This is a genomic window from Allobosea sp. NPDC055332 (assembly GCF_053645455.1).
Genome location: NZ_JBSHMO010000004.1, coordinates 54505 through 110248 on the forward strand (window position 1 = coordinate 54505; position 55744 = coordinate 110248).

Annotated in this window: 53 protein-coding genes (2 of these 53 running past the window's edge); 21 read left to right on the top strand and 32 right to left on the bottom strand. The window is 67.2% G+C overall.

Annotation, left to right across the window (positions count from 1 at the left end; all coding sequences use genetic code 11):
- The 3 genes from ACWIGM_RS21940 to ACWIGM_RS21950 all read right to left on the bottom strand — a co-directional run.
- Positions 1 to 67, bottom strand: partial view of a DUF1850 domain-containing protein gene (locus tag ACWIGM_RS21940; RefSeq protein ID WP_454028091.1) — the 5' end (the start) only. It extends 296 nt beyond the left edge of the window; 67 of the gene's 363 nt are visible here — the first part of the coding sequence; its start codon is at positions 65 to 67; the stop codon falls past the left edge of the window.
- Positions 64 to 2223 (bottom strand): TRAP transporter permease, encoded by a 2160-nt coding sequence (locus tag ACWIGM_RS21945; RefSeq protein WP_454028092.1) that lies wholly within the window; start codon positions 2221 to 2223, stop codon positions 64 to 66. Before ACWIGM_RS21945 ends, ACWIGM_RS21940 begins: the two co-directional genes overlap by 4 nt.
- Positions 2224 to 2299: 76 nt before the next feature.
- The gene (locus ACWIGM_RS21950) at positions 2300 to 3229 is read right to left on the bottom strand and encodes a TAXI family TRAP transporter solute-binding subunit (protein ID WP_454028745.1); all 930 of its coding nucleotides are present in this window, start codon (positions 3227 to 3229) and stop codon (positions 2300 to 2302) included.
- Positions 3230 to 3522: 293 nt separating this feature from the next.
- On the opposite strand from ACWIGM_RS21950, the gene ACWIGM_RS21955 reads away from it, so the two are divergent.
- The gene (locus ACWIGM_RS21955; protein ID WP_454028093.1) at positions 3523 to 5124 is read left to right on the top strand and encodes an OpgD/OpgG family glucan biosynthesis protein; all 1602 of its coding nucleotides are present in this window, start codon (positions 3523 to 3525) and stop codon (positions 5122 to 5124) included.
- Positions 5125 to 5277: 153 nt separating this feature from the next.
- On the opposite strand, the gene ACWIGM_RS21960 is transcribed toward ACWIGM_RS21955, so the two are convergent.
- A complete protein-coding gene (locus ACWIGM_RS21960; RefSeq protein WP_454028094.1) occupies positions 5278 to 5541 on the bottom strand; it encodes a hypothetical protein in 264 nt (87 codons plus the stop codon).
- Positions 5542 to 5674: 133 nt separating this feature from the next.
- Between ACWIGM_RS21960 and ACWIGM_RS21965 the strand changes: the two genes are divergently transcribed.
- From ACWIGM_RS21965 to ACWIGM_RS22005, 9 genes are all read left to right on the top strand, one after another.
- Positions 5675 to 6364 (top strand): DUF2161 domain-containing phosphodiesterase, encoded by a 690-nt coding sequence (locus tag ACWIGM_RS21965; protein ID WP_454028095.1) that lies wholly within the window; start codon positions 5675 to 5677, stop codon positions 6362 to 6364.
- A 7-nt stretch (positions 6365 to 6371) separates the two neighbouring features.
- Positions 6372 to 6554: a hypothetical protein gene (locus tag ACWIGM_RS21970; RefSeq protein WP_454028096.1), complete on the top strand. Its 183-nt coding sequence runs from the start codon at positions 6372 to 6374 to the stop codon at positions 6552 to 6554.
- Between the two features lie 17 nt (positions 6555 to 6571).
- Positions 6572 to 7297, top strand: a complete 726-nt coding sequence (aztA, locus tag ACWIGM_RS21975) for a zinc ABC transporter ATP-binding protein AztA (RefSeq protein ID WP_454028097.1) — start codon at positions 6572 to 6574, stop codon at positions 7295 to 7297.
- A gap of 24 nt (positions 7298 to 7321) precedes the next feature.
- The gene (locus ACWIGM_RS21980) at positions 7322 to 8197 is read left to right on the top strand and encodes a metal ABC transporter permease (protein WP_454028098.1); all 876 of its coding nucleotides are present in this window, start codon (positions 7322 to 7324) and stop codon (positions 8195 to 8197) included.
- A gap of 36 nt (positions 8198 to 8233) precedes the next feature.
- On the top strand, positions 8234 to 9142 hold the full coding sequence (locus ACWIGM_RS21985) for a metal ABC transporter substrate-binding protein (protein ID WP_454028099.1): 909 nt from the start codon (positions 8234 to 8236) through the stop codon (positions 9140 to 9142).
- Positions 9143 to 9184: 42 nt separating this feature from the next.
- Entirely contained in the window at positions 9185 to 10147 is a 963-nt protein-coding gene (locus ACWIGM_RS21990) for a CobW family GTP-binding protein (RefSeq protein WP_454028100.1), read from the top strand.
- Positions 10148 to 10162: 15 nt separating this feature from the next.
- A complete protein-coding gene (locus tag ACWIGM_RS21995) occupies positions 10163 to 11173 on the top strand; it encodes a WD40 repeat domain-containing protein (RefSeq protein WP_454028101.1) in 1011 nt (336 codons plus the stop codon).
- Positions 11174 to 11179: 6 nt separating this feature from the next.
- Positions 11180 to 11455, top strand: a complete 276-nt coding sequence (locus tag ACWIGM_RS22000) for a hypothetical protein (protein ID WP_454028102.1) — start codon at positions 11180 to 11182, stop codon at positions 11453 to 11455.
- 91 nt (positions 11456 to 11546) lie between these two features.
- Positions 11547 to 12695: a winged helix-turn-helix domain-containing protein gene (locus tag ACWIGM_RS22005; RefSeq protein WP_454028103.1), complete on the top strand. Its 1149-nt coding sequence runs from the start codon at positions 11547 to 11549 to the stop codon at positions 12693 to 12695.
- A 7-nt stretch (positions 12696 to 12702) separates the two neighbouring features.
- Here the strand turns inward: ACWIGM_RS22005 and ACWIGM_RS22010 are convergent, their stop codons facing one another.
- From ACWIGM_RS22010 to galE, 3 genes are all read right to left on the bottom strand, one after another.
- Positions 12703 to 13950, bottom strand: coding sequence for an SGNH/GDSL hydrolase family protein (locus ACWIGM_RS22010; RefSeq protein ID WP_454028104.1), 1248 nt, complete (start codon positions 13948 to 13950; stop codon positions 12703 to 12705).
- A gap of 68 nt (positions 13951 to 14018) precedes the next feature.
- Positions 14019 to 15254, bottom strand: coding sequence for a lytic murein transglycosylase (locus ACWIGM_RS22015; RefSeq protein ID WP_454028105.1), 1236 nt, complete (start codon positions 15252 to 15254; stop codon positions 14019 to 14021).
- A gap of 88 nt (positions 15255 to 15342) precedes the next feature.
- Positions 15343 to 16332 (bottom strand): UDP-glucose 4-epimerase GalE, encoded by a 990-nt coding sequence (gene galE, locus ACWIGM_RS22020; RefSeq protein ID WP_454028106.1) that lies wholly within the window; start codon positions 16330 to 16332, stop codon positions 15343 to 15345.
- A 322-nt stretch (positions 16333 to 16654) separates the two neighbouring features.
- Here galE and galU point away from each other — a divergent pair, with 322 nt between their 5' ends.
- Positions 16655 to 17533, top strand: coding sequence for a UTP--glucose-1-phosphate uridylyltransferase GalU (gene galU, locus ACWIGM_RS22025; RefSeq protein ID WP_454028107.1), 879 nt, complete (start codon positions 16655 to 16657; stop codon positions 17531 to 17533).
- 171 nt (positions 17534 to 17704) lie between these two features.
- Here the strand turns inward: galU and ACWIGM_RS22030 are convergent, their stop codons facing one another.
- Entirely contained in the window at positions 17705 to 19261 is a 1557-nt protein-coding gene (locus ACWIGM_RS22030; protein ID WP_454028108.1) for an outer membrane beta-barrel protein, read from the bottom strand.
- A 148-nt stretch (positions 19262 to 19409) separates the two neighbouring features.
- Here ACWIGM_RS22030 and ACWIGM_RS22035 point away from each other — a divergent pair, with 148 nt between their 5' ends.
- A complete protein-coding gene (locus ACWIGM_RS22035; protein WP_454028109.1) occupies positions 19410 to 20381 on the top strand; it encodes a KpsF/GutQ family sugar-phosphate isomerase in 972 nt (323 codons plus the stop codon).
- Between the two features lie 25 nt (positions 20382 to 20406).
- Positions 20407 to 21309 (top strand): LysR family transcriptional regulator, encoded by a 903-nt coding sequence (locus tag ACWIGM_RS22040; protein ID WP_454028110.1) that lies wholly within the window; start codon positions 20407 to 20409, stop codon positions 21307 to 21309.
- A gap of 3 nt (positions 21310 to 21312) precedes the next feature.
- Here the strand turns inward: ACWIGM_RS22040 and ACWIGM_RS22045 are convergent, their stop codons facing one another.
- The 7 genes from ACWIGM_RS22045 to ACWIGM_RS22075 all read right to left on the bottom strand — a co-directional run bounded on the left by ACWIGM_RS22045 (position 21313) and on the right by ACWIGM_RS22075 (position 27842).
- Positions 21313 to 21630: a DMT family transporter gene (locus tag ACWIGM_RS22045; protein ID WP_454028111.1), complete on the bottom strand. Its 318-nt coding sequence runs from the start codon at positions 21628 to 21630 to the stop codon at positions 21313 to 21315.
- Positions 21631 to 21691: 61 nt separating this feature from the next.
- On the bottom strand, positions 21692 to 22615 hold the full coding sequence (locus ACWIGM_RS22050; protein ID WP_454028112.1) for a DMT family transporter: 924 nt from the start codon (positions 22613 to 22615) through the stop codon (positions 21692 to 21694).
- A gap of 33 nt (positions 22616 to 22648) precedes the next feature.
- Positions 22649 to 23281 carry a glutathione S-transferase family protein gene (locus ACWIGM_RS22055; RefSeq protein ID WP_454028113.1) on the bottom strand — a complete coding sequence of 211 codons (633 nt, stop codon included), beginning with the start codon at positions 23279 to 23281 and terminating at the stop codon, positions 22649 to 22651.
- A 253-nt stretch (positions 23282 to 23534) separates the two neighbouring features.
- Positions 23535 to 24791, bottom strand: coding sequence for a phosphoglycerate dehydrogenase (gene serA / locus ACWIGM_RS22060; protein WP_454028114.1), 1257 nt, complete (start codon positions 24789 to 24791; stop codon positions 23535 to 23537).
- A 119-nt stretch (positions 24792 to 24910) separates the two neighbouring features.
- Positions 24911 to 25759 (bottom strand): heme ABC transporter ATP-binding protein, encoded by an 849-nt coding sequence (locus ACWIGM_RS22065; RefSeq protein WP_454028115.1) that lies wholly within the window; start codon positions 25757 to 25759, stop codon positions 24911 to 24913.
- A 2-nt stretch (positions 25760 to 25761) separates the two neighbouring features.
- Entirely contained in the window at positions 25762 to 26874 is a 1113-nt protein-coding gene (locus tag ACWIGM_RS22070; RefSeq protein WP_454028116.1) for a FecCD family ABC transporter permease, read from the bottom strand.
- The gene (locus ACWIGM_RS22075; RefSeq protein WP_454028117.1) at positions 26871 to 27842 is read right to left on the bottom strand and encodes a heme/hemin ABC transporter substrate-binding protein; all 972 of its coding nucleotides are present in this window, start codon (positions 27840 to 27842) and stop codon (positions 26871 to 26873) included. The genes ACWIGM_RS22070 and ACWIGM_RS22075 overlap by 4 nt, the downstream gene beginning before the upstream one ends.
- 214 nt (positions 27843 to 28056) lie before the next feature.
- Here ACWIGM_RS22075 and ACWIGM_RS22080 point away from each other — a divergent pair, with 214 nt between their 5' ends.
- The 3 genes from ACWIGM_RS22080 to ACWIGM_RS22090 all read left to right on the top strand — a co-directional run bounded on the left by ACWIGM_RS22080 (position 28057) and on the right by ACWIGM_RS22090 (position 30632).
- Positions 28057 to 28404, top strand: a complete 348-nt coding sequence (locus ACWIGM_RS22080) for an antibiotic biosynthesis monooxygenase family protein (RefSeq protein WP_454028118.1) — start codon at positions 28057 to 28059, stop codon at positions 28402 to 28404.
- A gap of 13 nt (positions 28405 to 28417) precedes the next feature.
- On the top strand, positions 28418 to 28948 hold the full coding sequence (hutX, locus tag ACWIGM_RS22085) for a heme utilization cystosolic carrier protein HutX (protein ID WP_454028119.1): 531 nt from the start codon (positions 28418 to 28420) through the stop codon (positions 28946 to 28948).
- A 241-nt stretch (positions 28949 to 29189) separates the two neighbouring features.
- Complete coding sequence (locus ACWIGM_RS22090; protein ID WP_454028120.1) at positions 29190 to 30632, top strand: hypothetical protein; 1443 nt, start codon at positions 29190 to 29192, stop codon at positions 30630 to 30632.
- Between the two features lie 66 nt (positions 30633 to 30698).
- On the opposite strand, the gene ACWIGM_RS22095 is transcribed toward ACWIGM_RS22090, so the two are convergent.
- Positions 30699 to 31421, bottom strand: coding sequence for a fused DSP-PTPase phosphatase/NAD kinase-like protein (locus ACWIGM_RS22095; RefSeq protein WP_454028121.1), 723 nt, complete (start codon positions 31419 to 31421; stop codon positions 30699 to 30701).
- A 142-nt stretch (positions 31422 to 31563) separates the two neighbouring features.
- Here ACWIGM_RS22095 and ppa point away from each other — a divergent pair, with 142 nt between their 5' ends.
- A complete protein-coding gene (ppa, locus tag ACWIGM_RS22100; RefSeq protein WP_436098302.1) occupies positions 31564 to 32103 on the top strand; it encodes an inorganic diphosphatase in 540 nt (179 codons plus the stop codon).
- Positions 32104 to 32153: 50 nt separating this feature from the next.
- Here ppa and ACWIGM_RS22105 read toward each other — a convergent pair whose 3' ends face one another.
- The 9 genes from ACWIGM_RS22105 to phnG are packed head-to-tail and all read right to left on the bottom strand — an operon-like array spanning position 32154 to position 39286.
- Entirely contained in the window at positions 32154 to 32774 is a 621-nt protein-coding gene (locus ACWIGM_RS22105) for an LbetaH domain-containing protein (protein ID WP_454028122.1), read from the bottom strand.
- 35 nt (positions 32775 to 32809) lie between these two features.
- A complete protein-coding gene (locus tag ACWIGM_RS22110; RefSeq protein ID WP_454028123.1) occupies positions 32810 to 33511 on the bottom strand; it encodes a DUF1045 domain-containing protein in 702 nt (233 codons plus the stop codon).
- Between the two features lie 7 nt (positions 33512 to 33518).
- Positions 33519 to 34658, bottom strand: a complete 1140-nt coding sequence (locus ACWIGM_RS22115; protein ID WP_454028124.1) for an alpha-D-ribose 1-methylphosphonate 5-triphosphate diphosphatase — start codon at positions 34656 to 34658, stop codon at positions 33519 to 33521.
- Positions 34658 to 35356 carry a phosphonate C-P lyase system protein PhnL gene (gene phnL, locus ACWIGM_RS22120; protein ID WP_454028125.1) on the bottom strand — a complete coding sequence of 233 codons (699 nt, stop codon included), beginning with the start codon at positions 35354 to 35356 and terminating at the stop codon, positions 34658 to 34660. The genes ACWIGM_RS22115 and phnL overlap by 1 nt, the downstream gene beginning before the upstream one ends.
- A gap of 46 nt (positions 35357 to 35402) precedes the next feature.
- Positions 35403 to 36203 carry a phosphonate C-P lyase system protein PhnK gene (gene phnK / locus ACWIGM_RS22125; protein ID WP_454028746.1) on the bottom strand — a complete coding sequence of 267 codons (801 nt, stop codon included), beginning with the start codon at positions 36201 to 36203 and terminating at the stop codon, positions 35403 to 35405.
- A gap of 2 nt (positions 36204 to 36205) precedes the next feature.
- The gene (locus tag ACWIGM_RS22130; protein ID WP_454028126.1) at positions 36206 to 37126 is read right to left on the bottom strand and encodes an alpha-D-ribose 1-methylphosphonate 5-phosphate C-P-lyase PhnJ; all 921 of its coding nucleotides are present in this window, start codon (positions 37124 to 37126) and stop codon (positions 36206 to 36208) included.
- Positions 37123 to 38241, bottom strand: a complete 1119-nt coding sequence (locus ACWIGM_RS22135; protein ID WP_454028127.1) for a carbon-phosphorus lyase complex subunit — start codon at positions 38239 to 38241, stop codon at positions 37123 to 37125. The genes ACWIGM_RS22130 and ACWIGM_RS22135 overlap by 4 nt, the downstream gene beginning before the upstream one ends.
- Entirely contained in the window at positions 38241 to 38846 is a 606-nt protein-coding gene (gene phnH / locus ACWIGM_RS22140) for a phosphonate C-P lyase system protein PhnH (protein ID WP_454028128.1), read from the bottom strand. The genes ACWIGM_RS22135 and phnH overlap by 1 nt, the downstream gene beginning before the upstream one ends.
- Positions 38846 to 39286 (bottom strand): phosphonate C-P lyase system protein PhnG, encoded by a 441-nt coding sequence (phnG, locus tag ACWIGM_RS22145; RefSeq protein ID WP_454028129.1) that lies wholly within the window; start codon positions 39284 to 39286, stop codon positions 38846 to 38848. Before phnG ends, phnH begins: the two co-directional genes overlap by 1 nt.
- A gap of 89 nt (positions 39287 to 39375) precedes the next feature.
- Between phnG and phnF the strand changes: the two genes are divergently transcribed.
- Positions 39376 to 40122: a phosphonate metabolism transcriptional regulator PhnF gene (gene phnF, locus ACWIGM_RS22150; RefSeq protein ID WP_454028130.1), complete on the top strand. Its 747-nt coding sequence runs from the start codon at positions 39376 to 39378 to the stop codon at positions 40120 to 40122.
- Between the two features lie 8 nt (positions 40123 to 40130).
- Here the strand turns inward: phnF and phnE (ACWIGM_RS22155) are convergent, their stop codons facing one another.
- The 5 genes from phnE (ACWIGM_RS22155) to ACWIGM_RS22175 form a co-directional block, all read right to left on the bottom strand.
- Positions 40131 to 40985, bottom strand: coding sequence for a phosphonate ABC transporter, permease protein PhnE (gene phnE, locus ACWIGM_RS22155; protein ID WP_454028131.1), 855 nt, complete (start codon positions 40983 to 40985; stop codon positions 40131 to 40133).
- A complete protein-coding gene (gene phnE / locus ACWIGM_RS22160) occupies positions 40982 to 41863 on the bottom strand; it encodes a phosphonate ABC transporter, permease protein PhnE (protein WP_454028132.1) in 882 nt (293 codons plus the stop codon). The genes phnE (ACWIGM_RS22155) and phnE (ACWIGM_RS22160) overlap by 4 nt, the downstream gene beginning before the upstream one ends.
- A 162-nt stretch (positions 41864 to 42025) precedes the next feature.
- On the bottom strand, positions 42026 to 42943 hold the full coding sequence (gene phnD, locus ACWIGM_RS22165) for a phosphonate ABC transporter substrate-binding protein (RefSeq protein ID WP_454028133.1): 918 nt from the start codon (positions 42941 to 42943) through the stop codon (positions 42026 to 42028).
- Positions 42944 to 43019: 76 nt separating this feature from the next.
- Positions 43020 to 43838 (bottom strand): phosphonate ABC transporter ATP-binding protein, encoded by an 819-nt coding sequence (phnC, locus tag ACWIGM_RS22170; RefSeq protein ID WP_454028134.1) that lies wholly within the window; start codon positions 43836 to 43838, stop codon positions 43020 to 43022.
- Positions 43839 to 43988: 150 nt separating this feature from the next.
- Positions 43989 to 44603, bottom strand: a complete 615-nt coding sequence (locus tag ACWIGM_RS22175; RefSeq protein WP_454028135.1) for a TetR/AcrR family transcriptional regulator — start codon at positions 44601 to 44603, stop codon at positions 43989 to 43991.
- A gap of 136 nt (positions 44604 to 44739) precedes the next feature.
- On the opposite strand from ACWIGM_RS22175, the gene ACWIGM_RS22180 reads away from it, so the two are divergent.
- From ACWIGM_RS22180 to ACWIGM_RS22190, 3 genes are all read left to right on the top strand, one after another.
- Entirely contained in the window at positions 44740 to 45864 is a 1125-nt protein-coding gene (locus ACWIGM_RS22180) for an efflux RND transporter periplasmic adaptor subunit (RefSeq protein WP_454028136.1), read from the top strand.
- Complete coding sequence (locus ACWIGM_RS22185; protein ID WP_454028137.1) at positions 45861 to 48935, top strand: efflux RND transporter permease subunit; 3075 nt, start codon at positions 45861 to 45863, stop codon at positions 48933 to 48935. Before ACWIGM_RS22180 ends, ACWIGM_RS22185 begins: the two co-directional genes overlap by 4 nt.
- Positions 48936 to 49082: 147 nt before the next feature.
- The gene (locus ACWIGM_RS22190) at positions 49083 to 50063 is read left to right on the top strand and encodes a tripartite tricarboxylate transporter substrate-binding protein (protein WP_454028138.1); all 981 of its coding nucleotides are present in this window, start codon (positions 49083 to 49085) and stop codon (positions 50061 to 50063) included.
- 3 nt (positions 50064 to 50066) lie between these two features.
- Here the strand turns inward: ACWIGM_RS22190 and pbpC are convergent, their stop codons facing one another.
- Positions 50067 to 52256, bottom strand: a complete 2190-nt coding sequence (gene pbpC / locus ACWIGM_RS22195; protein ID WP_454028747.1) for a penicillin-binding protein 1C — start codon at positions 52254 to 52256, stop codon at positions 50067 to 50069.
- A gap of 76 nt (positions 52257 to 52332) precedes the next feature.
- Positions 52333 to 55744, bottom strand: the 3' portion of a protein-coding gene (locus ACWIGM_RS22200; protein ID WP_454028139.1) for an alpha-2-macroglobulin family protein. 1835 nt of this gene lie beyond the right edge of the window; the window shows 3412 of its 5247 coding nt (coding positions 1836-5247); its start codon lies off the right edge, out of view — the gene reads right to left on this strand; the stop codon is at positions 52333 to 52335.

Below are 55744 nucleotides of genomic sequence, written 5' to 3' on the forward strand. Positions count from 1 at the left end.
GCCAGGACAGCGTGATCTCGTTCGCGCCGAGCGGGATCAACAGCGCCCCGGCGGCGAGGCAGATCATGCCGGCTTTTCCAACCCGTCAGGGCGATTGGCCCACCAATGGCGAGCGACGATCGCGGCGGCGAGCGCATAGCCGAGCGGGTCGCTATAGGGAAACTCGCCGAACAGCATCACAGCCGCGGCGAACGAGAGCACGCGCTCGATCACGGTCAGGCGCCCGAACAGAAAGCCGATCGCGACCATGCCGAACAGGGCTATGGCGATGCTGGCCTTGATCACCGCATAGACCACGGACGGCCAGAAGCCGATCGTCGCGCTCATCGGATCGCCCGGTTGCAGCATCAGTGCGGGCGAATAGACGGCGATGAAGGGGATGACGTAGCCGGCGAGCGCGACGCGCATCGCCTCCCAGCCGATCTTGTCGGGGTTCTCCTTGGCGATCGGTGCCGCCGCCAGTGCGGCCAGCGCCACTGGCGGCGAGAGGTCGGCCATGATGCCGTAGTAGAAGGCGAACATGTGGCTGACGATCAGCGGCACGCCGAGCTTTTCCAGTGCCGGCGCGGCCAGCGCCGCGACGATGATGTAGGTCGGGATCGTCGGGATGCCGGTGCCGAGCAGGATCGAGAGCACCATGGTCAGCACCAGCGCCAGGAACAGGCTGGTCTTGCCGAGACCGATGATCCAGGCACCAAAGGTGGTGCCGATGCCGGTCTGCGTCATCAGGCCGATGATGGTGCCGACGATGGCGCAGGCGATGCCGACCGGCAGCGCCGTCTTGGCTGCGTCGGCGAGCGCGTCGCGGCAGATGGCGAGCGTCGCCCGGCCGCCGATGGTCAGGGCGTTGAGCAGGACGAGCGCCAGGATCAGGCCGCCGACGACGCGGACATCCATGCCCTCGCGCAGCAGCGCCCCGGCGATCAGCCCGAGGCCGACCCAGAAGATCACGCGCAGTGTCGTCGTCTTGAAGCCGAGCGCGACGCCGGTACCGAGCAAGAGGCCGACGGTGAGGGCGAGCCCGATCGTGCCGGCGAAGAGCGGCGTGAAGCCGTGGAACAGCATGAAGACGAGCACGGCGAGCGGCAGCGCCAGATACCAGCGCTCGCGCAGCGCCCGGAGCGGGCTCGGCAGCAAATGGCGCTCGATGCCCTTGAGGCCATGCTTGCCGGCCTCCAGATGCACCATCCAGAAGGCCGAGGCGAAATAGAGCACGGCCGGGATCGCGGCTGCCTTGACGATCTCGGAATAGTCGACGCCGAGCGTCTCGGCCATGATGAAGGCGGCGGCGCCCATCACCGGCGGCATGATCTGTCCGCCCATCGAGGCGGTGGCCTCGACGCCGGCGGCGAAGGCGCGCCGGTAGCCGAACTTGATCATCAGCGGAATGGTGAACTGGCCGACGGTGACGACATTGGCGACGCCGGAGCCCGAGATCATCCCCATCAGGCCCGACGAGAACACCGCGACCTTGGCCGGGCCGCCGCGCGCGCCGCCGAACAGGCCGAGCGAGACGTCATTGAAGAGGTGGATCATCCCGGCCTTCTCAAGGAAGGCGCCGAAGACGATGAACAGGAAGATGTAGGTGGCCGAGACATAGGTCGGCACGCCGTAGAGCCCCTCGGTGCCGAAGGAGAGATGGCCGATGATCTGGTCGAAGCCATAGCCGCGATGGTTGAACGGCGAGGGCAGATACTGGCCGAAGAACCAGTAGAGCAGGCAGACGCCGCACATGATCGGCAGGGCATTGCCCATCAGGCGTCTGGCGGCCTCGAAGACAAGGATGGCGAGCAGGCAGCCGACGACGAGGTCGAGCGTGGTCGGGTCGCCGTCGCGCAGGATCAGGTCGGCATAGAAGATCAGCTGGTAGAGGCCGACCAGGAAGCCGAGCAGGCCGATCGCCCAGCCGAGCCAGCGGCCAGCTTCCGTCTTCGCTTTGAAATTGGCGACGAGGCCGAAGGAGAGCAGCAGCAGGAAGCCGACATGGACGCCGCGCACCGCCTGGCTCGGCAAGAAATGCCAGGCCGAGATCAGGATCTGGAAGGAGGCGAAGGCGAGCGCCACGGCATAGGCGAGCAAGCCCCATTTGCCGGGGCCGAAGCCGGGCGGAAAGCCGTGCTCGAAATTGTCGAGAGCTTCGTTCTCGATCGGCGCGCCGCTCGCGCCGGAGAGCTCGTGCAGCCGGTCAGTATCGGCCCCCGCCACTGTGGTCTGCTGCGCCATCGCCTCGTTCCCCGCAATGCGGCGACGCCGGCTCACGCGGAGCCGGCGTCGCTTGTCCCCTCGGTCATGCCACCTGTCAGGAGCCGACCTTCAGGCCTTTTTCCTTGAGATAGCGCGCTGCGCCCGGATGCAGGGGCACGGGCATGCCGTCGAGCGCGTTCTCGAGCTTGATCGACTTGCCGGCCGAATGCGACGAGCCGAGTTCGCCGAGATTCTCGAAGATGTTTTTGGTCATCTGGTAGACCAGCTCCTCCTTCACGCCCTCATGGGTGACGAGGTAGTTCACGACGGCGGCCGTGTTCACGTCCGTCGTCTGGCCGCCATAGGTGTTGGCCGGGATCGGCGCGCTGATGAAGGGTGGGCCAGCCTTGTCGATCACCGCCTTCGGCACCTCGACGACGACGATCTCGACCGAGCTGGCGAGGTCGCGGATCGAAGCGACGCCGAGCCCGGCCGATTGCAGGGTGGCGTCGAGCTGGCGGTTCTTCATCAGCTCGACCGACTCGGCGAAGGGCAGGTACTCGATCTTGCCGAGATCCTTGTAGGACAGGCCGGCGGCGCCGAGGATGGCGCGGGCGTTGAGCTCGGTGCCGGATTTCGGCGCGCCGACCGAGAGGCGCTTGCCCTTGAGATCGGCCAGCGTCTTGATGCCGCTCTCCTTCGAGGCGACGATCTGGACGTAGTTCGGATAGATCGCGGTGATGCCGCGCAGCTTCTTCAGCGGGCTCTTGAAGCCGGCCTCCTCGTCGCCCTTCCAGGCGGCGTCGAGGGAATCGCCGAGGGTGAAGGCGATCTCGCCGCGGCCCTGCTGCAGCAGCACGAGATTCTCGACCGAGGCCTTGGTCGCCTGTACCGAGGGGCGGGTATTGGCGATCTTGTCGCCGTAGATCTTCGAAAGCGCGACGCCCATCGGATAGTAGACGCCGGAGGTACCGCCGGTCAGCACGTTGATGAAGTCCTGCGCTTTGGCCGCGACTGGCGTCACGGCGATGATCACGGCAGTCATGAGCCCGGCAAAGCGGCGGCCGGCGAGCAGCGTCGTCATGGTTCCTCCCGATATATGGTCCGGCTCGGACGGCCGGACTTTCCCTAGTTGTAGGCCGTTCGCGGGGCGAAAGAAAAGTTGTTCCAAAGCTCTAGCCGCCTGGATTGCCGCGATTGCGCGCGATTTCTGCCCTGCTGGTGCCAGGAAGGTCAGGAGATTGCCCTCGCCGGCTGGACAGGCTAGCCGGAAACACCATCTTCCACCTGATCTTCCCCGATGGAGCGCCCCGCCAAATGCAGCCGCGACAGCCGACCATGCCCCTGATCGACCGCCGCACGCTGCTCGCAGGCGCGGCCGGCACGGCCGCCCTCGCCGCAGCGGGTTTTTCCGGCCAGGCGCTGGCGCAGCAGGGGCTCAAGCTCGGCACCGCCGAAGCCTTCTCCTTCGACGGCTTGAAGGCGCGCGCTCGCGATCTCGCCGGCAAGCCCTATGAGCCGCCGCCGAACCCCAAGCCCGACGTGCTCGAGAAGATCGACTACGACGCCCATGGCAAGATCAGGTTCAAGCCGGAGCTGGCGCTCTGGGCCAATGGACCCTCGCCCTGGCCGGTCACCTTCTTCCATCTCGGCCGCTACTTCCAGAAGCCGGTGCGCATGCATGTCCTCGACGACGGCAAGGCGCGCGAGATCGTCTACGACGAGAGCTATTTCGAGATGCCGGCCGATTCACCGGCCAAGCAATTGCCGCCGGGCGCCGGCTTCGCCGGCTTTCGCTTTCAGGAAAGCCGTTCCGGTCATCCCGGCCGCAAGGGCGAGAAGCTCGATTGGCAGAAGAACGACTGGGTGGCCTTCCTCGGCGCCTCCTATTTCCGCGCCATCGGCGAGCTCTACCAATACGGGCTTTCGGCCCGCGGCCTCGCCGTCGACCCAGCGGTCGGCGACCGGCCGGAGGAGTTTCCGGATTTCACCCATGTCTGGCTGGAGACGCCGGGCGAAGCGGCCGAGTACGTGATCGTCTACGCCCTGCTCTCGGGGCCGAGCGTCGCCGGCGCCTTCCGCTTCCGCATGCATCGCGGCAAGGGCGTCGACATGGAGATCGAGCAGGAGCTGCACCTGCGCAAGGACGTTGCCCGGCTCGGCATCGCGCCGCTGACCTCGATGTACTGGTATTCCGAGACCGCCAAGACGACCATGGTCGATTGGCGGCCGGAGGTGCACGATTCCGACGGGCTCGCGCTCTGGACCGGTAGCGGCGAGCGGGCCTGGCGCCCGCTCAACAACCCGCGCCGCACCGTCGCTTCGTCCTTCGTCGACGAGAACCCGCGCGGCTTCGGGCTGATGCAGCGCGACCGCGAAATCGGCCATTATCTCGACGGCGTCTTCTACGAGCGCCGGCCGAGCCTCTGGATCGAGACTCTCGGTCAATGGGGCAAGGGCGCGGTCCAACTGATCGAAATCCCGACCGATGACGAGATCCACGACAACATCGTCGCAATGTGGGTGCCGGAAGCGCCCGCGAAGGCCGGCAACGCCTATAATTTCCGCTATCGCCTGCACTGGCTTGCCGATGAGCCGTTCCCGCCGGCTCTCGGCCGTGTCGTCGCGACAAGGCTTGGCAATGGCGGCCAGCCCGGCACAGCGCGCCCCAAGGGCGTGCGCAAGTTCATGATCGAGTTCAAGGGGCCGGCGCTCGAGGACATCCCCTTCGGGGTCAAGCCGGAGGTGGTGCTCTCGGCCTCGCGCGGCAGCTTCTCCTACATTTTCGCCGAGGCGGTGCCGAACGATGTCCCCGGCCATTGGCGGGCGCAGTTCGACCTCACCGTCGACGGCACCGACCCGGTCGAGATGCGCTGTTTCCTGCGTGGCGGAGACAAGGTGCTGACCGAGACCTGGCTCTACCAGTACTGGCCGGGCTGAGACCCGCCCGGAAACTCTACTGCGGCGGCCATCTGACGGCGCATTCTGCGCTTCCGGTGCTCACGGACCAATGTCCGCTGCGCTCCGGTTCTCGAAACCACCGCCATCTGGCGCGCCGCAGCGAGTTTCGAGACGGGTCTGGAGCGAGGGCCGCTACCCCTCGATCTGGCGCTTCTGCGCCCGGTCGACGGAGATGAACAGCGTGTTGGCCGCGCCGGGCTCGACGCAGAACACGTCGAAGCTCGGCGCCTGCGGGTCGTCGGCGGGCATGTGCAGGACGGCAGAGCCTTTGCGACCGGCAAAGGCCATGATCCGGAAGCTCAGCCCGTCAGGCAGGCCGATCTCGATCGCATCGGCTGTTATCCTGGTCGCGACGCCGCCGCGTATCGCTTTGAAGGTCACCTGCTCGGCACTCACTGGCCCGCTCCTGTTCGGCTGCAATCGAGACAGTGGATAGCGCCGATACCGGACGGGTGCATCCTCGACGGCGTTTGCCTCTCCGAAACCACTCGCACGGCATATGGGAGCATCTACTGGTCCAGGGTGCCGTATGGAAACGTCTCTCTACGTCCCGGTCAAACGCTTCCTTGAAGGCCTCGGCTACTCTGTGAAGGGCGAGGTCGGGCATTGCGATCTCGTCGCGCTGCGGGATGACGATCCCGCCGTGGTGGTGATCGGCGAGCTGAAACTGAGTTTCAACCTCGAGCTCATCCTGCAAGGCGTCGACCGCATGAGTGTCGGCGACGAAATCTGGCTGGCCGCACAGCTCTCGACCAAGGGCAAGGGACGAGAGAGCGATCCGAGATATCGCAATCTCTGTCGGCGGCTCGGTTTCGGCCTGCTGGGTGTCGGCAGGACGGGCGAGGTCGCTGTGCTCGTTTCTCCGGTTGCGCCGACACCCCGGAAAGACCCGCGGCGGCGCTCACGGCTGGTCGATGAGCACCGGCGGCGTCAGGGGGATCCCGCCACGGGCGGCAGTACGCGCAAGCCGATCATGACGGCCTATCGCCAGCAGGCGCTGGCCTGCGCCGCGGCCATGACGGCCGCCCCGCAACGGCCACGCGATCTCAAGCCGTCCTGCCCCGATGTTCAGAAGATCCTGCATCGCAACGTCTATGGCTGGTTCGAGCGTTCGGGGCGTGGAATTTACGCGCTCACCGCAACCGGGCGCAGCGCGGTGGCCCAGTGGGTGTCTCCGCCTTCGTCCGCCATCGAGGAGCAAGACCAGCTGCCTGCTTGAGATCTGCTTGTCTTCGATTGCGCGTAACATTATATCGTTCGGTATGGCTCATCATCACGCCCATCACCGCCAGACTGCCGCCGAGGTCCCTGGCTGGTCGCTGTTGCGGCTGTCGGCCGGGCAAAGGCTCGGCCTGGCCTTCGGTGTGATCCTGGTGCTGTGGGCGGCGACCTTCGCCGTCATTGTGTGAACAAGAGTATCGCCCTCGTGCCCGCCATCCGTTTCAGCAATCTGACCCTCGGCTATGACCGCCATCCGGCGGTGCATCATCTCTCCGGCGAGATCGCGCCGGGCAGCCTGACGGCGATCGTCGGGCCGAACGGCGCCGGCAAGTCGACCCTGCTCAAGGCCATCGCGGGAGCGCTGTCGCCGCTCGACGGCACGGTGACGCTCGCCAAGGGCAAGCGCCTCGCTTATCTGCCGCAATCGGCCGAGCTCGACCGCTCCTTCCCGATCCATGTCTACGATCTCGTCGCCATGGGCCTGTGGGGCGCTGCCGGCATCTTCGGCAAGATCGGCTTTGGTCAGCGCAGCAAAATCGAGGCGGCGATCGCCGCGGTTGGCCTTACCGGCTTCGAGAGCCGCAGCATCGGCACGCTCTCTGGCGGGCAGATGCAGCGCGCGCTGTTCGCCCGGCTCCTGCTGCAGGACGCCGACATCATTTTGCTCGACGAGCCCTTCACCGCGATCGATGCGCGCACCAGCGCCGACCTGCTCGCGCTGGTCCAGCGCTGGCATGGCGAGAACCGCACCGTGGTCGCCGTGCTGCACGATATCGAGACGGTGAAGCGCGCCTTCCCGCAGACGCTGCTGCTGGCGCGCGAGGCGATCGCCTGGGGCGAGACCGGCGAGGTGCTGACGGCGAACAACCTGCTCAAGGCGCGCCGCATGGTAGAGGCCTTCGACAGCCACGCCGCGCCCTGTGCCGCCTGAACGCCCAGAGCCAAGACAAGGCCGATGTTCTACGACCTGCTGATCGGCCCCTTCGCCGAATTCGACTTCATGCGCCGGGCGCTGGTCGGCGTGATCGCGCTCTCGGTCTCCGGTGCGCCGGTCGGCGTCTTCCTGATGCTGCGGCGAATGAGCCTGACCGGCGACGCCATGGCGCATGCGATCCTGCCGGGCGCCGCGCTCGGCTATCTCGTCGCCGGCTTCTCGCTGCCGGCAATGACGCTGGGCGGGCTCGTCGCCGGTTTCACCGTGGCGCTCGCCGCCGGCGCCGTAGCGCGCCTGACGGTGCTGAAGGAAGATGCCTCGCTCGCCGCCTTCTATCTGATCTCGCTGGCGCTCGGCGTCACCCTGGTCTCGCTGCGCGGCTCGGCGGTCGATCTCTTCCACGTCCTGTTCGGCAATGTGCTGGCGCTCGACGACGACGTGCTGGTGCTGCTCTCCGGCGTCGCCAGCCTGACGCTCGGCGTGCTGGCGCTGGCCTATCGACCGCTCGTGCTCGAATGCGTCGATCCCGGCTTCCTGCGCTCGGTCAGCCGCTCCGGCGGCTTCGTCCATCTGACTTTCCTCGGCCTCGTCGTGATCAATCTCGTCGCCGGCTTCCATGCGCTCGGCACGCTCCTTGCCGTCGGCCTGATGATGCTGCCGGCGGCCGCCGCCCGCTTCTGGACCGCCGACATCACCCGGCTGATCCTGCTCGCGAGCGGCTTCGGCATGGCCTCCGGCTATATCGGCCTTGTCGCCTCCTATGCCGCTGGCAGCAATCTCCCGGCCGGGCCGGCGATCATCCTCTCGGCCGGCGCGCTCTATCTCGGCTCGCTCCTGCTGGGATCGCAGGGCGGGCTTGCGCGACGGCTCTTGCCGAAGGCCCATCTCCAGCGCTAGTTATGTTATAGTGTTTCATATAGCGCGAGAGCCATCATGCTGAACCGTCGCTCCGTCCTCCTCGGCCTTGCCGCCGGCGTTGCCCTGCCATTGCCGGCCTTTGCCCAGGAGAAGCTGCCCGTCGTCGCCAGCTTCTCGATCCTCGGCGATTTCGTTCGCGAGATCGGTGGCGACCGGGTCGCGGTGACCTTGCTGGTCGGCCCCGATGGCGACGCCCATGTCTATTCGCCGACGCCGGCCGACGCCAAGACGGTGGCCGGTGCGAAGCTCGTCGTCGTCAACGGGCTGAAATTCGAGGGCTGGCTGACCAGGCTGGTCAAGTCGTCGGGCACGAAGGCGACCGTCGCAACCGCGACCACCGGCATCACCCCGCTCAAGATGGCCGATGATCACGGCCACGCTCATGGCGGCGAGGATCCGCATGCCTGGCAGAGCGTAGCCAACGCCAAGCTCTATGTCGGCAATGTCCGCGATGCCCTGGTCGCAGCCGACCCGGCTGGCAAGGCCGCCTACGAAGCCAATGCCACCGCTTACCTTGCCAAGCTCGATGCGCTGGAAGCCGAGATCAAGGCAACGGTCGCGCGCATTCCGGTCGACCGGCGCAAGGCGATCACCTCGCATGACGCCTTCGGCTATTTCGCCAAGGCCTATGGCATTGCGTTCATTGCGCCGCAGGGCGTCTCGACCGAGGCGGAGGCCTCGGCCAAGGACGTCGCCCGGATCATCCGCCAGATCAAGGCAGAGAAGGTACCGGCGGTGTTCCTCGAGAACATCACCAATCCGCGCCTGGCCGAGCAGATCGCACGGGAGAGCGGCGCGAAGATCGGCGGTCGGCTCTACTCCGACGCGCTTTCGGCCGCTGACGGTCCTGCCGGGACTTACATCGCGATGATGAAACACAATATAAGCCAGATCGAGAAGGCGCTCGTCGCCGGCCCGGCCTGACCGAGCCGCGATCGCAGCAGCGCCGCCAACCAGGTTCTAGTCATGTCCGAGAAGATTCCCGTCACGGTGCTCACCGGCTATCTGGGCGCCGGCAAGACCACGCTCCTCAATCGCATCCTCACCGAGGACCACGGCAAGAAATTCGCCGTGATCGTCAACGAGTTCGGCGAGACCGGCATCGATGGCGACCTCGTCGTCGGCGCCGACGAGGAAGTGTTCGAGATGAACAATGGCTGCATCTGCTGCACGGTGCGCGGTGACCTGATCCGCATCCTCGACGGACTGATGAAGCGCAAGGGCAAGTTCGATGCGATCATCGTCGAGACCACCGGCCTCGCCGATCCCGCCCCGGTCGCCCAGACCTTCTTCGTCGACCAGGATGTCGGCGATGCCACCAAGCTCGACGCGGTCGTGACCGTCACCGATGCCAAGTGGCTGAAGGACCGGCTCAAGGATGCGCCGGAAGCGAAGAACCAGATCGCCTTCGCCGACGTGATCATCCTCAACAAGACGGATCTGGTGACGCCGGAGCAGCTCGCCGAGGTCGAGGCGACGATCCGCGCGATCAACCCCTATGCCAAGCTGCACAAGACGACGCGTTGCGACCTGCCGATCGCCGACCTGCTCGATCGCAACGCCTTCGATCTCGACCGCATCCTCGACATCGAGCCCGATTTCCTCGAGGCCGGCCACCATCACCATCACTCGGAGGACGTCCGCTCGATGTCCTTCACCATCCCCGGCGATGTCGACCCCGACAAGTTCATGCCGTGGATCAACGACATCAGCCAGGTGCAGGGCCCGAACATCCTGCGCTCCAAGGGCATTCTGGCCTTCAAGGACGAGCCGCGCCGCTTCGTCTTCCAGGGCGTGCACATGATCCTGGACGGTGACCTGCAGCGCGACTGGAAGTCCGGCGAGACGCGTGAGTCGCGTCTGGTCTTCATTGGCCGCGATCTCGACGAGGCGGCACTGCGAAAGGGGTTCATGGCCTGCGCGGCTTGAGCTAAAGCCAAGGCCATGGAGACCATCACCAAACCCGTCTCGCTGCGCGAGCATGTCGTTCCCATCGAAGCCGGCGAACATGTCGTCGGCGCCGTCTGGCTGAAGCAGACGCTGGCGCTCGCCCTCTCAGACGGGCGGGTGCTGCGCTGGCGCGAGGGCGAGACGGAGGCCGTCGAAGCGCATGCCGGCGGTTTGCTCTGCGCTGCCTCGGACGGGGCGCGCCTGATCAGCGGCGGCGATGACGGCCGTGTCGTCGCGACATCGGCCGATGGCGCGCCGGAGGAACTTGCACGCGATCCGAAGCGGCGCTGGATCGACGCCGTCACGGTATCGCCATCGGGCAGCCTCGCCTGGAACAGCGGCCGCGATGTCCAGGCCCGCGACGACAAGGGCAAGCTCAGGTCGATCGATGTCGCCTCGACGCCGCAGGGCCTCAGCCTTGCACCGAAGGGCTACCGCCTCGCCATCGCGCAGATGAACGGCGTGCTGCTCTGGTATCCGAACACCGAGGCCAGGCCCGACTTCCTCGAATGGAAGGGCTCGCATCTCGATGTGACCTGGTCACCCGACGGGCGCTTCGTGGTCACTTCGATGCAGGAAAATGCGCTGCATGGCTGGCGCCTCGGCGAGAAGCCGAACCATATGCGCATGACCGGCTATCCGGCGAAGCCCCGCTCGCTGTCCTGGTCGCATGACGGGCTCTGGCTCGCCTCCAGCGGCGCGGACGCCGCGATCGTCTGGCCTTTCCAGGGCGAGGGGCCGACCGGCAAGGCGCCGCGCGAATGCGGAGCTCGCCACGCCAAGGTCACCCGCGTCGCTTTCCATCCCAAGGCGCTGGTGCTGGCGATCGGCTATGACGATGGCTGCATCCTGATGGTGCGCCTGACCGACGCTTCCGAGCTGCTGGTTCGCCCGGCGCAGCGTGGCAGCGGCATCACCGCCTTCGCCTGGGACAAGCTCGGCAAGCGCCTCGCCTTCGGTGCTGAAGATGGCGCGGCGGGCGTGCTGACCCTGCCGGGCGGCTGAACGGAGATGCGCTTTGGCCTGTTCGGCAGGGACAAGCGCGATGCAGCCGGGGCCGATGCCTCGGCGCAGGTCAAGCGACGGGTGCGCGAGCTGCTCGACCTGCCGGAGAACGCGGTGATCGCCGTCAACGAGATCCTTTGCGCCGATCCCGCCTGCCCCGGGACCGAAACGGTGATCCTGGTGATGAAGCCCGGCGAGAAGACTAGGGCCTTCAAAGTCCAGATGGGGTTGGCGGAGCTGACGCCGGAGGCGCTGGCGCAGGCATTGTCCACCCCGGGCTGAGCCGGCCAAGACCACCGCCATGATGTGTCAGCAGGTGGCGGCTGCGTGCCTTAACCTTTGGCGATGCCGTCGCTAGCTTGCTCTCATGGCGATGCGACCGCGAAAGATCCTGACACTCGACAAGGCGGCGGCACGCCGGATCTGGCTCAAGGCCCAGAGGCTCGACACGCGCGAGCCCTTCGGCGGCGGCCCGGAGGCGACGACTGCAGCCGTGGCCCAGCTCGGCTACGTCCAGATCGACACGATCAACGTGATCGAGCGCTGCCACCATCACATCCTCTATAGCCGGATTCCGGCCTATCGCCGCGACGACCTCGCGCAAGCGCAGGCGCAGGACAAGTCGGTGTTCGAGTACTGGACGCATGCGCTGTCCTATGTCCCCACCGCTGACCTCCGCTATTTCCTGCCGGCGATGAAGGCGCATCGCGCCGAGCCGAAGCGCTGGGCTTCGGTCGGCGGTCGCGACGAGACGCGCAAGCTGCTGCGCCGCATCCGCAAGGACGGGGCGCTCACCATCCGCGACATCGACACCGACGTGCTGGTCGAGAAGACGCATCTTTGGGCGAGCAAGAAGCCGTCCAAGGGCCTGCTCGAACGCGCCTTCTACGACGGCGAGCTCGTGATCTCCGCCCGCTCGGGCATGCTCAAGACCTATGAGCTGCTCGACCGGCATTTCGGCTGGGAGAAGCAGCCGGCGCCGGCATCGGAGCGCCAGGTCGCGGCCTACAAGCTCGACCGCGCCCTGCGGGCGCAGGGCATCGTCAGTCTGGATTCGATCTGCCACCTCGACGCGCCAAGCAAGAAGGCTGTCGCCGAGCTCATTGCCGGCCGCGTCAGGCGCAAGGAGCTGGTGCCGGTCGCGATCGAAGGCGCGGACAAGATGCCGCATTGGGCGATGCCGGACGTGCTGGAGCCATCTGGGCCGGCCGATGACAGCCTCGTCCACATCCTTTCGCCCTTCGATCCGCTGATCATCCAGCGCAAGCGGCTGAAGCTGTTCTTCGGCTACGACCACGTCTTCGAGGCCTATCTGCCGAAGGAGAAGCGCGTCTTCGGTTATTTCGGCCTGCCGGTGCTGGCGGGCGACCGTATCGTTGCCGTCGCCGATCTCAAGACCGACCGGGCAGCGCGCAAGCTTCTGGTGCAGCAATGGACCTGGCTGGAGCCCGAACCGTCGGCAGAGCTGAAGCGTCAGGTCGACGAGGAGATGCAGCGCTTCGAGCGGTTTCAGCTCGGCTGACGGCGGTTCAGTTCAGTCGGGGCCAGCGGAAATCGTCGGCACGGCCGGGGCGCGGCTCGGGCGCGATGCCCTGGCCGAAGACTCGGTCGAGCCCTGCCGCGACGTCGCCGCGACCACGCGCCTCCTGGACAGAGGTGATCAGCGCAGCGTCGCCAGCGCCGGGAATCGCACTGGTCAGCGGCAGGATCGGCCCGGCGAGCGGCCTTTGTGGAACGACCGGGACGAGCCCAAGATCGACGGGCAGGCCGCTGACCATGCGGTCGATCAGGCGCTCGACGCCGCCCGGCTGCAGTTCGGGCGTGATCGGGGCGCCGGCGTCGGGGGAGGTCGGTAGCGCGATGACGTTTTGCGTCGGCGCGCCCTCGAGCAGACGGCGAATGCCGACGTCGATGAAATGCGCCGCCTTGCGAGCACCGGCCTTGGTGAAATGGACGCCGTCGCCGAGCCGGAGCTTGGCGATCTGCCCGCTCACATCCGGCCCGGTCGCGGTGTAGCGGTTCTCGCCGTCGACATAGGCACCCCAGAGGTCGACGAACTGACCACCGCCCGCTTCCACGCTCTTGCGGAAGAGGTCGTTCAGCGTGATCAGGTCGGCGGACAGGCGAGGATTCTGCATCGGCGGCGCTCCCACCCAGATCAGCGGCACGCGTCTGGCGCCGAAGGCCGAGGCGACCGCCTCGATCCGCGCCTTGTAGAGCTGGAGCCAGCGCTCGCTCAGCGGCTCATGCGTGACTTCGCCCTCGCGGATCACCTGGCGGTCGTTCGGCCCGAGGATGACGACGCCGACCATGACCTTGGGGTCGGCTGCCAGCAGCTCGCCAGTCGCTTTCGGCCAGTCGTAGAAATCGGTCCGGACCAGGCCGCTATCGGCCTTGGCCTTGTTGACCACGGCGACATCGGCGCGATCCTCGAGGCTGTCCTCCAGCCCTTCGGCGATCTGCCCGGCCAAAGTGTCGCCGATGACCAGCACGTGGTGGTTGACGTCGACTTTGGGAATGACCGGATCGTCCCGGACGACGACGCGGGTCGGCGCCCGGCGCTGGACCGGCGCGACGCGCTGGCGCGGCTGTTGCCGTGGCTGCACGGCCGGCCGCTCCGGAATCTGCCAGAACATGTTGAACAGGCTGCGGCCTTGCGGCGGCGCCTGCGGTATCCGACCCGGCGGCATCGGGTTCTGGGCGATCGAGACCGGCCCGCCGGTCGCGAGCACGAGCAAGGCCGAGGCCAGAATCATGAAGAGCGAACGCGGGCGCATCGTGCTCTCGATCGGCGCCGGTCAGGGGGTGGCGCCGCAAGCCAATATAGTCGCGATCGCCGGCTTCGTCAGCGTGGCGCCTTCATCCGCGTCAGCAAGGCTGGGGTTGGGTAGCCGTCCGCGAGCATGCCGACGCGCAGCTGGTACTGCCTGACTGCCTCGCGCGTGCCGGTGCCGATGCGCCCATCGGCGTCGTGATTGTAGAGGCCGAGACCCTTCAGCCGGCGCTGGACGTCGGTGATCCCCGCTTTGTCGAGCCGCGGTGCCTTCACCGGCCAGTCGCCTTGCAAAGCTGGCCGGCCGACGATCCGGTCGCCGAGATGGCCGACGGCGAGCGCATAGGCATCGGAGGAATTGTACTTCTTGATGACGTCGAAATTCGCGGTCAGCAGCATGGCCGGGCCGGTATGCCCGGCCGGGTAGAACAGCCTGGCCTCGCCCGAAGACGGGAGCGAACCGCCATCGGCGCGGCGCACGCCGGCAGAGCGGAAGGAGGAGAAGCTGGCGCGATAGAGATTGTGGTCGAAGCCCTCTGGCACCACGACCTCGATGCCCCAGGGCAGGCCGGGGGTCCAGCCATAGCCCTTGAGGTAGTTGGCGGTCGAGGCGATGGCGTCGCTGGTCGAGGTCCAGATGTCGGCATGGCCGTCACCGGTCTGGTCGACCGCGTATTTCATATAGCTCGACGGCATGAACTGGGTGTGGCCCATGGCGCCGGCCCAGGAGCCGCGCAGTTCGCTGCGCTCGACATGGCCCTTCTCGATCAGCTCCAGCGCGGTCAGGAGCTCGTCGCGGAAGAAGTCGCCGCGATAGCGGATGTTCGCCAGCGTCGCGAGCGAGCGGATCACGTCCTTATCGCCCTTGAACGAGCCGTAATTGGTCTCCATTCCCCAGATACCAAGGATGATCTCCTTGGGCACGCCATAGCGCGATTCAGCCTGGGAGAGCACGCCGGCATGAGCTTCCAGCATCTCGCGGCCGCGCGAGATGCGGCCTCCGCCGACCGCGCTGTTGAGATAGCTCCAGATCGGCGCGACGAATTCCGACTGCTTGCGGGTCAGCGCCACGATCGACGGATCGGGTGTCACGCCCTGGAACGCGAGGTCGAAGGTCTTGCGCGAGATGCCGCGGGCCTGCGCCATCGGCCAGAGCGCCTTCAGGAAGCCGTCGAAGCCCGGTGCGGCCGGCCGCGCTTCGGGCTTGGGGGTCTGTGCACGTGCCGGATTGATCGAACCCGTAGTCTGCGCGAGCGCTGGCCCAAGGCCGAGCGCCACGGCGAAGGCGAGAACGGTGACGGGGCGCATGGTTGCTCCTCAGGCTCGGTCGCAGTGTCTTTCCACCACAGCGCCCGAACGAGGTTAACCATGGGTTAACGCCGCGCCAAATCCTGTGCTAGCTGGCGTTGCGCTTGCGCAGGCTCTCCTCCCAGGCGAGTGCTTGCGTCACGATCTGCGTGAGATCGTCATGTTCCGGCTGCCAGCCGAGCTCGGCGCGGATGCGGTCGGCCTTGGCGACCAGCGCGGCCGGATCGCCGGCGCGGCGCGGCGAGAGCCGGACCGGGAAATCGACGCCCGAGACCTCCTTCACCACCTCGACGACTTCCTTGACCGAGTAGCCGCGGCCATAGCCGCAGTTCAGCGTCAGGTTCCCGCCGCCGGCGCGCAAATGGTCGAGCGCCGCCAGATGGGCGCGGGCGAGATCGGTGACGTGGATGTAGTCGCGCACGCAGGTGCCGTCCGGCGTCGCATAATCGGTGCCGAAGATGTCGAGCCCGGCACGCTGGCCGAGCGCCGCCTGGCTCGCGACCTTGATCAGATGGGTGGCGTTGGTGCTGGACTGGCCTGAACGACCCCTGGGATCGGCGCCGGCTACGTTGAAATAGCGTAGCGCGACATAGGTCAGGCCATGGGCGCGGGCGACGTCGCCGAGCATCCATTCGCTCATCAGCTTGGAGCGGCCATAGGGATTGATCGGGTTGAGCGCGATCTCCTCCGGGACCGGCGAGACCGGCGGCTCGCCATAGACGGCGGCCGTCGAGGAGAAGATCACATGCTTGATGCCGCCACGCACGGCGCTCTCCAGCAGCGCCCGTGTCTTGACCGTGTTGTTCTGGTAGTAGCCGAGGGGGTCTGACACCGAATCCGGCACCACGATCTTCGCCGCGAAATGCGCGATCTCGCTGATGCCGTGCTCGGCAATGGTGCGCTCGACCAGGGCCTGGTCGCCCATGTCGCCGCGTACCAGGGTCGCTTCCTGCGGCACCGCCCACCAGAAGCCGGTCGAGAGATCGTCGAGCACCACGACCTTTTCGCCGCGGTCCAGCAGCTCGAGGACCATATGGCTGCCGATGTAGCCGGCGCCGCCCGAAACCAGAATTGCCATCTTCGTCTCCTCGTCACGTGACCGGCATAGACCGGAATCACGACAGTTCGAACCAGCCTGTCGGCGCGAGATGGCTAATCTCGGGCAGGGCCTCGGTGAAGCCATGCAAGAATGGGAGCCAGGGCGGCAAATCCAGCAATCTACAGCAGGAGTATTGACGTATCGGCAAGGCCCGACTGGTATTCGATAACAGGGTCGGCCCGGCTTTCGCCAGAATCGCGGGTCAGCCTAAACAAGACCGGCATCAACGGGCGAAGCCGGCTCTCCCCAAGCCCTCCGATTTTCAGCAGGCGCGCGCCAGGGGCGCGCGAGATGGACGCGCATGATCAAGAAAATCCGCAAGGCGGTCTTTCCCGTCGCTGGTCTCGGCACCCGTTTCCTGCCCGCCACCAAGGCGATCCCGAAGGAGATGCTGACCATCGTCGACCGGCCGGTGGTCCAGCATGTGGTCGACGAGGCGCGCGCCGCCGGGATCGAGCATTTCGTCTTCGTCACCGGCCGCAACAAGGCGGTGATCGAGGACCATTTCGACATGGCCTATGAGCTCGACGATACGTTGGCCAAGCGCGGCAAGACCAAGGAGCTCGAGGCGCTCAAGCACGATCTGCCGGCGGCAGGCACGGCGAGCTTCACCCGCCAGCAGGCGCCGCTCGGCCTCGGCCACGCCGTCTGGTGCGCCCGCGACATCGTCGGCGACGAGCCGTTCGCGCTGCTGCTGCCCGACATGCTGCATCACGGGGCGGGCAAGGGCTGCCTCGCCGAGATGATCGCAGCCTATGAGGAGCATGGCGGCAACCACATCGCTGTCGCGCCGGTGCCGGAGGACCAGACCCATCAATACGGCATCGTCGGTGTCGCCGACGCCAAGGCCAAGGTCTCGCAGATCAGCAAGATGGTCGAGAAGCCGCCGAAGGGCACGGCGCCGTCGAACCTGCACATCACCGGCCGCTACATCCTGCAGCCGACGATCTTCGATTTGCTCGCCAAGCAGGAGAAGGGCGCCGGCGGCGAGATCCAGCTGACTGACTCGATGATCGCCCTGGCAAAACTCGAGAAGTTCTTCGCGGTGCGCTTCGACGGCGACATCTACGACACAGGCTCGAAGATCGGCTTCCTTTCCGCCAATGTCGCCTATGCGCTGGAGCGCGGCGATCTCGGCCCGCAATTGCGGGCTGAGATCGAGCGATTGCTGAAGAAGTAACCCTGGTCGTCATTTCCGGCGAAGTGCAGAACCAGCTCCTCCGTCATGGTCGGGCCTGTCCCGACCATCCACGTCTTCCTTGTGGCGTGTGGTGCTCAAGACGTGGATGCTCGCCACAGGGGCGAGCATGACGCGTTGGGTCGTGTCGATGCGCAGTGGCGGCCTTGGCCGTCAGAATTGCACCCTCAACCCGACCTGCGCGATGTTCGCAGTGTAGTCCGAGCCGGGATTGGTCGAGTTCAGGCGCTCATGCGTGAAGCTGGCGCGGACCGAGAAGGTCCGGGTCAGCTTGTATTCGATCCTGGCGCCGATGGTCGACAGGTCCTCGCGCAGGTCCTGGCCGTCATATTCAGTGCGGCCATAGCTGGCGAAGCCGGTGACGGTGAGGTTGCGGCGCAGGGCATGCGCCACTTCGAGATTGACGCGCCGTGCCGTCGTGCCGCTCGAGCCGGCGATGGTGGTGTCGCCGAGCTCGGAGGTGCCGCGCAGCGTCACCGTGGTCAGCGGCGTCGGCGTCCACAGGATCGCGGCGTCGCCGACGAAGCCGCGCAGGTTCCGCAGTCGCCCATCCTCGTATTTGCGGTCCTGATAGCCGGCGGACACCTCGCCGGTGAGCATGCGGCTGATCTCGAAGGTCGAGCCGACCCGCGCGGTATAGCCGTCGGAGGAGCGCATATAGCCGCTGGAGTCGACCTTCTCGTCGAACTGGCGCGTGTCGAGCTCGGCCTGGACGAAAGGCTTGAAGCCGGGCGTCACCTCATAGGCGGCGCGCAGGCGCAGGCCGTATTGGGTCTGGTTGCGGTCGGCCTGGCTGAGCTTGCGGCCATTGCTGAGCTCGGCATCCTCATAGTCCTGCCGGTCGACCGAACCGCGCAGGGTGAACTGCAGGCGATTAATGTCGTGGGTGATGCCAGCCGCGGCGCCATAGGCCCAGGTGATCGGCCGTCCCTGCACCGCCGCGGTGAGATCGGGCGAACCCGGGCGCTGCGTGTCGAGGCGCAAACGCGATTCGAGCAGGATGCGGGTGTCGCGCGTCGCATCAAGGCGCAGCGACATGTTGCCTTCCGCGTCCGGACGCGAGGCGCTGTCGTCGCGATAATAGCGGCTGTAGCCGCCGCGCAGCATGCCGGTGAGCTCGTGCACGCTCCAGTCGGACTGGATGCCGAGCTCGCCCTCGGTGCGGCTGAACAGCGAGCCCTTGCTCGCTCCCGAGACGCGCGAAGGATTGCTGTCATAACCGACCGAACCGGTGATCGCCGGCCGCAGCACGACGTTACCGAGACGCAGGCCTAGCGGCGCATAAGGGTCTTCTTCCGGCAGCTTGCGTCGGCGCTGCTGAGGCGGTGGTGGCAGCTCCGGCGGCAGATTGGACACCGCCTGCTGCGGCGCGCGGAACTGGCGCTGGGTGACGCCGCGCAGCCGCGAGGACTGAATAGGCTGGCTGGCGCGTGGCGGCTGGGCGCGCGAGACCGCGCTGGAGCGACCGCGGGGCGGGACAATCGGTTCGCCGGCGGCGGCCGGCAGGGCCGACGCATTGCCAGGGGCCGGATTTTGCCTTTGAGCGACATAGTCGGGAGTGCCGGTTCGCAAGGCTGGCGTGCGGGCACGCGCGGGCATGTCGATCGGCTGCGTCTGAGCCCATGCCTGCTCCGGCCACGCTGTCAGCCCGGCAACGCCGCAGCAGCCTGCGACGCCGGCCAGCCACCAGATCTGGGCGAAACGGGACACGAGGCGGACGCTGCTCCGGCGAGGCAAAGGCTTCGCGCGCCGGGAAAGCGCGCATGGTTAACGGAGTTAGAACGAAGAGGGTTAATGCTGCGTCAACGCAGCTCCCGCGGTGGCCAGCGCAGCGTCAGGCATGCTAGAGGCGCGCTCCATGACCGCGACCATCAGCGCTTCCGCCCTCCGCACCATCGCCACCGAGCGCGCCGGGCTCGACGCCTTGCACGAGGCGATCGGCAACGGCCTCGCCCAACCCTTCGCTGCCGCCGTCGAGATGATCCGCGCCTCTTCGGGCCGGGTGATCGTCACCGGCATGGGCAAATCCGGCCATGTCGGCCGCAAGATCGCGGCGACGCTCGCCTCGACCGGCACGCCCTCGCATTTCGTTCATCCGGCTGAAGCCAGCCATGGCGATCTCGGCATGGTCCAGCCCGAGGACGTCGTCGTCGCCCTGTCCTGGTCGGGCGAGGCGGTCGAGCTCTCGGCGATTGTCGGCTATACCCGCCGCTTCCGCGTCGGGCTGATCGCGATCACGGCCAATCGCGACAGCGCGCTCGGCCGCGAGGCTGATATCGCGCTCGTCCTGCCCAAGGCCGAGGAGGCCTGCCCGAACGGGCTTGCGCCGACGACCTCGACGACGATGCAGATGGCGCTGGGTGATGCGCTCGCCGTCGCGCTGCTGGAGGCGCGCGGTTTCTCGCGCCAGGATTTCTATGTCTACCACCCCGGTGGCAAGCTTGGTGCGCAGCTCAAGACGGTTGCGACCATCATGCATTCGGGCGAGCGCCTGCCGGTCGTCGGCGAGACGGCGGCGATGGCCGATGTCGTCGCGATGATCACCGCCAAGGGTTTTGGCTGCGCCATCGTCATCGATGTCGACGGCAAGCTCGCTGGCGTCGTTACCGATGGCGACCTGCGCCGCAAGCTCGGCGCCGGCTGGGGTGGCAGGCTGGCACGGGACGTGATGACCCGGGATCCGCGCCGGATCGCGCCGGATGCGCTCACCGCCGAAGCGCTGGAAATGGTCAACCGGTTGCGCGTCACCGCGCTGATCGTCGCTGATGCCGACGACAGGCCGGTCGGCCTCGTCCACGTCCATGATCTGCTGGCGCTGGGCGTCGCCTGACACGTAGCATCTGGCGAGGAGGCCCATGGCCGCGCTCGAATGGGATGACCTGCGCTATGTCCTCGCCGTCGCCGAGGCCGGCTCGCTCGCCGGCGCGGCGCGCGAACTGCGCGTCAATCATTCGACCGTGCTGCGCCGCATCGCCGCCTTCGAACAGCAACTGGCCTTACGCCTCTTCGAGCGCCTGCCGACCGGTTATGTGCTGACAGCCGGTGGCGAAGAACTCGTCGCGGCGGCGCGCAGCATCTCCGGCACCGTTACCGAGCTCGAACGCAGGATCGCCGGCCAGGACCTTCGCCTCTCCGGCACGCTCCGGATCACCGCGACCGACACGCTGATGGGCTCGGTCCTGCCGGAGATCCTCGCGGAGTTCGGCGAAGCCCATCCCGGCATTGCCCTGGAGGTCGCCGTCTCTAACCTGATGTTCAACCTGACCAAGCGCGATGCCGATGTCGCCTTGCGCACCGCCGACAACCCCCCGGCGACGCTGGTCGGGCGCCGGGTCGGCAAGATCGCGTTCGCGATCTATGCCGCTCCCTCATATCTCGCGCGACATGATCACGCCGACCTCGCCGAGCATAGCTGGGTCGGGCCGGACGACACGCTCGGCGGGACCTCGGTGGCGCGCTGGATGCAGGCGAAGCTGGGCAAGAGCGAGATCGTGCTGCGGGCCGATTCGCTGCTGGCGATGCAGCAGGCGGCGGTGGCCGGTCTCGGGCTGGTGGCACTACCTTGCTATCTCGGCGACAGTGTCGCGGCCCTTGCCTGTGTGCGCCGTCCCATACCGGAGATGGAGACGGCGCTCTGGATCCTGACCCATGAGGATCTGCGCGCCGCTGCACGGGTCCGCGCTTTCACCGATTTCGCCTATGGCGCCTTCCGGAAACGCCACGCCCTGCTGGAGGGCGAGGGCGCGTCCTCCGCTTGAGGATTACGCCTCGACCAGCTTGAGGCCGATCACGCCGATCAGGATCAGCGCAAGCAGGCCAAGGCGCATGGGCGAGGCGCTCTCGCCGAGGGTGACGATACCGGCGAGGGCGACGCCGAGTGCGCCGATGCCGACCCAGACCGCATAGGCGGTCCCGACAGGCAATTGCTTCAGCGCCAGCGACAGCATCACGAAGCTGACGATCGCCGAGACGATGCCAATCAGGCTCGGCCAGAAGCGTGTAAAGCCGCCGGCCTGCTTCAGCGCGATCGCCCAGACGATCTCGAGCAATCCGGCTCCGGTGAGCAGCAACCAGGACATGGGATGTCTCCGTGGAATGGGAAGGACGGCGCCGGATCGGCGCCGTCCGGAGGCTTCAAGGTCAGAAGACCTTGATCGCGGCGACGCCGAGCAGCAGGACCACGACGCCGGCAAAGCGCAGGGTCGAGATCTCGCGCTGGGGCAGGCGGAACCAGCCGTAACGATCGACGAAGAGCGAGACGATCTGCTGGCCGGCGACGGTCAGGCCGACGGTGGCGGCAGTGCCGATCGCGGGGATGGCGACGAAGACTGTGGTGACATAGGTCGCGCCGCAGATAGCGCCGATCCAGCCCCACCAGGGCATGGTCCTGAGGCCGCCAAGCTGGGGCTTCGCGCCGCCCATCAGCAGCAGCGTCACCAGCAGCACTGTGATCATCGACAGGGTCGCGACCACGAAGCTGATCGTGCCGACGACGAAGGGCGCGCCGAGATCCTGCCGCAGCAGGCCGTTGATCGCACCCTGCACCGGCAGAACCGCGCCGGCGACGAGGGCGAGCAGCATCCAGCCGAGCTTGGAGCCGGAAAGCTCCCTGGTCGCGCCCTTCTGGCCGAAGACGATCGCGACCACGCCGACCAGCACAGCAGCAGTGCCAAGCAAAGTGGCCGGCTTCGGCAACTGCCGGGGCACCCCGAGCAGGCCGAAGCTATCGAGTCCGAGCGAGGCCAGCATCTGACCGGCGATGAACAGGCCGACCGCGACGACGGCGCCGAGCCGGGGGAAGACCAGGATAGTCGAGGCGACATAGAGCGCCGTCGCGATGCCGCCGATCGCATGCCACCACGGCACCGCATGAAGCCCGCCGAAGGCGGCCGCTGTGCCGGTCGCGATTGCCACGATCAGCAAGAGGAAGGCGGCGAGGACGACCTGGATCGTCGTCGCGGCAAAAGGGCTGCCGGTCGCCTTCGACAATTGCGCATTGGCGCCGGCCTGCACCGCCAGCAGGCCGCCGGCGGCAAGAGAGAGGGGGATGAAGAGGGTATCCATGACGAGATGTCCTATCGGCTTGGCCGAGCGCGCTCAGGCCTCGGCGTGCGCGAGCGCCGGCACGGCAAGGCCGCGCTGCACGGCGGGACGGGCGGCGATCGTCTCGTGCCAGCGCCGCAGATGAGGCGTGTCGGAGAGGCTCAGGCCGAGCTGAGGCAGCGCATTGATCCAGGGCCAGACCATGATGTCGGCGATGCCGTAGCTGGCCTCGACCAGATAAGGCCGCAGCGCCAGCTCGCCGTCGAGGACACGCAGGATGCGGGTGGTCTCGCGCTCATAGCGCTCGATGGCGTAGGGCAGCTTCTCCCGGGCGAAGATCTTGAAATGCCAGAGCTGGCCGATCATCGGCCCGACATGCGCCGCCTGGAAGAAGCTCCATTGCAGCGTCTTGCCCAGCGCCTGCGGGCCGTTCGGCTGGAGCACGCCGGAGCGCTCGGCGAGGTAGAGCAGGATCGCGCCGGACTCGAAGACGGTCCGGTCATGGTCGTGGTCGACGATGACCGGGATCTTGTTGTTCGGGTTGAGCGCCAGGAAGCTCGGTCGGTGCTGCTCGCCCATCTCGATGTCGATGAGGTTGACGGCATAGGGTAGGCCGGCTTCCTCGAGCATGATCGAGGCCTTGTGGCCGTTCGGGGTCTGGTAGGTGTAGAGGTCGATCGGGGTCATCGGCTTGCTCCGAAGTCTGGATGCCGATGAGATAGTCTGTGCGATGGCGCATCACGATGTGTTATAAGGCGTCAGGATAATGCGAAATTGCACAGCCTGTGGCGAAGCACTTTGCGACAAGCTTCCCGTCATGGTCGGGCTTGCCCCGACCATTCACGTCTTCGCGTTACTGATCGAGAGCGGCGTTCAAGACGTGGATGCTCGCCACGAGGGCGAGCATGACGAACTGGCGATGGGGTCGTGGGGAGCAGGCTCACCCGCGCTCGTAGAGCAGCCGCGCCCGGATCGTGCCGTCCAGGGCCCGGATCTCCTCGATGATCTCGCGCGCGACCTCGCCGACCGGATCGGCCTCCATCACGACATAGCCGATCTCGCCGTCGGTCTGGAAATTCTGGGCGGCGATGTTGATGTTGCGGCTGGCGAAGACGTCGTTGAGGCGGCGCAGCATGCCCGGCGCGTTGCGCTGGACCTGGATGAATCGGGTGCCGGCTGGGCGCGCCGGCAATTGCACCTGCGGGAAATTGACTGCGCCGACGGTCGAGCCGACATCGGAATAATCGACCAGCTTGCGCGCCACCTCGGCGCCAATGCGCTCCTGCGCCTCTTCCGTCGAGCCGCCGATATGCGGGGTCAGGATGACGTTGGGCAGGCCCTGCAGCGGCGTGACGAAGCGCTCGCTGTTCGAGGCCGGCTCCCTCGGGAAGACGTCGACCGCGGCGCCGGCGAGAGCGCCGCTCTTCAGCGCCTGCGCGAGCGCGTTGAGATCGACCACGGTGCCGCGCGAATTGTTGATGAGATAGGCGCCCTGCTTCATCGCCGCGATTTCGGCTTTGCCGATCATGTTGTGCGTCGCAGGCGTCTCCGGCACGTGCAGCGAGACGACGTCGCTGTTGGCGAGCAGGGCCTTCAGGCTCTCGACCGGCTCGGTATTGCCATGGCGCAGGCGGTCGGTGTGATCGTAATAGATTACGCGCATGCCCATCGCCTCGGCGATGTTGGAGAGCTGGCTGCCGATATTGCCGTAGCCGACGATGCCGAGCACCTTGCCGCGGACCTCGAAGGAGCCGTTGGCCGACTTGTCCCAGCCGCCCTCATGCGCCGAGCGTGAGCGATCGGGTATCCGCCGCAGCAGCATGACGATCTCGCCGATGGTCAATTCGGCAACGCTGCGGGTGTTGGAGAAGGGCGCGTTGAAGACCGGAACGCCGCGCAGGCGAGCAGCATCGAGATCGACCTGATTGGTGCCGACCGAGAAGCAGCCGACGGCGAAGAGGCGCTTGGCAGCGGCGAAGACCGGCTCGGTCAGCTGGGTGCGCGAGCGGATGCCGAGGATATGCGTCTTCTCGATCGCCTCGACCAGCTGCGCCTCGTCGAGCGCCTTCGGCAGGCGGGTGAGGTTGGTGTAGCCGGCCTGCTGCAAAGCGGCGACGGCGGAATCGTTGATGCCTTCGAGCAGGAGGACGCGGAGGCGGTCCTTCGGGAAGGAAAGCCGGTCGGTGGAAAGGTTCATGGCGCGCTCGACGGTCCAGCGATGCGCCCGCTCGCCTGGTCGGGCGGAAGGCGCCGGAGCGCCCGCTATAGACCTGTTGTCGCAGTGCACAACCGCAAAGTTGTCGCGTCTGGTTCCCGTTATGCGCTCGCGGCGCGCAGCGGCACGACGTCTCCCGGTTGGATGGGGGTCAGGTGCTGCTGCGGCAGCAGGAAGGGCTGGCCGGCCGGCGGCAGGCGGCTGAAGGAGAGCGAGACACGGAAGACGCCGCGCAGCAGGTTGTCGTCGAGGATCGTCGCCGGCTCGCCCTGGGCTACGATCGCGCCCTCATGCATCACCACCAACCGGTCGGCATAGGTCACGGCGAGGTTGAGGTCGTGCAGGACGACCAGAACGGCCGCGCCCTGAGCCGCGATGGTGCGGGCGGCATCGAGCAGCGAGAGTTGGTGGCAGAGATCGAGGCTGGCGATCGGCTCGTCGAGGAAGAGGATCTGGCGCTGCGCGACGCTGCGGCCGGCTTCGAGCTGGCAGAGCGCCCTGGCGAACTGGACGCGCTGCTGCTCGCCACCGGATAGGGTCTGGTATTGCCGGCCAGCGAGCCCGATCACGCCGGCGGTCTCCAGCGCCTGGGCGATGATCTGCTCCTTGCGGGTGCGCGGCTGTGCCCGACCGACGCCCTCCAGGCCCAGCCGTGCGACCTCGTAGACGCTGAACGGGAAGGCGAGGCGCTGGTTCTGCACCATCACGGCACGCCGGCAGGCGAGTTCCCAGGCCGGGATCTGCGGCAGGGCCGCGCCGTCCATGCGGACCGTTCCCCGAGAGGGCGTGAGTTCACCAGTGAGGAGCTTGAGCAGGGTCGACTTGCCGGCGCCGTTGGGACCGACGACGATGGTGGTGGCGCCCACTTCGAGCGCCAGCGAGGCGCCGCGCACGAGCGTGCTGCCACGCACCGAGAAGGACAGATCATCAGCTTCGAGGAGCGCTGCCATGCTCAGAGCTCCGCGATCCGGCCGCGGCGCAGCAGCAGCCAGAGGAAGAAGGGCGCGCCGATGAAGGCGGTGACGATGCCGATCGGCAATTCGGCGGGGACCACCACCAGACGGGCTACGATGTCCGCGCCGACCAGCAGGGTGGCACCGCCGATGGCCGAGAGCGGTAGCAGCAGGCGATGATCGGGCCCGATCGAGAGCCGGATCAGATGCGGCACGACGATGCCGACGAAGCCGATCACGCCGGCTGCGGCGACGCTGGCGCCGACGGCGAGCGCGACGAGCAGGATCGAGAGCGCCTTGATGCGCTGCACGGGCACGCCGAGATGATAGGCCTCGGCCTCGCCGAGCATCAGCGCGTTGAGGCCTCGCGCCAGCAGGGGCACGGCGATCAATAGCGGCAGTACGATCGGCGCCACCACCGAGAGCTTGGTCCAGCTCGCGCCGCCCAGGCTGCCGAGCGACCAGAAGGTCAGGTCGCGCAATTGCCGGTCATCCGAAATGAAGGCGAGCAGCCCGGTAAGCGAGCCGGCCAGCGCGCCGAGCGCGACACCGGCGAGCAGCATGGTCGCGACCGAGGTGCGGCCCTGGCGGGTCGCGATCAGATAGAGCGCCAGCGTCGAGACGAGGCCCCCGAGGAAGGCGCCGAAAGGCAGCACTGCGAAGGGCAGCTTCATCGCGAAGGCCGAGAGGAAGCGGTCGCCGAGCACGATCGTCGCAGCGGCGGCAAGGCCGGCGCCGGCGGAAACGCCGACCAGGCCGGGATCGGCGAGCGGATTGCGGAACAGGCCCTGCATCAGAGCGCCGGAAATGGCGAGCGCCGCACCGACCAGCGCGCCGAGCAGCAGGCGCGGCATGCGGATGTTGAGCACGACCAGCGCCTCGCGGCTGTCGAGCAGCTCGGTCGGACCAAAGCCGAGCTTGGCCATCAGGATGTCGGCGACGCGGCCGGGGGCGATCGCGAAGGCGCCAGCGCCGAGCGAGAGCAGCATCAGCAGCAGGCAGAAGCCGACCAGTGCCGCGACTGCGATGATACCCTTGCGTCGTCGCCCCTCGGCGAGAACGGCCAGCGCGGTGGCGCCTGCGCTCGGCGTCTGCTTCACGGCGAGCGTCATTTGGCGGCGGAGAGCTGGGCGACCCTGGCCTCGGGATAGAGCTCGGCCATCAGGTCGCGCGCTGCGTTCGGGGTGCGCGGGCCGAAGCCGAGCAGATAGAGCCCATCCATGCGGATCAGCGATTTCTGCTTCGCCGCCGGCGTCTGCGAAAAGGCCGGCATCGCGAAGAGCTCCTCGGGCGTCGCGTTGTGCGCGCTGCTGAAGCGCATCATCAGCACGACGTCGGGCGCCGCGGTGATGATCGCTTCGTCGGTCATCGGCTTGAAGCCGTCGACCGCGCTGGCGGCGTTGACGCCGCCAGCGAGTGCGATGATCGCGTCCGCCGTCGTGTTCCTGCCGCCGACCATGGTGCGCCCGTTCTGCAGGGAGAGCGCAAACAGGACACGCTTCTGCTTCGGCAAGGCGGTGCGGAGCTTGTCGAGCTCGTCGAAGCGGCCTTTCACCGAGTTGGCGAGCTGCTGCGCCGGTCCGGCAGCGCCGGCGGCCTTGCCGATGGCGGCGATCTTGCCGATGACGGCTTCCGGCGTCAGCGCCTCCGGGATCATCGTGATCGGGGTGCCGGATTCCTTCAGCAAAGCGAGCGCATCCGGCGGGCCGGAACCTTCCACGGCAATGACCTGCGTGGGCTTGAGCGAGAGCACGCCCTCGGCCGAGAGCGCCCGGACATAGCCGACGCTCTTCTTGTCCTTCAGCGCCTCCGGCGGCCATTGGCTGGTGGTGTCGACGCCGACGATCCGATCCTGCAGGCCGAGCGCGTAGAGCACCTCGGTGACGACGCCACCAGCCGCGACGATGCGCTCGGCGGTCTGAGCCTGGGCGGCGGCAATGAAACTGCCGGAACGAAGGTCGCCCGCGAACCCGAGGGCGGCCAATGCGCTGAGGCCGATGGCCGCGGCGAGCTCTCGGCCGAGGCGTTTCGCCTTCAGTCCGGCGAGCGGGTTGGGCACGGAGGATGACAGGTCGTGCATGAGCAGTCTCGGGGCTCGCCGCAGCGCAGCAAGCAGCCATGACGCGGCAGCTTTCCTACTCTGCAGTCATTCCAAAGTATTGGCTCAATTTACAATCATTCAAAACAATGATCATCGAGCCGTTGTTGACGGTGATATTCGGCTTTACTAAGGAGGGTCAAGAGCGGCGAAGGCCGCCGACCATCACCTTTTCCAGAGCCGCCGAGGTTTCCCGATGTTCATCGCCATGAACCGCTTCAAGGTCGTCAAGGGAGAAGAGGAGGCCTTCGAGACGGTCTGGTCCTCGCGCAAGACACGCTTGGACGAGATGCCGGGCTTCATCGCCTTCCACCTGCTCAAGGGACCGGAGAAGGAGGATCACACCCTCTACTCCTCGCACACGACCTGGGCCTCGAAGGAGGACTTCACCACCTGGACCAAGTCGGAGCAGTTCCGCGAGTCGCATCGCAGCGCCGGCCAGCCGCGGCCGAAGCCGCTCTATCTCGGCCATCCCGAGTTCGAGGGTTTCGAGACGATCCTGACCGAGCATAACCCGCATCTGCCGCGCCAGGCGGCCGAGTGAGAGGCTGATCACGATGTCGCTCGCTGAAACTCTGGCTCCGTCCGCTCCCGCCGAGGCCATGGAAAAAGTCCGGGCAGCGCTCGCGGCCAAGCCGGATGGCGTGATCGAGGCGGTTGCGCGCGAGCATGGCGTCTCGACGCTCGCCGTGCTGGAAGCGACGCCCGAAGAGCAGCGCCGCTTCATCGCCGCCGAGCGCTTCGAGGTGCTCTGGCAGGAGCTTTCGACCTGGGGCACGGTGCTCTTCATCGTGCACACACCCGACATCGTGCTCGAATGCGAAGGCTCGCTGCCGGTCGGCTCCTTCGGCCATGGCTACTACAACATTCATGGTGACAGCCCGATCGGCGGGCATATCAAGGCCGGTAACTGCACGGCGATCTATCTGGTCGACCGCGCTTTCCACGGCCGCCGTTCCTGCTCGGTGCAGTTCTTCAACGGCGCGGGCGAGGCGATGTTCAAGGTCTTCGTCCGCCGCGACGAGGCGCGCGAGCTGCTTGCCGATCAGGTCGCCCGGTTCGAGGCGCTGAAGCGCGACTTCGGCTGAACACGGCCGGCTTTCGGCTGGCTGGACCCGTCATCTACCTCCGCCGGTTGCCGGCGGAGGTTTTTCATTTTTGGCAGTGTGCCTACAGTCACAGCCCGATCACTGATAAATGACGTCAGTCGCCACTTTTCCGCCATAGGCCATGGGGTACGGATGGTTGTCCGGTGAGATGACGGAAGTCCAAGGATTTACCAAGCGTTAACCATAAAGGCGCAGCCTCTTGTCCGCGGAGCGATACGACGTGATCGAGCCGGTTGATCACGCGCAGGTTCCGGCAGGCGAGCGCTATGGCGGGCAGCCCGGCGCGGACGACCTGCCCGAACTCCTGACGGGGGACCCGGATATGGCGGCGCAGCTTGCCCTGACCCGGGTCAGTCTGGCCAAGGAGTTGATCGGGCCGCCGCCAGCCGGACCGAAGGCTGCCTTCGCCTCGCTCAGCCAACATGCCGGTTTCCGGGATGGGGCGCTGCTGGCGCTGCGCTTCGTGCAGGCACGCTTCCTCTCGATCTGGGGCCTGCTGCTGGCGGCCGCGCTGTGCCCGCCCAAGGTCTTCGCCGATTTCGCGATCTTCGCTGCACTGGCGAACTTCGTCTCGATCGCCGCGCTGCTGCGCTTCGAGGCGGTGTTCTTCCAAAACAGCGGCCGCCTGCATCTCGGCCGTGCCTTTCGACTTGCAATGGCCGCCGGCACGATCGTCCTCGGTGCGATGGCGGTCGCGATCCTGTTCGCGGCGTCGGAGGGCTGGGTCCTGCGCGGCTTCGGAGCGCTCTTCCTGATCTCGCTGGCGAGCCGGGCGGCGATCCGGCTGATTCTGGCGGAAGCCACGGCGGAGGGTGATTTCGAGACGATCGGCAACAGCAACATCGTCCAGGCGCTGGTCCAGCCCGCGATGATGATCCTCCTGATCTGGCCGCTGGGACCGACAGTACTGGCGCTGTTCGCCGCAGACGCCTTCGGCCATGCCGTGGCTGCCATCTATCTCGCCTGGCGCCGGCGCTACTCGCTGCTGCCGCTGCTGCATCCCTCGCGCTGGTCGCGCGCAGAGCTGCGGACTTCGGCCTGGCAGTGGCGGAGCTCGCCGACCTATCTATTGCCGTCGGCACTCCTGTCCTTCGGTTTCTCGGCGGCGCCGCTGCTGGCTCTGCCGATGGCAGGCAATCCGGTTTTGGCGGCGCATGTGGCTCTGGCGTCGCGCCTGCTCGACATGCCGTCGCAGATGTTCGGTGCCGTGGCGATCCCGCTAGTGATGAGCGATCTGCGCAAGCATCAGGGCGAGGATCGCCAGAAGCGCGCGCGCCTGCTCACGCTGGGGATGGTGGTGATCGCGGCAGCGCTGTTTCTGGCGATCGCACTTGTTGCACTCGGCGCAGACACAATCATCCTCGACGGCACCAAATGGGATGGCGTCGGCGAGGTGATGGCAGTCATGGCACTGTTCTATGGCTGTGGCGCGCTTGTCGGGCCGTTGCAGGAAATGGGAGCGTTCTCCTCTCGTCCCCATAGCCAGATGGCGGCCAACGCAGTGGCATTGGCGGCCGTGGCGGTCGTGATCTGGGGCTTCGGCGGCCTGTCACAGACGCTGCTCGCCATGATCGGCCTGGTCTCGCTGGCGCGGCTGCTGCTGCATTTGCACCTGACCTGGACCGGGATCGGTGAGATGCAACCGATCGGCGCCCGTGTCTGAGCGCCATCTGACTGCTCGGACATTATTCCCGATGCAGAACCGCGGCGCATTCCCGCCGGGACCGCTCTATTCGCGCCGGATCAGCCGGTCGGCGAGCAGGGAGGAGAAGAAGCCGGGCTTGAACTCACGCTCGAGCCGCTCGGGATCGTAATCCCGGGCGACCCAGTCGAGGAACGGCGTGCCCTTGCTGGCGCCTTCGCGGGCATAGGTCTCGAAGAAGGCGTCGAGGATGCCGGTCTTGGCGAAGCGGAAATGGCCGTAGCGCAGCGAAAGCTCAGCCATCGCCTCAGCGAGCGGCCGCTTCTCATGGACAAGCAGGTAGAGCGCGGCGAAGAAGCCAGCCCGGTCGGCGCCGGATTTGCAATGCACCAGCGCAGGCGTCTTGAGTCCGGCGAAGAAAGCCGGCGCGGCGAGGATGGTGTCCCGGTCCGGTGCGCCGCGTGAGCGCAGCACGAACTCGACCAGTGCGATGCCGTGGCGTTCGCAGGCTTCCTTCTGCAGCGGCCAGGCCCCGTGCTCACGGCCGCCGCGCAGGTTGACGATGGTCTTGACGCCCTGGCGGGCGAACCAGGCGATATCGGTCGGGGCCGGCTGGGCGGCGCGCCAGAGCTGCGGCGTGATGCGGTGAGCGTTGAGATAGGCGAGCCGGAAGATGCCGTGATCGGCCAGCAGCATGTGGGCCCAGGCACGCGCGCGATCGAGCCGGCCGCTCAAGGGACGGTCCCAGCGCGCGATCCGCGCCATGCGTCTTGCATAGCGGTCTTCCGGCCGCCGCCAGCGGTTCAGCATGGGATCGCACCTGTCATGCCGGCCCGATAGCAGCGTGGGCCCCGCTGCGCAAATCGGTAACTCCGACTAAAAGCCGGGCTTGGCCTTTGCGCCGCAACCGCGCATAAGGCCGCGGAAGTTTTGTCATCGACAGGTCAGGTACATGCGGCTCGACGCCATCGCCATCGGCAAGAATCCCCCGGACGAGGTCAACGTCGTGATCGAGGTCGCCATTGGCGGCGAACCGATCAAGTACGAGATGGACAAGGAAGCGGGCACGCTGTTCGTCGATCGCTTCCTCTATACGCCGATGCGCTATCCCGGAAATTACGGCTTCATCCCGCATACGCTGTCGGAAGACGGTGACCCCTGCGACGTGCTCGTCGCCAATACGCGACCGCTGGTGCCGGGCTCCTACATCGCAGTCCGCCCGATCGGCGTGATGATGATGGAGGACGAGGGTGGCGGCGACGAGAAGATCATCGCCGTGCCGGTCCCGAAGCTGACCAAGCGCTATGAGAACGTGACGAACTACACCGATCTGCCGCAGATCACGCTCGACCAGATCCAGCACTTCTTCGAGCACTACAAGGATCTCGAGCCCGGCAAATGGGTGAAGCTGACCGGCTGGGGTGACGCTGCCAAGGCCAAGCAGCTCATCGTCGAGGCGATCGAGCGGGCGAAGGCGGCGAAGAAGGGCTGACGGCAAGTGCTCGCCATGCTCGGGCGAAGACCCGAGCATGGCACAAAGCCTTAGCCCTTGTATTTCTCCAGGAATGCCTCGACGGGGAGCCCCCGGAAGTCGTCGAGTGCGGTGCGCAGTTGCGCGTGCTCCCAATCCCACCAGGCGAGTGCTTTCAGCCGCTCGGCGATCTCCTCCGGGAAGCGTCGGCGGATGATACGGGCCGGATTGCCGGCGACGATGGTGTAGTCGGGCACATCCTTGGTCACGACCGCACCGCCCGCGACGACTGCGCCGGTGCCGATGCTGCGGCCGGCGAGCACGATGGCCCCATGGCCGATCCAGACATCGTGGCCGATCGTCACTGGCGTCGAGCGGCGCCAGTCGAAGAAGGCCGCATCGTCCTGCGCATCCTCGAAATAGGCGCTGGCGCGATAGGTGAAATGCGCCTGGCTCGCCCGCTGCATCGGGTGATTGCCCGGGTTGATCCGGGTATGGGCCGCGATCGAGCAGAACTTGCCGATGGTCGTGTAGATGATGTTGGAGTCGTTCACGACATAGGAGTAGTCGCCGAGCGTCGACTCCGCGAAGGCGGTGCGGGCACCGATCTCGGTATAGCGGCCGAGCACGGCATCGCGGACATTCGCGGTCGGGTCGATCACGGGCGCGAGCCCAAGCTTCTTGCCTGCCATGACGGAGCTCCTCGCGATATGGTGGCTGCCCGGCTTCAGCCGAGGGGGAAGCTGTCAAGCAGCACGAAGCGGCTGCTGCGGCTCTGCTGCTTGAAGATGCCGACGCGGTGGATCGTGACGGGCTGGGCGGGCACAGCGTCCCTGTAAGCCAAGGCCAGCAGCGCCGCGACGGGCTTGACTTGCTCGTCCGGCAGCGAGCCGGTCAGCGTCATGTGAAAGCGGAAGGCGTCGCCGACATAGGGGTAGCCATAGGCTTCGAGATAGGCCCGGTGAGCAGGCGTCAGCGGGCTTTGCAGGCGCCGCGCCAGATCGGCCTCGGAAAGCGGCGCCCGGAACGGCTCGAAGGCCTGGACGATGTCGAAGGCGAAGCGCTGCAGCTCCTCGCTCGGTTCTGACGGCGTCAGAGCGACGAAGCGGCCAAGCGCATTCACGGAAAGCCCGGCGAGCTGGACCGGTGGGCGTCCGGCGACATAATTGCGGGCGAAGGCGCGCAAGGCGCCCTCGTTGCGACCGCTGGCCAGCTCGAACGGCGCCTTCAACGTGGCGTGGAAGCCGTAGCGACGCGGCTCGGCCGTCAGCTCCGGCCAATCCAGGCCTTCGCAACCCGGCGGGACGGCGAAATCGACATCCGCGCCGGTGACGGCGTCATAGCCCAGCGTCGCGCTGCCGAAGCGCCAGAGAGCGCTGTCGGCGGTGGGAGCGTAGTAGAGCGCGTAGCGCGGCGCAGATCCGGTCATGCTGTGCTCAGAAGGCCCGGCGTCCCTGCGACCAGACGGTGGCGATCACCGGTGTCGCGCCGAGCGCCTTGAAGCGCACGATGTCAGCGCGCAGGCCGGGCTTGAGATGGCCGCGATCTTTGAGGCCGAGGATGTCGGCGACCTTCCAGGTGACCTTGGCCATCGCCGCCGGCAGGGCGATGCCGTGCTTGTCGTTGAGCTTGAGCACAGCCTGCAGCAGGCTCGCCGGGACATAGTCGGAGGAGAGCCCGTCGAGCAGATCCTTCTCGGCGAGTTCCGCGACCGAGACGCCGCCGGAATGCGAGCCGCCGCGGACGACGTTGGGCGCGCCGGCGATGGTGGCGAGACCACGCTGCTTGGCGGCTTCTGCCGCCTCCACCGTGGTCGGGAACTCCGAGATCACCGCGCCCGAGGCGATGCCGGCCTCGACATGCTCGATGGTGGTGTCGTCATGGGTCGCGATCGGGATGCCGCGGGCCTGGAACATCTCGACCACGGCGCTCCAGTTGCGGCCAACATTCTCAGTGCCTTCGCGCTGGCGGACAATGACGTCCTCCTCGAACTCGGCCTCGGTCTTGCCGTTGCCGAGCGAATAGGTGCGCAAATGCGCGATGTCGCGCCATTGGCGCTGGCCGGGCGTGTGGTCCATCAGCGAGACGAGCTGGACCAGGTTGTCGTCCTGATAGGGCTCGATGTCCCTGAGCAGGTCCGGGCTGGTCAGTTCGCAGCGCATATGGATGCGGTGGTCGATGCGGAAGACGTTCTCGGCAGTACCGAGCCGCAGCGCATCCATGACGTCGGCGAAGATGTCCTTGCGGTAGTCCTTGGCCGAAAAGGGCGTGCCGGCACAGATCGCATCGTAGACGGTGGTGACGCCGGCCGCCGCCATCTGCGCGTCATGGACCAGCGCCGCCGCGAGCCCGTTCGGCCAGAAGACCTTGGGGCGCGGCATGAAGTGCTTTTCCATGTTGTCGGTGTGCATCTCGACGAGGCCGGGCGCGACATAGTCGCCCTGGACGTCGATCGCTTCCGGCAGCGAGGAGCGGCCCTGGTCGACCGAGCGGATGCCGCTCTCGTCGAAGGCGATGGTCCCGGTGACGACCTCGTCCTCGAGGATCAGGCGGGCATTGGTCAGGATGGTGGACATCAGGCGGCCTTCCGGAAATCGGTGATGTCGAGATAGCGGGTCGCGACAGCCTCTCGCACGGCCTCGTCATGGAAGATACCGACGATGGCGGAGCCCTGCTCGCGGGCCTCGGCGATCAGCTTGACCACGACGTTGCGGTTATTGGCGTCGAGCGAAGCGGTCGGCTCGTCGATCAGCATGATCGGCGAGGGATCGACGAAGGAGCGGGCGATGTTGACGCGCTGCTGCTCGCCGCCGGAGAAGGTCGCCGGAGCGAGGTCCCAGAGGCGCAGCGGCAGGTTGAGGCGGGCAAGCATGGCTTTGGCGCGCTCGCTGGCCTCCTCAGGGGTGGCGCCGCGGGCGAGCAGCGGGTCGCGGACGATGTCGAGCGCCGTGACGCGCGGGATCACCCGCAGGAACTGCGAGACGAAGCCGAGCGTGCGACGGCGGATGTCGAGCACGGTGCGCGGCACCGCCGAGACGATGTCGATCTGCCGACCGCTATGGGTGATGGCGATGGTGCCGGAGGTCGGCCGGTAATTGCCGTAGAGGATGCGCAGCAGGCTCGACTTGCCGGCACCGGACGCACCGGCAAGCACCAGTGCCTCGCCGGCGGCGACCGAAAAGTTGACGTTGTCGAACACCGGCAAGCGCACGCCGCCCTGATTGTGCAGGGTGAATTCCTTGGCGACGTTCTCGACGTGAATCATCGTGGTCATGATCGAGATGCCTTGCGGGTTCGGGGTGACGCGGTTGTGACGGCGCTCATACGGTGAGCACAGCCGATGTCAGCAGTTGCGTGTAGGCGTGCTGGGGATCGTCGAGGACCTGGTCTGTCAGGCCCTGCTCGACGACGCGGCCATCCTTCATCACCATCAGGCGGTCGGTGAGCAGGCGCGCGACGGCAAGGTCATGGGTGACGATGATCGCGGCGAGGCCGAGATCGCGCACCAGCACGCGCAAGAGATCGAGCAGGCGGGCCTGGACGGAAACGTCGAGGCCACCGGTCGGTTCGTCCATGAAGACGAGCTTGGGTTCGGAAACGAGCACCCGGGCGATCTGCAGGCGCTGCTGCATGCCGCCGGAGAACTGGCGCGGCCGGTCGTCGATGCGATTGCCGGCGATCTCGACGCGCTGCAGCCAGTCGAGCGCGGTCTCGCGGATCCTGCCGTAATGGCGGGCACCATTGTCCATCAGGCGCTCGCCGACATTGCCGCCGGCCGAGACGTCCATGCGCAGGCCGTCGCGCGGGTTCTGGTGGACGATGCCCCAGGCGGTGCGCATTAGCCGGCGCCGCTCCTGCTCGGCGACCGAATAGATGTCGAGCGGCTCGGCCCCACCGCGGAACAGCACTTCGCCCTCGTCGGGCCTGTCGATGCCGGCGAGACAGCGCAGCAGGGTCGACTTGCCCGAGCCGGATTCGCCGACGATCCCAAGCACCTCGCCGGGCCAAAGGTCGAAGGAGACGTCGGCGCAGCCGATGCGCTCGCCATAGAAGCGGGAGACGCCGGCGACCGAGAGCAGCGGGGCAGGATCGAGCCCGAGCTCCTGCGGATTGACCTGCATGTTCATGGCTTATCCTCGACCAGATGCAGCGCCGAGGCGTCGGCGAGCATGGCGCCGCGATGGCCGTCCGCCCGTCGCGTCTCGCAATGATGGCTGTCGGAGCAGACGAACATCCGCCCGCCCTGGTCGTCGATCACGACCTCGTCGAGATAGGAATCGGCGGCGCCGCAGAGCGCGCAGGGCTGCTCCCAGCTCTGGATGCGGAAGGGATGGTCGTCGAAATCGAGGCTGCGCACGCTGGTATGCGGCGGCACCGCATAGATGCGCTTCTCGCGGCCGGCGCCGAAGAGCTGCAGCGCCGGCGACATCTGCATCTTCGGATTGTCGAATTTCGGGATCGGCGACGGCGCCATCACGTAGCGGCCGTTGACCATGACCGGGTAGTCATAGGTCGTCGTCACCTCGCCGAAGCGGGCGATGTTCTCGTAGAGCTTGACCTGCATCAGCCCGTATTCCGCCCAGGCGTGCATCTTGCGCGTCTCGGCCTCGTGCGGCTCGAGCTTCCTGAGCGGCTCGGGCTGCGGCACCTGATAGACCATGATCTGGCCGGCCTTCAGCGGCGCCTCGGGGATGCGATGGCGCGTCTGGATGATCGTCGCCTCGTCGGTCGCCTCGGTCGCGCGGGCATCGGCAGTGCGCTCGAAGAAGCGGCGGATCGAGACGGCGTTGGTGGTGTCGTCGGCGCCCTGGTCGATGACCTTCAGCGTATCGTCCGGGCCGATGATCGCAGCGGTGACCTGGATGCCGCCGGTGCCCCAGCCGCGGGCAAGCGGCATCTCGCGCGAACCGAACGGCACCTGGTAGCCGGGGATCGCGACCGCCTTAAGCAGGGCGCGGCGGATCATCCTTTTGGTCTGCTCGTCGAGATAGGCGTAGTTGTAGGCCGGCCTGGTCTCGTCGCTGATGCTCTGGTGCACGGTCATTCCGCGGCCTCCGGCAAGACGTCCTGTTGCTCGGCAAGGCGCTGCTCGCGCTCGCGGCGGATGCGGCGGATCAGTTCGAGCTCGCCCTGGAAATCGACATAGTGCGGCAGCTTGAGATGCTCGACGAAGCCGGCCGCCTCGACATTGTCGGAGTGGTAGAGGACGAATTCGTCCTGCTGGGCCGGATAGGTCGTCGCCTCCCCGAACTCGCGCGCCTTCAGCGCCCGGTCGACCAGCGACATCGACATCGCCTTGCGCTCGCTATGGCCGAATGAGAGCCCGTAGCCGCGGGTGAATTGCGGCGGCACCTCCTTCGAGCCGGCGAACTGGTTGACCATCTGGCATTCGGTCAGGGTGACGTCGCCGAGATCGACGGCAAAGCCGAGCTCCTCCGGCACGAACTCGACCGCGACCTCACCGACCCGGACCTCGCCGACGAAGGGATGGGTGTTGCCGTAGCCGCGCTGCACGGAATAGCCGAGGCCGAGCATGAAGCCCTCGTCGCCGCGCGCCATCGCCTGCAGGCGAACATCGCGATCGGCCGGGAAGGTGACGGGCTCGCGGGTGAGATCGAACGGCCGCGGATCGCCTTCCGGCGGTGCTTCCTCCTCCATCAGCCCCTCGGCGCCGAGGATGTCGGGCACGCGCGGCATCGAGGCGTCGAGCGGCTGGGCGGCTGGGCGGGCCTGCGCCTCACCCGGAACCGCCTCGCCCATCAGGGCAAAATCGAAGAGCCGGTGGGTGTAGTCATAGGTCGGGCCGAGCACCTGGCCGCCCGGCAGGTCCTTATAGGTCGCCGAGACGCGGCGGCGGATCGCCATCCTGGCGGTGTCGAGCGGCTCGGAGGAGCCGAAGCGCGGCAGGGTGGTGCGATAGGCGCGCATCAGGAAGGCAGCCTCGATCGCATCGCCCTGCGCCTGCTTCAGCGCCAGCGCGGCGAGATCGGGATCGTAGAGCGAGCCCTCGTTCATGACGCGGCCACAGGCGAGACCCATCTGCTCGCGGATCTGCGCGACGCCTAGCTCCGGCACGCTCTCATCGCCGCGCCTTGCCTCGGCGACGAGATCATGAGTGGCGAGGATGGCGGCCTCGCCGCCTTTGACCGCGACATACATCAGCGGGCCTCCACAATTTGTGTCGAGCGCGGCAGGCCGAGCACCTGCGGGCCGTGGACCAGCAGAAGATCGACGCCGAGCGGGTAGAGCGCAGCGTTGCCTTCGACCTCGGTCCAGAAGCCGGGACGCAGGCCCGCCGGAGCGACGGTGCGCTGGCCGGCGATTCCGGGGCCTTCGAGGGTGACGGCCTCGCCACTGTCGAATCCAGCACACTGGACGAGCACCGTGGTCGAGCGATCCGGAAACTGGTCGTCGCCGGCGTTGAAGGCGGCGAGCTTCGGCTCGGCCGCGGCGCCATCGATCACGGCGAAGGCGGCACGGGCGGGATCCTCGACAAGCGCCGCGCCGCAATGGAAGCGCAGCCAGGCGCCCGCCGGGCCATCGCGCAAGGCAGCCGGCAGCCAGATCGGCGTCTCGTAATCCGCTAGCGTCAGCAGCGCGACGGCGGTCGCGGCTTCGAGCCCGGCGGGCGGCACGATCGCATCGTCGAGATTGCAGGCGAGGCCAGGCTCCGAGAGCGCGGCCAGCAAGGCACGGAAGGCGCCTTGCGATTGGAAGACCGGGTCGGCGAAGCCGGCGCCGATGAGGGTGTCGTCGTGAGCCATCAGCCGCCCCTGACCAGCGTGAAGAAATCGACCTTAGTGGCGGCCGCCTTGCGCGAGGCGAGCTCGCGCGCCGCCTGCTGCTTCTGGGCGAGCGCAAAGACGCCGCGCCGCAGCGGGCCGGTCTCGATCTCGCTTTGGAGTAGCGCGTCGGTGATCGCCGCCAGTCGCGCCTTGCGGCCGTCGCGGCCGAGTGCGTAGGAGAAGCCCATGGCGCCGCTGTCGAGACGGACGACGCAACGCGTCACCGTCGCCTCGCCGAGATTGAAGCGGCGGCCGGCGCCACCGGCACGGCCTTCGACCATGACGGTGCCGGTTTCCGGAGCCTTGAGCAATTCATGCGTAGGCAGCGGCCCCGCCTGCTGCAACAAGGCGTCGATCTCGCCTTGCGTCGCACGGGCCAGCACTGCCATCCATTGCTGACGTGTCGCGATTTCCGTCATGCCCGTGTCGGCCTCTCGCCAAGCTTTAATGTCTAGACTATGATAGGTCAGCTGTTGAAAAAGGTCTATACATTTTGGATGAAATTTTGATGACGGGGACGCCGGACACTCAGGGCGGCGATGGCGGTACGGCATGGCGCCGGATCGCCGACGCGCTGGCGGCTTCGATCGAGCAGGGCGAATACGAGCCGGGCGACACCTTGCCGGCGTCGGTCACGCTGGCTGAGCGCTATGGTGTGCACCGGCACACGGTGCGCCAGGCCTTCCGGCATCTCGCCGAACGTGGATTGGTCACGGTCTCACGCGGCCGTGGCACGCAGGTGACGGCGCCGCGCTTCCCTTATAAGCTCGGCCGCCGCGTCAGCATGCGCACCAATTTCGGGGCGGCTGGCATCGCCGTATCCGGCGCCGTGCTGGCCTCGGAGATCGTCGCCGGTGAGGCGCAGCATTGTGAACTGCTCGGATTGCCGCAGGGCACGCCGCTCTGGGCGATCGAAACCTTGAGCCGGGCGGGCGGCACGCCGGTCGGCACCGGCATCCACTACCTCAGCGTCGCGCGCTTCCCGCGCTTCGACGAAATCCTGACCGAGGCGGGCTCATCGATCACCGCTGCGTTCAAGGCCTGCGGCATCGCCGACTATGTCCGGCGCTCGACCCGGCTGGCGGCGCGGCTTGCAAGCGAGCGCGAGGCGGCGCTGCTCAAGATCGAGCCGGGCGCGGCGGTGCTGACCTCGGATGCGATCGACGCGCTGCCGGACCTGACTCCCATCCACATCGTCAACAGCGTCTTCGCCGGCGAGCGGATGGAGATGGTGGTCGAGCCGTTCGGGGATTGACCTCCGGCTCAGACCGCCCGCTTGCCGATGATGGCGAAGCGCAGCTTGTTCGAGAGGAAGTCGATCGCGGTCACCGCCGCCAGGACCAGCAGGATCAGGAAGGAGACCTGCTGCCATTCGAGCGTGCGGATGGTCTCGGCGAGGTAGAGGCCGATGCCGCCGGCGCCGACGATACCGATGATGGTCGAGGAGCGGGTGTTCGACTCGATGTAGTAGAGCACCTGGCTGGCGATCACCGGCAGCACCTGCGGGATCAGTCCGAAGCGGATCTCGTGCAGCTTGCCGCCGCCGACCGAGGCGACGCCCTCGACCGGCTTGCGGTCGGCGGATTCGATCGCCTCGGAGAACAGTTTGCCGAAGGCGCCGAGATCGCTGGTCATGATCGCGAGCATGCCGGCGAAGGGGCCGAGGCCGACGACATTGACCCAGATCAGCGCCCAGATCAGCGCGTCGACGCCGCGCACCGTATCCATCGAGCGGCGCGCCAGGAAATGCACAATGCGGTTGGCGACGACGTTCTTGGCGGCAAGGAAGCCGAGCGGGAAGGCGAGGATCGCCGCCAGGATCGTGCCGAGGAAGGCGATGGCGATGGTCTCGAACAGCGCCTTCACGAAGATGATGGCGCGGGCGAACGAGCCGGGATCGGGCGGCAGCATCAGCACCACGAAGGTGCCGAGATTGGCGACGCCGGCAATGATCTTCCAAAGCGAGGTCTCGAGCGTCGTCAGCCCGTAGAGGAAGAGCCCGACGAGGCCGCCGACGATGGCGATGGTCGTGAGCTTCGTCTTCAGCGAGCCGTCGATAGCGCCCTTGTGGCGGGCGATCAGTGCGGCGCGGTCGGCGGCGGAGAGGGCGAGCGTCATTTGCCGTGCTCCAGGCTCAGGAGGGTATGGCGCAAGCGCTCGGTGCCGTAGTCGATCAGCATCACCGTGACGATGATCAGCAGCAGGATGGCGCTGACATCGGTGAAGTAGAATTTGCGGATTGCTTCGATCAGGTCCTGGCCGATGCCGCCGGCGCCGACGAAGCCCATGATCGAGGCGCCGCGGACATTGATCTCGAAGCGCAGCAGCGCGTAGCTGGCGAAGTTGGACAGGACCTGCGGCACCACCGCGAAGCGGATGGTCTGCCACCAGCTCGCGCCGGTCGCGGTCAGGCCGTCGACCGGCTTCATGTCGATGTTCTCGACAACTTCGGAGAAGAGCTTGCCCATCGCGCCCATGGTGTGGATGGCGATGGCGAGCACGCCGGGCAGCGGGCCGAGGCCGAAGGCGATGACGAAGATCAGCGCGAAGACGATCTCGGGGACGGTGCGGCAGAATTCGAGGAAGCGGCGCGTGCCCCAGCGCAGCCAGGGCGAGCGGCCGAGATTGCTGGCGGCGGTGAAGCAGAGCAGGAAGCCGCCGACGGCGCCGAGCACGGTGCCGATATAGGCGATCAGCAGGGTCTGCCAGAGCAGCTTCAGCCAGCCGTTGAGGCCCCAGTACCATTCCTTGAGATCGGCGCCGAGCGTCGCCAAGCGCAGGGTCGGCATGGTCTCGAGGATGTATTTCGGGAAGCGCCAGGCGTTCGCGGCGAATTTCGCAAGATCAACCTCGGCGCCGATCGCGGCGAGGACGACGCAGGCGATGAAGATTGCCGCGCCCAGCAGCGTCTGTAGCCGCTTGGCTGCCATTTCGCGCCGATAGAGCTCGGCATGGGCTGCGATGGCGGGATCGTTGCGGTCGATCGCGAGTGTCATGATGGGTCCGTCGCCGAAAGAGGAGGCGGCTAGAGCGCGCCGCCGCCGTCATGCTCGCCCTTGTGGCGAGCATCCACGTCTTGAGCGCCGCGCGCGATCAGCAAGGCGAAGGCGTGGATGGTCGGGACAAGCCCGACCATGACGGGTAGCGGATAAGAAGACTTACGAGGACTTCTTCTTGCGGAGCGCGTCGACGAACTTGTTCAGCTCGATGATCGGGTCGTAGGACTTGTTGTCGACGGCGACGAGCGGGCCCTGCTTGCCTTCATAGATCTTGTCGAAGGCGGCCTTGTCCTTCGTGGCGAGGTTCAGCACCGCGTCGCGGATCTTGCCCTTCAGCTCTTCCGGAAGCTCGCTGAGATAGGCCATCGGCGAGTTCACGATCTGCTCGGACTTGTAGATGATGCGGAAGTCCTCGGCCTTGACCATCTTCTTGCGGTCCATGCGCAGCAGGTTGGATTCCTGCTCGTCGTTCCACCAGTTGGCGGCGACGTCGACGGTGCCCTGGCCGAGCGCGATCACTGCGTTCTCGTGGCTGCCGGTGTAGACGACCTTGCTGAAGAAGCTCTCCGGCTCGATCTTCATGCCATCGAGCGCAAAGCGCGGGACATTGTTGCCCGAGGTCGAGTTCGGGTCGACGAGGCCGAGATTCTTGCCCTTGAGATCCTCGATCTTCTGATAGGGCGAGTCCTTCTTCACGTAGAAGACGGAGTAGTAGCCTTTGGTGCCATCGAGATTGGTCTCGATCGCGAAGGCGTCGACCTTGGCGCCGGTCATCAGCGCGCGAGCGAAGGAGGCGGGGCCGTACATGCCGATATGGATGTTGCCGGCGCGCTGGCCCTCGATGATCGCGGCGTAGTCGTTGGCGATGCGCAGGGTCACCTTGGTGCCGAGTTCCTTGGCGAGATAGTTCACGAAGGGGGTGTAGCGCTCGACGACGCCAGAGGCGTTCTCGGACGGGATGATGGCGAAGACCAGCTCGGGATATTTCGCCTTCCAGTCCTGCGCGAAGGCCGGGGCGGCGAGCGTCGCGGCAAGGCCGGCGGCGGCGAGCGTAAGCGTATGACGACGGGTCAGCATGAGAGTGCTCCTTTGAAAGACGTTCAGCAGTGAAGGGGCAGGCTTGGTTGCAGGCTTCGAGCGCGGGCCGACTGCTTCAGGCGGCGGTCTGCTTGGCGCGCTGGGCTTCTTCGGTGGCGATGGCGTCGAGCTGATCGAGCGCTTCGGCGCCGGCGTCCTTGGCCTCGATGCCGTAGAGCTCGGCGGCGAGCTCGCTGGTCAGGGCATGCGGCGGACCGTCGAACACGACCTTGCCGCCGGCCATGCCGATCAGGCGGTCGCAGTACTTCGCGGCGATGTCGAGATGGTGGAGATTGCAGACCACGGTGATGCCGTCCTCGCGATTGATGCGGAACAGCGCGTCCATGACGACCTGGGTGTTGCGCGGGTCGAGCGAGGCGATCGGCTCGTCGGCGAGGATGATCTTCGGCTCCTGGACCAAAGCGCGTGCGATGGCGACGCGCTGCTGCTGGCCGCCGGAGAGGGTCTCGGCGCGTTGCGCGAGGAGATGGCCCATGTCGAGCCGCTCGAGCGCGGCGATGGCGCGGACCTTGTCGTCCTGCGAGAAGCTCTTGACCAGCGTCAGCGCGGCGGAGCGGTGGTTGAGACGGCCGAGCAGGACATTGGTCAGCACGTCGAGGCGGCCGACCAGATTGAACTGCTGGAAGATCATCGCCGTGTCGCGGCGCCAGGCTCTGAGCGCTGCGCCGCGCAGGGCGGTGACGTCGCGCTCCTCGCTGAGGATGCGGCCGTCGCTGGCGTCGGCGAGGCGGTTGAGCATGCGCAGCAGCGTCGACTTGCCGGCGCCCGAGCGGCCGATGATGCCGACCATCTCGCCGCGCGGAATCGATAGGGTGACGTTGTCGACGGCGGCTTTGCCACCGAAACGCTTGGTCAGACCCTCGATACGCAGCATCAACACTCTCCCGCGATTGCGGGATGATGCGGTATCGGCGGCAGATGACAGCGCCGTGACAGCAGACGGCGCATTCCGGGACGGTCAGAGCGGGAGGATGGTCACCAGACGTCAACCATATCGCTCGCGCCGACGCGCCGAGCCGGCTTGTCAGGCTCCGCGCAGGAGCAGGTCGACGCAGGTGGCGACGTAAGTCCTGCGTTCGGTGGGAGGGACGAGCTCGACGCCGAGCAGGCCTCGGACCTGGTGGAAGCCGCGCAGCATGCCGATGAACTGCTCGGCAAGCCTGTCGGCCTCATCGCGGGTGAGCGCCCGCGGCAGGCCATCACCCGATCGTGAACGCTGCGCGAGCAAGGCGGAGAGATCCGCGATCATCCGCCCCGCTCCGGCCTCGTAGGCGGCCTGTCCCAGTTCGGGAAACCGGGCGGTGGCGCCAATGATCAGGCGATGCAGATCGAGCGAAGCCGGATGCAGCATCATCGCCAGCGCGTCTTCGCCGAGGCGCAGCAGAATGCTGCGCAGATCACCGGTCGCGCTCGCCGGCTGGCGCAATGGAATCGTCAGCTTTTCAGTGAGTTCGGAGCAAATCGCCAGGAACAGCGCCTGCTTGTCGGCGAAATGGCTGTAGATGGTCTGCTTGGAGACGCCGGCGCGCTGGGCAATCTGGTCGAGGCTGGCGCGGTCGAAGCCCTCGGCTAGGAACGTCTCCGAAGCGGCCTTCGTGATCGCGTCATGTTTATCCGGCCGTGATTTTTCGGCCGGCATCTGTCTTGCTTCTGCAGCCGGGGCGCTACCGCGTCCGTGCATTGATCATTCCGTCACGCTTCCGCCCTTAAAGGGTGCTTATCAAACTAGACCGTCCAGTCTAGAATATGTCCGTACTACCGGAGCGTCCAGCCTGATGAAGCGTTTTCTCCTCCTTATCCTTGTCGCCGGGCTGGCGGGCGGCGGGTATTACGGCTACCGCAACCACTTCAAGGGCAGTGGCCAGCAGGCGCAGGCGCAAGCAACCGGCCCCGGTCAGGGCGCCGGCGTGCCGGTCGAGGTCGGCACGATCGAGCTCGCCTCGGTCAACGAGGAGGTCGAGGCGCTCGGCACGCTCGCCGCGGACGAATCCGTGGTGATCGCGCCGGAGATCGCCGGCCGCGTCGTGGCGCTCGGCTTCAAGGAGGGCGAGCGGGTCGCCAAGGACCAGAAACTGGTCATGCTCGACACCGCCATGCTCGACGCCGAGCTCAAGCAGGCCCAGGCCGATCTCTCGCTCGCCCGCGACACCCATGACCGCAACCGCTCGCTGGTGCAGCGCGGCTCCGGCACGCAGGTCGCGCTGGAGCAGGCGACGGCGCAGCTCGCCTCGCAGGAGGCGAAGATCCAGCTGGTCCAGGCCAAGCTCGCTCTGGCGACCATCAAGGCGCCGTTCACGGGCGTGGTCGGCCTGCGCGCTGTCGGCGTCGGCGATTTCGTCTCGATCGGCAAGCCGCTGATCACGCTGACCAATATCGACCCGATCAAGGTCGATTTCCGCGTGCCCGAGATCTTCCTGACGCAGGTCAAGGTCGGCCAGCCGATCCAGCTCAAGGTCGACGCGGTACCCGACCGGCCCTTCACCGGTCAGGTCTTCGCGATCGACCCGGTGGTCGACGTCAACGGCCGCGCCGTCAGACTGCGCGCCACGATCCCCAATGCCGACCTCGTGCTGAAGCCCGGCTTGTTCGCCCGCGTCACCGTGGTGGTCGACAAGCGCGACAACGCGCTGCTCGTGCCGGAGACCGCGGTGGTGCCTGATGGCGTCGGCAAGGCGGTCTTCGTCATCGAGAATGGCAAGGCCCGGCGCATGCCGGTCGAGCTCGGCAAGCGCCTGCTCGGCAAGGTCGAGGTGGTGAAGGGGCTGAAGACGGGCCAGCAGATCGTCACCGCCGGCCAGATGCGCCTGCGCGACGGCTCGAATGTCGCGATCAAGGAAAAGGCCTCGGTCCAGACCAGCTCGCTGCCGGGCGTCGTGCAGCCAGGTACCGCGCAGCAATGAGCCTGTTCGAGCTTTTCGTCCGCCGGCCGGTCCTCTCGACCGTCCTCAGCCTGCTCGTCGTCCTGATCGGCTTCGTCTCCTATACGCGCCTGACGGTGCGCGAATATCCGAACATCGACGAGCCGATCGTCTCGGTGCAGACGGTCTATCGCGGCGCCAGCGCCGAGATCATCGAGACGCAGGTCACGCAGATCCTGGAGAACTCGATTGCCGGTATCGAAGGCATCGAGATCATCAACTCGACCAGCCGCCAGGAACGCAGCCAGATTTCGGTGCGCTTCCGCCCGGACGTCGACCCCGATGTCGCCGCCTCCGACGTGCGCGACCGCGTCAGTCGCGTGCGCGGGCGCATGCCCGACGAGATCGACGAGCCGATCATCGCCAAGGTCGAGGCCGACGCCCAGCCGGTGATGTATCTGTCGCTGACCAGCAAGCGGCATTCGCCGCTGGAGCTGACTGACTTCGCCGACCGCTTCATCTCCGACCGGGTCCAGAACATCACCGGCGTCGCCGAGGTCCGCATTCTCGGCCAGCGCCAGTTCGCCATGCGCATCTGGCTCGATCGCGCCCGCATGGCGGCCTATGCCATCACCGTGCAGGAGATCGAGGCGGCACTGCGCTCCCAGAACGTCGAAATCCCCTCCGGCCGGATCGAGAGCAACGACCGCGAATTCACCGTGCTGTCGCAGACCAGCCTGATCACGCCGGAGCAGTTCCGCGAGATCACGGTCAAGGACGCCAGCGGCTTCCCGGTCAAATTGCGTGACATCGCCAAGGTCGAGCTCGGTGCGCGCGAGGAACGCAACGCCGCCTGGTTCGGCGGCGAGCCCTCGGTGACGATCGGCATCGTCAAGCAGGCGACGGCCAATCCGCTCGACGTCTCCGCCGGCGTGGTCGCGGCGCTGCCGGGTATCCGCGAGGACCTGCCTGACGGCATGTCGATCGCGACCTCCTACGACACCTCGATCTTCATCGACCGTTCGATCAAGGCGGTCTATTCGACGATCGGCGAGGCAGTCGTCCTCGTCGTGCTGATCATCTTCCTGTTCCTGCGCTCGATGCGCGCGACGCTGATCCCGCTCGTTACCATTCCGGTCTCGCTGATCGGCGCCTTTTCGCTGATGTATGCGATGGGGTTCACCGTCAACACGCTGACCCTGCTCTCGATGGTGCTCGCCATCGGTCTCGTCGTCGATGACGCCATCGTCGTGCTCGAGAACATCCATCGCCACATCGAAGAGGGGATGGAGCCGACCAAGGCGGCGATCAAGGGCATCAACGAGATCGCCTTCGCGGTTGTCGCGATGACGCTGACGCTGGTCGCGGTCTATGCGCCGATGGCGTTCTCGACCGGGCGCACCGGCAAGCTCTTCGTCGAGTTCGCGCTGACGCTCGCCGGCGCGGTGCTGGTCTCCGGCTTCGTCGCGCTGACGCTGACGCCGATGATGTGCGCCAAGCTGCTGCGCCACGAGAACAAGCACAATTTCCTCTACAATGCGCTGGAACGCTTCTTCGAGGCGCTTGCCAGCGGCTATCGCCGCTCGCTGCGCTTTGCGTTGTCGATCCGGCCGGTGATCGTGCTGCTGGCGCTCGGCGTTGCCGGCGGCAGCTATTTCTTCTTCACCAATCTGCGCTCCGAGCTGGCGCCGGTCGAGGATCGCGGCACCATCACCGCGATCGGCGTCGCGCCCGAAGGCGCGACCATGGCCTTCACCGCCGATTATGCCCGGCGGGTCGAGGACTATTTCAGCAAGATCCAGGAGGTCGACAGCTACCTCGTCATCGTCGGCTTCCCCGACGTGACGCGGGCGATCGCCTTCGCGCGCCTGAAGCCCTGGGAAGAGCGTCACCGCAAGCAGCAGGACCTCGTCGCCGAGATCAACAAGGGGCTGTCGCAGATCCCCGGCATCCGCCTGTTCGCGACCAATCCGCCCTCGCTCGGCCAGGGTGGCGCCAACAGCAAGCCGGTCGAGTTCGTGCTGCGCTCCTCCGACAGCTATGCCGAGATCAAGGCGAACGTCGATCGCCTGATCGCCGAGGTGCAGGGCAATCCGGCGCTGACGAACATCGAGAGCAACCTCATCCTCGACAAGCCGCAGATCAAGGTCTCGATCGATCGCCAGCGCGCCGCCGATCTCGGCGTCGGCGTCGATGTGATCGGCCGTACCATGGAGACGCTGCTGGGTGGGCGCCAGGTCACCCGCTTCAACATGAACAGCAAGCAGTACGACGTGATGCTGCAGGTCGCGGGCGAGGACCGCAACACCCCGCAGGCGCTGCAGTCGATCTATCTGATCGGCCGCGGCGGCCAGGTCGTGCAGCTCTCCAGCCTGGTCCAGGTCGAGGAGAACGTCGCGCCGAAGGAGCTGATCCGCTTCAACCAGCTGCGCTCGGCGACGATCACGGCGGTGCCGGGCGCGGGCTATTCGCTCGGCGATGCGCTGAGCGTCCTGGAGCAGGGGGCCGCCAAGGTGCTGCCGACCTCGTTCCAGACCGACTATTCCGGCCAGAGCCGCGAGTTCAAGCAGTCGGGTTCCTCGATCCTGCTGGTCTTCCTGCTGGCGCTCGGCTTCATCTATCTGGTGCTGGCGGCGCAGTTCGAGAGCTTCGTCGATCCTGTCGTGATCATGGTCTCGGTGCCGCTCTCGCTCACCGGTGCGCTCGCGGCGCTCTACTTCTCCGGTGGCACGCTCAACGTCTACAGCCAGATCGGCCTGATCACGCTGGTCGGGCTGATCACCAAGCACGGCATCCTGATCCTCGAATTCACCAACCAGCTGCGCGAGGAGGGCCGGGAACTCGTCGACGCCCTGGTCGAGGCGGCGGAATTGCGCCTGCGCCCGATCCTGATGACGACGGGCGCGATGGTGCTCGGCGCCGTGCCACTGGCGCTGGCAGAGGGCGCCGGCGCCGAGAGCCGCTCGCAGATCGGCTGGGTGATCGTCGGCGGCATGACCTTCGGCACGCTGCTCACGCTCTATGTCGTGCCGGTGGCTTACAGCTACATGGCGCGGAGCAAGCACGGCTCGCGCCATGCGCCCGCCGAGGCCCATCCGCAGCCGGCGGAATGATCGGCGATTCCGGGTAGAGGATATCCGGATAGCCCTTAGCGGAAACGTCTATTCGCTTTCACCGCCGCCCGACGCTAACCGTCCGGGCGGCGGCGCCCAATGAGCGAGAACTCAGGTGCTGCCCGTGACATCAACGGGAGGAACGGCATGAGGATTGGTTTCTGGCTCAAGGCCGCGGCGTTTTCCGCCTGCATGGCGAGCTCGATCGCGCAGGCGCAGACCTTCCCGAGCAAGCCGGTCACCATGCTGATTCCGTTCGCCGCGGGCGGCCCGACCGATGTGGTCGGACGGCTGGTCGGCGAGCATATGAGCCGCACGCTCGGCCAACCGGTGATCATCGAGAACGCGGTCGGGGCCGCCGGCACGCTCGCGGGGCAGCGCCTGATGGCCGCATCCGCCGACGGCCATGTCATCCTGATCGGCCATACCGGCACCCATGCCGCGGCGGTCTCGCTCAATCCGAACCTGAAATACCGGCCGGTCGAGGACTTCGCCCCGGTCGGGCTGGTCAACACCAACCCGATCTTCCTGACCGTCCGCAAGACCCACCCGAGCGCGACGCTCGCCGAGTTCGTCGCCTGGGTGAAGGCGAACGAGAAGGCTGCCAGCAACGCCCATGCCGGCGTCGGCTCGGTCAGCCACACCACCTGCCTGCTGTTCAACACCGTCGTCGGGGTCAAGCCGAACGGTGTGCCCTACCGCGGCACCGGCCCGGCGATGAACGACCTCGTCGCCGGCCAGGTCGACTATCTCTGCGACCAGGCGGTCAACGTCGCCCCGCAGCACCGCGCCGGGACGATTAAGACGCTCGCCGTCGCCTCGGCCGCCCGGGCGACGGCGCTGCCGGACGTCCCGACCAGCACCGAGGCCGGCGTGCCCGGCTTCAAGGTCGAGGTCTGGAATGCGATGTTCGCGCCGAAAGATACTCCTGCGCCGGTCGTCGCCAAACTCAACCAGGCGCTGAAGGGGGCGCTTGCCGACGCGACGGTGAAGGCCAAGCTCAACGAGCTCGGTGCCGAAATCCCCTCGGCCGAATTGCAGGAGCCCGCCGGTCTGCGCAGCTTCGTCGGCGCCGAGATCGAGCGCTGGGCGCCGATCATCAAGGCGAGCGGCGTCAAGATCGAGTGAGGGCTATTGCAGCCTGACCGAGACGCTCTCGCTGGCGCCGGCGGCATCGATCACTGAGATCCGGACAAAGCCCTTGCCCGGTGGCTGCCAGGCGGCCTCGCGACGCTTGACCGCCGACATCACCGGAGCACCGTCGACCAGCCAGGTGAAGGGCGCGACGCCGCCGGAGACCTTGAGGTTGAGCTGAGGGCTGCCATCGAGGGCCGAGGCGGCGAGATCGATCTTCGCGCCCTCGGGCGGGAAGGCGAGCTTCAGGCCCGGGGTCGCCAACGCAGCGACCGTCTTCGGCACATCCTGGCGCAGGTGCCGGAGCGGCGGCGGCAGGGTCGCGCTGCTGGCGGCGATCGTGCCCGGCGGCTGCACGAAGGGATGGGGATCGAGGCCGATGCGGGCGAAGGCGTCGAACAGGATCGGCGCCGCGACCACTCGCCCGACGAGGCCTGGCACCGCACCGTTGTCGGGCCGGCCGACCCAGACGCCGATCGTGCGCTTGCGGTCGAAGCCGACGGCCCAGGCATCGCGATAGCCATAGGAGGTGCCGGTCTTGTAGGCGATCCGGCCGGGCGGGGCGTTGAGTGGCGGCGGCGCGCCCAGCAAGGTATCGGCGACATACCAGGCGGCGACCGGCTCGACGAGGCGCAGCGGCGGCTCCGCCACGCCGCTCGCCGGCTTCACATGCAGCGGCACCACTTCGCCGCCGCGGGCGAGCCCGACATAGAGCCGGGTCAGGTCGGCGAGCGTGATGCCGAGACCACCGAGGCCGATGGCGAGACCGGGCGCGCCGCCATCCTTGGGCATGGCGATCGCCGCGCCGGCGTCCTTCAAGCGCGACAGGAAGCGCTGCGGGCCGAGGGCCGAGAGCAGTTCGACCGCCGGCAAATTGAGCGAGAGCTGCAGCGCCTTGCGGGCGCTGACCATGCCCTGGAAGCCAAGGTCGAAATTCTCGGGGACATAGAGGCCGTAGCGGGTCGGCCGGTCCTCCAGCATCGTCTCGGGATGGGCGAGGCCGTTGTCGAAGGCGAGCGCGTAGATGAAGGGCTTCAGCGCTGAGCCGGGCGAGCGCAGCGCCTGCGTCAGGTCGAGCGAGCCGGCGCGCCCGGCGTCGAAATAGTCGACGCCGCCGACCGAGGCGCGAATCTCGCCGGTCTCATTGTCGGCGACGAGGATGGCGATCGAAAGCTGCGGGCCCTGCCCGATGGCGCGCTCGCGGGCGAGCTGTTCCAGGCTCGCCTGCCAGCGCGCATCGATGGTCAGGCGCTGACTGCGCTGCTCGGGCGCCTCAGCGACGACCTGTTCTGCCGTATGCGGAGCGAGATTCGGGAAGGGCTTTCGCGCGGTCGGGATCGGCTCTTCGCGCGCGGCAGCGACCTCGTCCGGTGTCGCAAGCCCCGCCGCCTCGACGCGGGCGAGCACGCGCTCGCGGGCCTTGCGCGCGATTTCCGGGAAACGGTCGGGCCGGCGCGTCTCCGGCGATTGCGGCAGGGCGACCAGCAGTGCCGCCTCGGCGGTCGAGAGCCGCTTCGGCTCCTTGCCGAAATAGGCGAAGCTCGCGGCGCGTACCCCCTCGAGATTGCCGCCAAAGGGGGCGAGGGTGAGGTAGAGGTCGAGGATTTCGGTCTTGCTGAAGCGCCGTTCCAGCTCCACCGCGCGCACCGCCTGCCGCAGTTTGGCCGCGAGCGAGCGCTCCTGGCGCGGTTCGAGCAGGCGCGCGACCTGCATCGTCAGGGTCGAGCCGCCGGAGACGATGCGGCCGCTCGCCAGCATCTGGCCCGCGGCCCGCAAGGCGCCGAGCGGGTCGATGCCGGCATGGCCGTCGAAGCGCTTGTCCTCGAACGCCTTGAGCATGGCGAGGTAACGCGGATCGACGTCGTCAGCACCGACCGGCAGCTTCCAGCGCCCGTCATTGGTGACGAAGGGGCGCAGCAGCTTGCCCTCACGATCGAGCACCACGGTCGAGCGGTCGCGCGCGGCGGCGAAGTCGATCGGGGGCAGGGTGGAGGCGTACCAGAGGAGGGAGGCGGCGGTGGCGGCCGCTAGGGCAAGGGCGCCTGCGCCGGCATAGGTGAGCCGACCAAGCCAGGCGCGCCTTCCTTCTCCCCTCGGGGGAGAAGGTGTCTGCGAAGCAGACGGATGAGGGCGGCGCGACTGGGTGAGGCTGTTGTCGGCTTGCGCCTGACTTCCCTCATCCGTCAGCGCTACGCGCTGCCACCTTCTCCCCCGAGGGGAGAAGGAAGAGGCGTCCTGCTCGTCCGGTCGCGCCGTCACGAGGTCACCGCGCCGACGTGATCTCGATCGTGCCGAAGACCGTCCGCCCGAAGCGGTCAGGGCGGTACATGTCCTCGATCACCGCCGCCGGCGCGACATAGCGGCCGGGCGAGACGGCCCGGGCGATGTAGGCGACCGTGTAGCCCAGCGGATCGTTCTTGCCGCCGCTGCGTTCGAAAGCCGCGACGAAGCGGTCGTCACGCGCCTCGGTATGGACAGGCGAGACCTCCTGCTTCAGCCAGTTGAGCCCCTCGACCGAGGCGCCCTCCGTGAGTTTGGCGTTCTCGATCTCCAGGCCGGCCGGGACGGGGTCGACCAGCAGCAGGCGGCCATAGCGCGCTGCCGGCTCGGTGACCTTGAGGGCGACGACATAGCGCTCGTTCTGGCGCAGGCGCGAGGGATCGACCCGCTCGCCCTTCATGGTGAAGAGCGTGCGCTCGAGCCCGAAGCCCTGGTTCAGCGCCGGCTCCGGCGTTGACGGGATACCGGAGACGGTGATCACCGCATTGGCCGAGGCGGTGCCGGGGTTGCCGATGACCAGCGGCCTGGCCTCCAGCGAGGCCTGCGGGACCGTGCGGTAGAAGGCGCCCTTGCGCTCGGCGCCGTCGATGGTCAGCGCCATGCCTTCGGCGTCCTTGGCCATGGCGGCCGCGGCCATCGCCATCCACATGTTCTCCTGGGTCGAGGTGTAGCGCGCATTCTGGCGCGCGTTCTGGACGACGTCGGCGGCGCGGGAGAGGTCGGCGCGCTCGCCATTGCTCTCGGCGATCAAAGTGAGGATGCCGGCGCCGTCGCGCAGCCGCGAGCCATAGTCGGCACGTGACAGGCCGTCATCGCTGGCTTGCTGCAGCGTTCCCAGCGCGCTGGTGAAAGCCGCGCGGCCGCGGGTGCGGTCGCCGAGCAGCGAGAGCGCGGCGCCGATCTGGGCGCGGGCGAGGGGCGAGCCGAAATCACCGAGCTTGTTGTCGGCGAGATAGCGCAGATCGCCCATTACTGGCCGGCCGTTGCGGGCGAGCACGTAGAGGGCATAGGCGATGCCGGCTGCCTCTTCCTTGTTGACCTCGCCGGTGTTGACGACCTGGTTGCGCAGGCGGTCGAGCGCCATGTTGAACGCCGTCTGTGGCACGGCGAACTGGCGCTCGCGGGCCCGCGTCAGGAAGTCGGTGACGAAGGCGTCGAGCCAGAGGTCCTCGCCGCCGACGCCCCAGAGGCCGAAGGAGCCGTTATTGCCCTGGCGCGCGAGTACCCGCTCGATCGCGGTATTGACGCGCTCATCGGCATTGCCGTCGAGCGCCAGCTGCTCCATCGAGGCGAGCCGGTTGACGACGAGCAGTGGCAGCGCCCGGCTGATCGTCTGCTCGGTGCAGCCATAGGGGTAGCGGTCGAGCGCCTTCAGCACCGAAGCGACGTCGAGCGCCGCGACCGGCGAGACCGAGACGGAGACCGCGCCGGAATCCGGCACGAGATCGGCCATCAGGTCGGAGGAGACGGTGAGCGAGCCGCCGCCCGGGATTGGGCGGACGATCCGGCGCGCGATCGTCTGGGTCGAGGGCTGCACCCGCACGGCGAGGTTCTGCACGGTGCCGATGCCGTTCGGGCCGGTGACCTTGACGTCGAAGCTGGCGCGGCCGAGCCCTGCGGCTGTGACCGGGATCGTCAGCGAACTCTTGGCGCCGGCGGCCATGATTATGCTGCGGCGGGTCGCGTCTGCGGCGACGACGACCGGGCCCTTGACGTCGAGATCGACGAGATAGGAGCCGGCTGGCCCCTCGACATTGTCGATCTGCAGGTGGAAGCGCGACTGGTCGCCGAGCGCCAGGAAGCGCGGCAATGTCGCCTGGGCCACGATCTGGTCGCGCACGAAGACGTCGGCGCTGGCCTGGCCGGTGCGGCCGGCGCTCCAGGCCACGGCCATGACGCGAACCGAGCCGTTGAAGGCCGGCATCTCGAAATCGACCTTGGCGGTACCGTCCGGCCCGAGCTTGACCACGCCGGAATAGCGCGCCAGCGGCTCCTGCGTCGGCGCTTCGCCATTGAGCTGCGGGGCGGCGTCGCCGCCGGAGCGGATCGCGCCGCGCGCGCCCTGCATGCCGTCGATCAGATAGCCGTAGAGATCGCGCAGCTCATGGCCGAGCTGGCGCTGGCCGAAGAAGTACTTGCTCGGATCGGGGCTCTCGAAACGGGTCAGGTTGAGGATGCCGATATCGACCGCCGCGACGGTGATGAAGGCCTCTTCGCCTGCTTTCGCGCCGGTGACCTTCACCGGGAGCGACAGCGTCGAGAGCGGTCGCACGAGGTTGGGCGCGCCAAGATCGATGGCGAGGTTTCGCTCGTCCTTGCCGACGCTGAACCAGGCGAGGCCGATGGCGCGGCCGGGCATGCGCTGCGCAGCGGTATCCATCGGGCGATGGGCGAGCACGACGAGATAGGCGCTGGCGCCCCAGTCCGACTTGGCGGGGATGGTCACGGTCGTGCCATTGGCCGGCACGTCGACGGTGCGGATCTCGGCGACGCGATCGCTCATCACCGCGAGCGTCGCCTTGCCGGCGAAGCGCGGCGTCAAGCGCACCTGCATGCTCTCGCCATTGCCGTAGGACGGCTTGTCCAGGGCGACGTCGAGCACATCCGGCTGGTCGGCGGTCTTCTCGGTCTCGTAGCCGACATTGAAGGAGACGCTGGTCTCGGTCGCCTCGCCGCCATCGGCGCTGACGTCGAGCCGGTAATTGCCCCATTGCACCGGGGCCGAGATGCGGGCCGGCGCGTTCTCGGCGACGGCGATCTCGCCATCGGCGACGCGGCGGGTCGTCTTCACGCCCTCATAGTTCCAGCGGCCGTCCTGGTAGAACCACTGATAGTTGCGGGAGACCTTGGACAGCGTCCATTTCACGCCCTGGCGGGCGAGGCGGCGCCCGTCGCCCTGGGCCATGATCACGTCGAAGGTCGCGGTCTGGCCATTCCCGAGCTCGCCCTCCTTGAAGGCCTTGCGCACGCCGATGGCGGCGCCCTTCGGCACGATCGGCATGGTGACGGAACGGGCGATGGCGCGCCCGCCGGGCTCGCCGACGCGCACGGTCAATTCGACTTCGAGCGGCCGGTTGGTCTCGGGCTGGGCGACCGGATTGGCGATGGTGACCTTGCCGTCGGCGCCGGTCTTGGCGGCGTCCTCGAACTCGGCCTGCTGCGGCTCGAAGGCCTCGTCGGTCAGGCCGACCTCATAGCCGGCGAAGCCGGGGATGGCGGTCTGCGCCGCCGAGCGCACGGTCATCGAGCCGGTGACGTCGAGATCGGAGCCGGGCGCGCCATAGAGATAGCGGGCATTGACGTCGATCTCGGCCGGCTCGCCGGCCTGCAGCACCTGCTTCTTCGGGGCGAGCGTCAGCTCCAGCCGCTCAGGGACATAGTCCTCGACCAGGAAG

Excerpts from the sequence above, each read along its gene's own strand:
- ACWIGM_RS22055 (WP_454028113.1), bottom strand. The coding sequence starts at position 23,281 with ATGACCCCGATCGACCTCTACACCTACCAGACCCCGAACGGCCACAAG.
- ACWIGM_RS22180 (WP_454028136.1), top strand. The coding sequence starts at position 44,740 with ATGAAGCGTTTTCTCCTCCTTATCCTTGTCGCCGGGCTGGCGGGCGGC.
- ACWIGM_RS21955 (WP_454028093.1), top strand. The coding sequence starts at position 3,523 with ATGCCCCTGATCGACCGCCGCACGCTGCTCGCAGGCGCGGCCGGCACG.
- ACWIGM_RS22070 (WP_454028116.1), bottom strand. The coding sequence starts at position 26,874 with ATGACGCTCGCCGTGAAGCAGACGCCGAGCGCAGGCGCCACCGCGCTG.
- ACWIGM_RS21980 (WP_454028098.1), top strand. The coding sequence starts at position 7,322 with ATGTTCTACGACCTGCTGATCGGCCCCTTCGCCGAATTCGACTTCATG.
- serA (WP_454028114.1), bottom strand. The coding sequence starts at position 24,791 with ATGAACCTTTCCACCGACCGGCTTTCCTTCCCGAAGGACCGCCTCCGC.
- phnH (WP_454028128.1), bottom strand. The coding sequence starts at position 38,846 with ATGGCTCACGACGACACCCTCATCGGCGCCGGCTTCGCCGACCCGGTC.
- ACWIGM_RS22040 (WP_454028110.1), top strand. The coding sequence starts at position 20,407 with ATGGCCGCGCTCGAATGGGATGACCTGCGCTATGTCCTCGCCGTCGCC.
- phnL (WP_454028125.1), bottom strand. The coding sequence starts at position 35,356 with ATGACCACGATGATTCACGTCGAGAACGTCGCCAAGGAATTCACCCTG.
- ACWIGM_RS22105 (WP_454028122.1), bottom strand. The coding sequence starts at position 32,774 with ATGGCAGGCAAGAAGCTTGGGCTCGCGCCCGTGATCGACCCGACCGCG.
- ACWIGM_RS22045 (WP_454028111.1), bottom strand. The coding sequence starts at position 21,630 with ATGTCCTGGTTGCTGCTCACCGGAGCCGGATTGCTCGAGATCGTCTGG.
- galE (WP_454028106.1), bottom strand. The coding sequence starts at position 16,332 with ATGGCAATTCTGGTTTCGGGCGGCGCCGGCTACATCGGCAGCCATATG.
- ACWIGM_RS21950 (WP_454028745.1), bottom strand. The coding sequence starts at position 3,229 with ATGACTGCCGTGATCATCGCCGTGACGCCAGTCGCGGCCAAAGCGCAG.
- ACWIGM_RS22110 (WP_454028123.1), bottom strand. The coding sequence starts at position 33,511 with ATGACCGGATCTGCGCCGCGCTACGCGCTCTACTACGCTCCCACCGCC.
- ACWIGM_RS22095 (WP_454028121.1), bottom strand. The coding sequence starts at position 31,421 with ATGCTGAACCGCTGGCGGCGGCCGGAAGACCGCTATGCAAGACGCATG.
- ACWIGM_RS22185 (WP_454028137.1), top strand. The coding sequence starts at position 45,861 with ATGAGCCTGTTCGAGCTTTTCGTCCGCCGGCCGGTCCTCTCGACCGTC.
- phnG (WP_454028129.1), bottom strand. The coding sequence starts at position 39,286 with ATGACGGAAATCGCGACACGTCAGCAATGGATGGCAGTGCTGGCCCGT.
- ACWIGM_RS22000 (WP_454028102.1), top strand. The coding sequence starts at position 11,180 with ATGCGCTTTGGCCTGTTCGGCAGGGACAAGCGCGATGCAGCCGGGGCC.
- ACWIGM_RS22005 (WP_454028103.1), top strand. The coding sequence starts at position 11,547 with ATGCGACCGCGAAAGATCCTGACACTCGACAAGGCGGCGGCACGCCGG.
- ACWIGM_RS22010 (WP_454028104.1), bottom strand. The coding sequence starts at position 13,950 with ATGCGCCCGCGTTCGCTCTTCATGATTCTGGCCTCGGCCTTGCTCGTG.
- ACWIGM_RS21965 (WP_454028095.1), top strand. The coding sequence starts at position 5,675 with ATGGAAACGTCTCTCTACGTCCCGGTCAAACGCTTCCTTGAAGGCCTC.
- ACWIGM_RS22035 (WP_454028109.1), top strand. The coding sequence starts at position 19,410 with ATGACCGCGACCATCAGCGCTTCCGCCCTCCGCACCATCGCCACCGAG.
- hutX (WP_454028119.1), top strand. The coding sequence starts at position 28,418 with ATGTCGCTCGCTGAAACTCTGGCTCCGTCCGCTCCCGCCGAGGCCATG.
- ACWIGM_RS22190 (WP_454028138.1), top strand. The coding sequence starts at position 49,083 with ATGAGGATTGGTTTCTGGCTCAAGGCCGCGGCGTTTTCCGCCTGCATG.
- ACWIGM_RS21995 (WP_454028101.1), top strand. The coding sequence starts at position 10,163 with ATGGAGACCATCACCAAACCCGTCTCGCTGCGCGAGCATGTCGTTCCC.
- ACWIGM_RS22050 (WP_454028112.1), bottom strand. The coding sequence starts at position 22,615 with ATGGATACCCTCTTCATCCCCCTCTCTCTTGCCGCCGGCGGCCTGCTG.
- phnE (WP_454028131.1), bottom strand. The coding sequence starts at position 40,985 with ATGACGCTCGCCCTCTCCGCCGCCGACCGCGCCGCACTGATCGCCCGC.
- ACWIGM_RS22130 (WP_454028126.1), bottom strand. The coding sequence starts at position 37,126 with ATGACCGTGCACCAGAGCATCAGCGACGAGACCAGGCCGGCCTACAAC.
- phnK (WP_454028746.1), bottom strand. The coding sequence starts at position 36,203 with ATGCAGGTCAATCCGCAGGAGCTCGGGCTCGATCCTGCCCCGCTGCTC.
- ACWIGM_RS21985 (WP_454028099.1), top strand. The coding sequence starts at position 8,234 with ATGCTGAACCGTCGCTCCGTCCTCCTCGGCCTTGCCGCCGGCGTTGCC.
- ACWIGM_RS21990 (WP_454028100.1), top strand. The coding sequence starts at position 9,185 with ATGTCCGAGAAGATTCCCGTCACGGTGCTCACCGGCTATCTGGGCGCC.
- phnE (WP_454028132.1), bottom strand. The coding sequence starts at position 41,863 with ATGACACTCGCGATCGACCGCAACGATCCCGCCATCGCAGCCCATGCC.
- ACWIGM_RS22075 (WP_454028117.1), bottom strand. The coding sequence starts at position 27,842 with ATGCACGACCTGTCATCCTCCGTGCCCAACCCGCTCGCCGGACTGAAG.
- galU (WP_454028107.1), top strand. The coding sequence starts at position 16,655 with ATGATCAAGAAAATCCGCAAGGCGGTCTTTCCCGTCGCTGGTCTCGGC.
- phnD (WP_454028133.1), bottom strand. The coding sequence starts at position 42,943 with ATGCTGACCCGTCGTCATACGCTTACGCTCGCCGCCGCCGGCCTTGCC.
- ACWIGM_RS22135 (WP_454028127.1), bottom strand. The coding sequence starts at position 38,241 with ATGTATGTCGCGGTCAAAGGCGGCGAGGCCGCCATCCTCGCCACTCAT.
- ACWIGM_RS22115 (WP_454028124.1), bottom strand. The coding sequence starts at position 34,658 with ATGTCCACCATCCTGACCAATGCCCGCCTGATCCTCGAGGACGAGGTC.
- phnC (WP_454028134.1), bottom strand. The coding sequence starts at position 43,838 with ATGCTGCGTATCGAGGGTCTGACCAAGCGTTTCGGTGGCAAAGCCGCC.
- ACWIGM_RS21945 (WP_454028092.1), bottom strand. The coding sequence starts at position 2,223 with ATGGCGCAGCAGACCACAGTGGCGGGGGCCGATACTGACCGGCTGCAC.
- phnF (WP_454028130.1), top strand. The coding sequence starts at position 39,376 with ATGACGGGGACGCCGGACACTCAGGGCGGCGATGGCGGTACGGCATGG.
- ACWIGM_RS22065 (WP_454028115.1), bottom strand. The coding sequence starts at position 25,759 with ATGGCAGCGCTCCTCGAAGCTGATGATCTGTCCTTCTCGGTGCGTGGC.
- ACWIGM_RS22015 (WP_454028105.1), bottom strand. The coding sequence starts at position 15,254 with ATGCGCCCCGTCACCGTTCTCGCCTTCGCCGTGGCGCTCGGCCTTGGG.
- ACWIGM_RS22175 (WP_454028135.1), bottom strand. The coding sequence starts at position 44,603 with ATGCCGGCCGAAAAATCACGGCCGGATAAACATGACGCGATCACGAAG.
- ACWIGM_RS22080 (WP_454028118.1), top strand. The coding sequence starts at position 28,057 with ATGTTCATCGCCATGAACCGCTTCAAGGTCGTCAAGGGAGAAGAGGAG.
- ppa (WP_436098302.1), top strand. The coding sequence starts at position 31,564 with ATGCGGCTCGACGCCATCGCCATCGGCAAGAATCCCCCGGACGAGGTC.